Source organism: Novosphingobium sp. GW821-FHT09E05, from assembly GCF_059416165.1.
Map to the genome: position 1 here is coordinate 172646 of NZ_JBWKOQ010000003.1, position 57671 is coordinate 230316.

Here is a 57671-nt window from a genome sequence, read left to right on the forward strand (position 1 = left end):
TTCTGGTTTGGGCTGCGCCGTCTATGGTCGCCATTCCCCGGATGCATTGGCCTTGATCGGGCGATCGGCCCAGACCGCATGTGACGCATGATTGTTACAGGACGGTCACAGGCAGACAATGTCGGGTACGAGCATTCAATTCGACGTCGCGGTGATCGGCCGTGGGATAGTGGGGCTGGCCCATGCGCTGGCGGCGGCGCGGGCAGGCAAGAGCGTCGTGGTGATCGACCGCCATGCCCGGGCCACCGGCGCGAGCATCCGCAACTTCGGTTTCGTCACCGTCACAGGGCAGGAACGCCGCGAGATGTGGCCGCTTGCCCGCCGGGCGCGGGATATCTGGGCGCAGGTGGCGCCGCGCGCCCGGATCGGCATCGAGCAGGACGGGCTCGTGCTGCCGGTGCGCAGGCGAGCCGCCGCCGCGGTGCTGGAGTCGTTCATGCAAACCGAGATGGGGGAGGGGTGCAGGCTGCTTTCGGACCGCGAACTGCGCAGGCTGGACACCTCGACGCCGTTTTCCCCCTGCGAGGCGGCTTTGGTGAGCCCACACGAACTGCGGGTCGAGGCGAGGGATGCGATTCCGGCGATTTCGGCGTGGCTCGAACGCGACATGAACGTGACCTTCGCGGCACCTGACGCGGTGTTGCATTGCGAGACGGGGTGCGTGACGACCAGCGGCGGCGCGTACCGCGCCGAGACGGTGTTCATCTGTCCCGGCGACGACCTCAATGCCTTGTTTCCCCACGTCATGGCAAAGCACGAAGTGACCCGCTGCAAGCTGCAGATGATGCGCCTCGCCGCGCCCGGATATCGCCTCGCGCGTCCTGTCATGAGCGACCTCGGCCTCGCGCGCTACGAGGGCTATTCCGCGCTGCCCGAGGCGGCGGCGCTGATGGCGGAGCTTCGCGCCGAGCAAGGCGCGCAGCTCGACGCCGGAGTGCACCTGATCGCGGTGCAGTCGGCGGACGGCTCGCTCGTCGTTGGCGACAGCCACGACTATGGCGATGCGCCCGACCCCTTCCATCACGAAGCGATAGACCGCCTCGTCCTCGACGAGTTCGAGGCCGTGCTTGGCCCCGCCCCGCAGGTCGTCGAGCGCTGGGTCGGCGTCTATGCCTCATCGCCCCGGCAGAACTGGTTCACCCGAGAAGTCGCTCCCGGCGTCCATGTCACCGTCGTGACGTGTGGCGCGGGCATGTCCACGGCCTTCGCTATCGGCGAGCGGGTGGTTGGCGCGGCGATCGACACCCCCATCAAGGAGTTTGCATGATGTCCAACGCCCGTTCGCCTGTCGCCGCCGTCCTGTTCGACTGGGCCGGCACGATGATCGACTTCGGCTCTCGTGCGCCTGTCATGGCGATGGAGCGCGTCTTCGGCGAGGCCGGCGTCGAGGTCGAGGAGCCGGTGATCCGCCGCTACATGGGCAAGGCCAAGCGCGAGCACGTCGTCGCCATGCTCACCGAACCCGCGATCGCCGCGCGCTGGCGGGAGGCCAAGGGCGGCGACTGGGGTGAGGCCGAGGTCGATGCGCTGATGGAGCGGCTGGAGCCCGCGATGCAGGAATGCGCCGCGATCTGCCGCGAACTCATCCCCGGCGCGGCCGAGGCGTTTGCAATGCTGCGGGCACGCGGCATCCGCGTCGGCTCGACCACGGGCTACACCCGCACGATGATGGCGGACATCGTCCCCGCCGCCGCCGATCAGGGCTACACTCCCGAAGTCATCGTCTGCGCGGGCGAGACCGCGCAGGGCCGCCCCGCGCCGCTGATGCTGTGGAAGGCGCTGGTCAAGATGGGCGTGTGGCCCGCCGCCGCCTGCATCGCGGTAGACGACGCGCCGGTGGGCATCGAGGCAGGCCGCCATGCCGGGATGTGGACCGTGGGACTGGCGGGCTCGGGCAATGGCGTCGGTCTCGACCATGCGGCCTTCATGGCCCTTTCGCCCGACGAGCGCGCCGGGCGCATGAAATCCGTCGTTGCCGAGTTCTCTGCGGCCGGGGCCGACTTCGTCATCGAGAGCGTCGCCCGCCTCGACCTCGCCGTCGCCGCCATCGGCAAGGCGCTGGAGCGCGGCGAAGTGCCGGGCGCCGCGCCGACCCGGTTCTTGCCGTGACCACACTGGCGGCGGACCACGCAGGCGCCCGGCCGACTTCGCTGCGGCAGTGGCTTGCGCAGGGGCATCCGTGGGCGCTGGCCCTTTACGGCGGGCTGGCCAGCTTCTCCGCCTATTTCTCGATGTACGCGTTCCGCAAGCCGTTCACGGCGGCGACTTATGCCGATGTGCAGGGCTGGGAAGGCGTGATCGACTTCAAGATCGCGCTCGTGATCGCTCAGGTTGCGGGATATGCGCTGTCCAAACTCATCGGGGTCAAGGTCGTCTCGGAGATGGCGGCGTCCCGGCGCGGGGTCGCGATCGTCGGCCTCGTGGCGTTCTCGTGGGCGGCGCTGGTTCTGTTCGCGGTCCTGCCGACGCAGTGGAAGGTCGGCGCGCTGTTCCTCAACGGCCTGCCGCTGGGCATGATCTGGGGCCTCGTCTTCGGTTATATCGAAGGGCGGCGAACCAGCGAAGTGCTGGCGGCGATCCTGTGTGCGAGCTTCATCGTCTCGTCGGGCGTGGTGAAATCGGTCGGGCTGTGGCTGATGACCGTCGTCCACGTCGGCGAGTTCTGGATGCCCGCCGCGACCGGCCTGCTGTTCTTTCCGCTTCTGCTGGTGTCGGTGATCGGGCTTGCCCAGCTGCCTCCGCCCAGCCCGGAGGAGCAGGCCGAGCGCATGGCCCGCCCGCCGATGCCGGCAGAGGCACGCCGCGCCTTCCTGCGCGAGTACGGTCCCGGCGTGGCGTTGCTGGTGTTCGCCTACGTGCTGTTCACCGCACTGCGCGACCTGCGCGATAACTTCGCCGCCGAGATATGGACCGAGCTTGGCTATGCCGGTGTCTCGGAAGTCTTCACGGCCAGCGAAGTGCCGGTCGCGGTGGTGACGCTCCTGATCCTCGCCAGCCTCGTGCTGGTGCGCGACAACCGCCGCGCGCTGATGGCGGTCCATGCGATCGTGATGGGCGGCGGGCTGCTGATCGGGCTGTCGACGCTGGCCTTCCAGTTCGGGATGGTTTCGCCGCTGGTGTGGATGATCCTCTCGGGCCTCGGTCTCTATCTCGGCTACGCGCCGTTCAACGCCATGCTGTTCGACCGGCTCGTGGCGGCGAGCAGGACGGCGGGGACGGCAGGGTTTCTGATCTACGTCGCCGACGCTTCGGGCTATGCCGGGAGCGTGGCCCTGACGTTGCTGCGCAATGTGCCGGGCGTCACGCTCGACTGGCTGCATTTTTTCATCTGGCTTGCCTATGCATCCTCTGCGATTTGCATAATGATGATGGCTTTGTCGGCGTTATACTTCCGAAAAAAGTTGTCAATAATATAGGTCCCATATTCCTGTCCGGCTTAAAACATCTCTCGTCATGAATATGCATGGCGAGTTTTCCGTTTTCAGAAATGATTCTATTGGGCGTCTATTGCTGCGATGCATCCAATGAATTGGTCTGTTGCCATGCTACCGTGGCAACTCATTTCCCGAGGCTGGCGGACTTGCTGCGCAGCCAGTCATAATCGGGGTGAAGCAATGAACAGGTTCGCAATCATGAAAGTCGCCGCCATCGGCACCAGCCTCGGCGCGATGATTGTCGCCACGGCCGCACAGGCGCAGGGCCTGCCGGCGGACGAGGAGCCCTCGAACGAGATCGTAGTCACCGGCACGATCGTCGCCAGCGAGATGAAGTCGATCGCCGAGCAGCGCCGCGCCGACAACATCGTCAATGTGCTCACCGCCGACGGCATCGGCCGTTTGCCCGACCGCAACGCGGCCGAGGCGGTGCAGCGCCTGCCCGGCGTCTCGATCGAGCGCGACCAGGGCGAGGGCCGCTTCGTCGCGGTGCGCGGCCTGCCCTCCCAGTGGAACTCCACCCTCATCAACGGCAACCGCCTGCCCACCGCCGAGGAGGAGACCACCAGCCGCGCCACCGCGTTCGACTTCTTTCCCTCCGAACTGATCGAGCAGGTCGTCGTCGCCAAGGCCGTCACGCCCGACATGGAAGGGGACGCCATTGGAGGTTCGGTGAATTTCATAACCAAGACCGCGCCTGACGAGCGCACGCTGCAACTGACGGCGGGCGCCAACTACTCCGAGAAAGCCGACAAGGCCGGCTTCCTCGCCACCGCGCTCTACGGCGACCGCATCGGCAAGCTGGGCTTCGTGCTCACCGGCACGTACTACAAGCGCCACTGGGCGACCGACAACTACGAGCCGCGCCGGGGCGGGGACGGCATCGGCATCACCCGCCTGGAGCTGCGTGACTACACCGGCGTGCGCGAAACCACCGGCATCAACGGCGCGGTCGAATATGCTTTCGACGACGGCGGCAAGATCTATGCGCGCGGGACCTACGGCTCGCTGAGCGACGACGAGACGCATTACAAGCACCGCCTTAACTTCGCCTCCAACCGAGTCGAGGTACAGCACATCTTCAACACCCTCATCACCGAACTGTCGGGCGGCGAACTGGGGGGTATTCACATGCTGGGCGGCAGAGGCGCGAAGTTCGACTGGAAAGTCTCGCATTACGAGAACCTGTTCCGCTACGGCGACACGCCCGACGGGCAGGACAACAGCTACTTCGTGGTCCGCTTCGACCAGCGCAATGTCGGCTACCAAGGGCTGGAGAACCGCGGCCCGGGCAACCTCGCCTACAACGAGATCGACGGAGGCACCGATCCCGCGGATGCGATCAGCAACCACCTGCCCTCCAGCTTCCAGATGAACCCCTCGCTCACCCGCCTCGCCAACGTCGAGCTGTACAAGATCCGCGTCAAGGAAACCGACCGCATCGTGCTGGAAGGCAACCTGACCGTCCCGGCGAGCGACACGCTGACCTTCAAGGCCGGCGGCAAGTACCGGGACAAGCTGCGCGACGCGACTTTCGAGGACCTGTTCTATACTTGGAACCCCGCCGCCGGGCCGGTGCCGACGCTCGCGAACTTCCCGCTGATGAACCAGCCGGGGCGCGGCGGCTACCTCGATGAACTGCCGATCGGACAGCAATACGCCGGCCAGTTCTCGCAGGTGGTGAGCGAGCAGAACCTCGTCGACTGGTATCTCGCCAATCGCGGTAATCTTGTACTCGACGAGGCCGGCTCCGCCACGGCCGAGAACGGCGGTGCGTTGGGTCGCACCTTCCGGCTCTACGAGAAGCAGGCAGCTGGCTACGTCATGGGTACCTGGGCGCCCAGCGATGCGTTGACCCTGCTCGGCGGCGTGCGCGTCGAGTACACCAGGACCACGGTGGACGGGCAGGTGCTTGTCAACGGCGGGCTCGAGAATGCCCGCAGCTCGAACGACTACCTCGCCGTCCTGCCTTCGGTCCACGCGACCTGGCACATCAATGGTGACAGCAACCTGCGGGCGGCGCTGACCCGCACTTTCGCCCGCCCGGACTTCGGCGACCTCGCACCCGGCGGCGCGTTCAGCGAGGCGGACCTCGAGTTCTCTGGCGGCAACCCGGACCTCAAGCCGACCTATTCGTGGAACGCCGACGTGCTGTTCGAGCATTATCTCGGCAACGATGGCGTTCTCTCTGCCGGCGCATTTTACAGGCGCATCTCGGACCCGATCTACGACAGCCGCCGCGTTGGCACCTATCGCGGTATCGACGGGGTTACCTTCCTCGCTCCCGCCAACGGTGCGGCGGGCGACCTTTACGGCTTCGAACTGAACGCCCAGACCCGATTGAGCTTCCTGCCGGGCCTCCTCTCGAACTTGGGAGTCAATGCGAACTACACGCTGATCCGCTCGAACTTCACCCTGCCGGACGGGCGCTCGGTCCGCGTCCCGCGCCAGGCGGACAACCTCGCCAACCTCGCCGTCTACTACGACGACGGCCGCTTCTCCACGCGCCTAGCGATGAACTACAAGGGCGCCTACATCGAGGAATACGGCGCGGATGCCGACAGCGACAGCTACTACGGCGCCTACACGAGCCTCGACCTGACGGTGAACTGGAACGCCACCGACCGCGTGACCGTGTTCGGCGAGGCGAGCAACCTCACCGATCAGAAGCTGCACTACTATCTTGGCAACAAGGAGCGCCCGCTCCAGGTCGAATACTACGGTCCGCGCTTCGTGCTGGGCGTCAAGGCCTCCATCTTTTGATGAGCCGGCGTGGGGGTCTGACCGGACCCTCACGCTTTCCCTGGCGCAGCGGATATGGCTAGACGCCTATATGGATATGCGTCGTCGGTCCCGAAATCGTTCTGAGCCTTGAAATCGGCGAATGAACGGGCAGCACGCCAGCCGGAAATGGACGTCGTGCTACACGCAATCAACTGAATGCGCTCAGGCGGTGCGCATCACGCCGATGCCGGGGTCGGTCCGTCCTGCCCGGCTGCTTTCGATCTTCCCCGCGAAGCGGCGGAGGAAGCCTTCCGATCCGTCCACGCGAACTTCGAGGTCGTACCAGTCATCGCTGGCCGTCAGAGTCCACGGATCGACCTTGGAGCTGCGTGGCGGCAAGGTGACTGTGCGTTTGCGCGGCCCCTTGACCGGGTACGCCGCGTCCATGGCGATCCGGAACGTCCGCGGTATATCGGTTTCGTTGACCAGCTTCAGCGCCACGGCGTTCGTCCCGTCCAGGCATAGCACCTCGGCCGAGGCAGCCTCGTTCAACGCCCCTGCATAGCGCCGCCAGTAGCCGTTGGGCCCGCGCAGGGTAAGGTCGTAGCTGTCGAGCGGCCCGGCATCGTGCCACTGTCCGCTCTCGAACCGGTCGCCCGCGCCGATGGTGTAATGCCAGGGCTCCTGGCGGTCGGTGTTGTCGTGGACGGTGAAGGTAACACCGACAGACCCGTCGTTCGCCAGCAGCAGCGTGAGGCGGCCATCCTTGCCGACCTGGCCTTGCGTGGAAAAGCGATAGGGCAGGGGCCGGTGCGGGCGCTGGCCGGGCATCTGGACGGTGGGCCGTTGCCGTCCGGGTATGGCATTGGCGGTCCCGGCGGCAGACCGGGCGACGCGGGCGCGGAAATCGGCGGTGGAGGGCAGCGGCACGGCGCCGGTCCGCGCGCCGCCCGAAAAATCGAACGCGGAGGTCAAGTCGCCGCAGACGGAGCGCCGCCAGTCGCTGATGTTTGTTTCCTTTACCCCGAAGCGCTTTTCCATGAACTGCAGCACGGAGGTATGGTCGAACAGCTGCGAGCAGACATTCCCCCCGCGGGTCCAGGGCGATATGATGACGGTGGGCGTGCGGATACCGAGGCCGACCGGGTGCACCGCGTCGTCCGCCTTGCCGGAGCCGCTATAATCCTTGGCCTCGCCGCCGAGCGGCACGGTGCTGTGGCCACGGTACTTCCCCACGGGCGGCACCGGCGGCGGTACATGGTCGTAGAAGCCGCCGGCCTCGTCGTAACAGAGGATGAAGGCGGTCTTGGCGAACATCTCGGGATTGTCGACCAGCGCGGCGACGAGGCCGGCGGTGACATGTTCGCCTTTAGAGGGTTCCGCAGTGGGATGCTCCGAAAGGTCGGCGGCGGTCACGATCCACGAGATCTGCGGCAGGGTGCCATCTTCAACGTCGCGGCGGAAAGCCTCGACCAACTGCTCGCCGTCGGAGCGCGTGCGGTCGGCGCCGCTCTCGTGTTCGCTGACCCACGACCGGCCCCGCCTGTAGAGTTCGGAATCGCGCGGGCAGGGACGGAAGGCGGGGAAGACCGACAGCAGGTTGTCACCGAAGTTGTCGTATTCCTGGTAGACCTTCCAGCTGACGCCCGCCTTCTGCAGCCGCTCGGCATAAGTGGTCCAGCCGTAGGCGCCGGGGCGCAGCGGCTTATCGGTCGCCATGTCGGCGCTGGGGGTCTCGTCCTCGCCGTAGTTGCGCATTTCGGGATCGCCGCCCGTATTTCCGCCGCCATTGCAGCCGGTGAACAGGTGCATCCGGTTGGGGTAGGTCTGCGTCATCGTCGAGCAGTGGTAGGCGTCGCAGATGGTGAAGGCATCGGCCAGCGCGTAGTAGAACGGCAGGTCGCCCGCGCCGTAGTGGAGCATGCGGTTGTGCAGTTCGCCGGTGTGGCCCCAGCGGTCGCAGCGGCCGTGGTTGAAGATGTGGATGTTCTCGACGTGCGACTGCTCCGCGCCGTCGACCAGGAACGAGCGGCTGGTCTTCGAGTCCCCGTGGAACGGCATGACGAAGCCGTCGGGGTGCTGGATCGATGGCTGTGACCAGACGCTGCGACCACCCGGCAGGCGCAGCGGGCGAGGGTCCCCGAAGCCGCGCACACCGTTGAACATGCCGAAATAATGATCGAACGAGCGGTTCTCCTGCATGTGGACGACGATGTGCTCCACATCCATGATCGAGCCCGAGCGCCGCGCCGGCTCGATCGCCAGCGCCCGGTCGAGCAGGCCCGGCATCATCGCGACGGCCGTTCCCGCGCCGGCGGTACGTGCTGCCATGCGCAGAAAATCGCGGCGATTGGCCTTGTCCATGATTTTAGCTCCGCTTTGCCGTTCGGTCGATCAGGTGTCGCACACCAGCCATAAAACTGGTATAGTCCAAAAATACGACATATTGACTACAGCTTCGCGTCGCCGGGCGCCTGCGGGAATCGCAGCGGCATCGGCGACGCGGCGGAATCCACGAATCCAGAGGAATGACAGCACCAGTGATCGACACGATTTTCAGCCTCATCAAGAAGTTCGCGGACGAGCGGTACGGAGAGGACGTGACCCAGTTGGAGCATGTTCTGCAATGCGCCGAACTCGCAAGGCTCGACGGCGCATCGGACGCCCTGATCGCGGCGGCCCTGCTGCATGACATCGGCCAGTTCATCGACGGTGCCGGTGAAGCGGCTGAAACGCATGGCATAGACGCTCGCCACGAGGTCAGCGGGGCGGTGTTTCTTGCCCACCATTTCCCTCCCGAAGTAACGGAGCCTGTGCGTCTGCATGTGGCCGCGAAACGCTATCTGTGCGCTGTCGAGCCTGGCTATACGGAAACCCTAAGCGGCGCTTCCGTGCTGAGTCTGCGTTTGCAGGGTGGACCCATGAACCTGCAGGAAATCGCCGAATTCGAGAGCGATCCGTCGTTCAAATCCTCGGTCAGGCTGCGTCGCTACGACGATCACGGCAAGCGTCATGACTGGAGCGTGCCTGACTTGGAAAGCTACCGCCAATTGCTTGGGGGGCTGATGACGCACCGCTGAGATTCGTGGGTTGCCAAGCAAAATCGCCCGCCTGATGACAAGGCCGCAATCCGAACTCCCTTCGATCCTGTCACCAGCCTGCAATGTTAAACTGGTGTATACCAGATGCCAAGTGGTCGTCGAGTCGATGACCCCGCCGCGTAGAGGGCAGTCAGTCACGGCTGCCGGCGGATGGCACGGGTATTCTGGGGAGATAACATCATGGGCTTGTCCAAGACTGCGCACGCCTCGCGCGTGCTGCTGAGCATATCGACCGCCTCGCTGGCGCTGATGACGGCGAGCGCCCCTGCGTGGGCGGACGAAGCACCTCCGGCGGACGACATCCTCGTCACCGGCCAGCGCCAGAGCACGGTCGTCGCGATCGAGCGGAAAAAGAATGCCGACAACGTCGTCGACATCATCTCCGCCGACAACCTGGGCAAACTGCCGGATGCCAACGTTGCCGATGCGCTCGCCCGCATCCCGGGTATGTCGGTGATCGTCAACCAGGACACCGGCGAGGGCGAATACGTCGCCATCCGCGGCCTGTCGGGCACCTACAACGCCGTCTACATCAACGGCGTGCGTGTGGCGCAGACCGATCCCAGCAGCCGCGACGTCTCGCTGACGGTGCTGCCGCCCAACGGCCTCGCCGAAATCCGCGTGACCAAGACGCTCACCCCCGACCAGGACGGCGACGGCATCGGCGGCTCGATCGATTTCCGCACCCCCACCGCCTTCGACTTCGAGGATAGCACTATCTTGCGCGTCTACGGCGCCGGCGGCTTCAACCAGCAGGCCCGCAAGGCCGACGAGGATTCGAGCAACTTCCAGGGCCAGGCCGATTTCGGCCAGCGCTTCGCCGACGACCGCTTCGGCATCTTCCTCTCCGCCAACTACGGCGTCAGCCACGGCAACGGCCAGGAAACCGAGAACGACGGCGAGTGGGAGCCCTACAACTGGCGCAAGGACTCCGAGGAGGTCATTGACGAAAGCAACATGCACCTGCCGGGCATCGACCTCGATTACCGGCGCCTGAAGCAGAAGCGCTACGGCGGCAACCTATCGTTCGATTTCCATGGCGACACCACGCAGCTCTACCTGCGCGGCCAGTATTCGCGGCAGGAACAGCGCGGCACCAACGAGGTGACCGATTACCGCAACCGCCCGACCGCGCGGCTGACGCAGGTGAACGAGGACGACACCAGCCTCGCCCAGCCAGAGAGCATGATCACCGGCCAGTTCCAGCGGGACGGCAAGACCTACAACCGCTACGGCTACACCGCCGGCCAGATCGTCGACCGCGACGGAGACGGCGCGATCACCGACCTCGACGCCGGATCGAACGGCTACTGGTCGCTCAACGGGCGGTCGGGGGTGTGGGACCCCAAGCAGTTCCAGTTCGCGCGCAATTTCGGCACGATCGACATGGACCAGACGCTCTACACCATCAACCTGGGCGGCCACAGCGATCTCGACCGTCTGCACCTCGACTACGACGTCAGCTATTCCGGCGGTGACCGCACCTCGCCGCAGGGCTATTCGATCAGCTACAACTGCGACAAGTGCGCCTACCCGCTCAACGCCACCGGCATCGACTGGGTGTCGAGCGATCCTCGCTTCCCCAAGGCCGGCCTGCCCGCCTATGCCGAGTTCGTCGAGAAGGACTCCTCGCTGCTCGCCTTCGACGGCGCCAGCTCGTCGCGCAGCAGGCAGAAGGACGACCGCATCGCCGCCCGCCTCGACCTGAAGTATGATTTCGAAGGCGCGCTCGACTATGTGAAGGTCGGTGCCAAGTACATGCGCTCCAAGCGCGACTACGACTACACCCCGATCTATGACGGCGACCTCGCCGGCACCGCGCTGGACGGTCGCAACCTCGAGCAGTCGGGGCTGGTGGAGAAGGAAGTCACCAGCATCCTTCGCGGCCAGTACTACTACGGCGACGTTCTCAGCCGCTCGCGCGTGGAGGCGGCGATCAAGGCGGCGATGGCCGCCAACCCGATGGACCCGGACGCCACCGAGTTCTTCGCGGATGACAAGCGCAGCACCGAGAAGGTCTACGCCGCCTACGCCCTCGCGCATTTCCAGCTGAGCGATGTGGGAATCATCGCCGGCGCCCGCGTCGAGCGGCGCGAGACCGAGAACGTCTTCTGGTCGGACGACGGCGACGACAGCGGCTTCGACAGCACCAGCAATGGCTACACGATGTTCCTGCCGAGCATCACGGCGATCTGGCGCCCGGCCGACGACAAAGTCCTGCGCGCGGCGGTGTGGACGGGCTACTCGCCGCCGGAATACAGCTATCTCTCGTCCGGGCAGTCGATCACCCGCGATCCTGGCACCAACGAGATCATCGCCATCAGCCGCGGCAATCCTGACCTGAAGCCCGCGAAGTCGATCAACGCCGACCTCTCGCTGGAATACTACCCCGATGCGACCAGCATTTTGTCGGCGGCGGTCTACTACAAGCACATCGACAACTTCATCTTCACCAACGGCAGCCAGGTGAACGCCGACACCCAGAACGGCACCATCGAGATCAGCCAGCCGCAGAACGGCGAGACGGCGGAGATCTACGGCATCGAGCTCAACATGGTGAAGGGCCTGCAGGGGCTCGCGCCGCCGTTCGACGGCTTCGGCATCGAGGGCAACGTGACGGTGCAGAAAAGCTCGGCGGAGACGGGTCTGGACTACCGCCAGGGCAAGTCGATCCGCTTCATCAACGCGCCGCATCTCATGTATAATGCGGCAATTACCTACCAGAAATATGGTATCGAGACGAAGCTGTCGTACAACTATCGGGGTAAGTTCATCGAATCCTTGCGTGACAATGCGGTCGACAAGTGGGTGCGGCCAAACAAGAGCCTCGACTTCCACTTGCGCTACAACTTCACCAGCCACCTGGCGATGGACTTCGATGTCGGCAACGTGCTCAACGACTATAAGTACTATACCTCGAAGGGCGACAATCCCAGCTACATGAAGGATTACATGGAAGCGGGCCGGACGTTCCTGCTGCGTGGCAGCTATCGTTTCTGACCGGCGATCCGGCCGGATGCGCCCGTGTCTTCGGAGGCGGGCGCATCCGCGCATTGACGTTCCGGCGGCCCTGCTGCCATGGGTGGGCAGCGCCGGTCCTCCGGCGTTCCCTCACATGGGCTGACCGATGCGCGCGAAGACCGACATGATGCCCTGGACCCGCACGGCCGGCACCGTGGAGGGGCCGCAGTACCTCGCGCTGCGCGACCAGATCGCGCTCAACATCGAGATGGGCAAGCTGCTCCCCGGCACCCGGCTGCCGTCCGAGCGGCAGTTGCAGACCGGCACGGGAACGGCGCGGGGCACCATCCGCGAGGCACTGTTCCAGCTGGAGGCGGAGGGCCTCATCTACCGCAAGGACCGCAGCGGGTGGTACGTCTCTCCTCCGGCGGTGACCTACGATCCCACCCGCTGGGCCGGGTTCATGGCCTACGTGCGCGAACAGGGCCGCACGCCCGGGACCCAGACGCTGGCGAGGGAAGCCCGGCCCGCGCCGTCTGCCGTCGCCGATATCTTTCGCGTCGCGCCGGGCACGCTGATGCACGTCATCGACCGGCGCCGGACGATCGACGGTCGGCCCGTGCTGGTCGAGCAGATCACCGTGGACCCCGCGCTTGCGCCCGATCTGCTGAGCCATTCGCTGGACGGATCTCTGACCGACATCCTGACCCATACCTACGGCGTGACGGTGGCGCGAAATCGCGTGGACATGCGCCCCTGCGCCCTCGTCAAGGAGGCGGCAGACGGGCTGGGCGTCAAATCCGGCACGCCGGGCCTGCTGGTCGTGCGCACGAGCTTCGATGCGGCGGGGCGGGTCGTCGAGTACGACCAGGAATACTGGCGCCACGACGCAATCCGTATCCACGTCGACCTGAACGTCCGCGCCTGAGGCAGGGCAGGGCCGGTCCCTCCTCAGCGCCAGAAGCGCTTAGCATCCACGAGGGCTTCGTAATCCTCCGCCGCCGCTTCCAGCAACCGGGTGTCGGGACCATGTCCCACCAGCGCCGCCGCATCCGGCTCGCCGGCAAGGCCGAGCCTGGCCAGCAGTTCCGGCGTTCCCGCATGGTCGTTGAGCACACCGAGACGGTCCTGAAGGGCCTCCAGCGCCGACACGAAACGCTTGTGCCGCCTCTTCTCACGCTTCCGATCGTAGAGGGCGGCGAAGAACTCTGTGGCGTAGCGTAGCTTCTTCGCCGCCTTGCGCACCGAGTGACGGGCTTCATCGTCCAGCTTTTCGAGATTGCGGCCGCCCTTCTTGACCTTGCGGCGGAAGCGCCCGAGCGCACCCTCTGCAAAGTCCCGCGCGGGCATCTCGCGGATGTCCACGTTCTGCTCCAGTGACAACCATTGTCCGAGGGCGATCCATTCCACCACGTCCAGCAGCAGCATGCGGGCGCGATCGGACTGCAGCGCGGCGGCGGCGTTGTCGTAGGCGTCCTTCCGCGCGACCTGCAGGCGGGCGTGGATCGTGCCCTCGCCGGCGCGTTCGACCAGGACGTCGATGTCGCGCGCCTTGCCGAGTTCGCCCGCCAGCCAGCGCAGATCGTCATTGAACGGCGCGGAGCGGCCGTCGATCAGCATGTCCTTGTGGATGGCAAGGGCGGAGCGCAACCGCCTCAGCGCCACGCGGGCTTGATGAAGCGCGCCGGGGTCCCGGTTGTCCAGCACCAGGGGCACGTTGAGCCGAAAATGGCGCAGGCAGGCATAGGCGATCGCCTGGAAGGCCGCGGCGGCGGTCATTGCGTGGTCGAGGACGACGGGCTCGGCCTTCGCCCGCGAAACGGCAGGTCCCAGCAACCGATAGCCGCGCTCCGCTTTGCTGAGCACCCCGAGATGGACAGGCGCGGCGGCGTCGATCTGCCTCGCGAGCGCGAAGAGGGCGGCAGGATCGCCGTTCTTGCGCTCCAGCTCGACTTCATGGAGCATCGTCTCGCGATCTCCCGCGATGATGCGGCCACGGTCCAGCGCCACTTCGATGCCCTCGAGGTTCCAGATGCGCCGCTCGTTCTCGACGACGAACAATGGGCCGATCGCTCCAACCTTTTCGCCGAGCAATGCGGGGATCGGCGTCATGTGGTCGATGATCGGCTGGTCGTCCGCGACATCGCGCTCCCATTCCGGGCGGATGAACATGCCGGCGCCGCCGCCGCCGGCCTTGATCGTCTGCACGCGCCGCTCGCCGTTGCGACGGATGCGCAGCGAGAGCCCGACGCGGGCGAGGTCGTGGTTCGGCGTGTCGAAATATAAGGCGTGTTGTGGGACCGTCTGGGCAGTCCGTTCGAGCAGGCCGGATGCTTCCAGCACGTCCGCGCCTTCGGGGGTGAGTTCCAGCTTCAGTTCGACTTCGACCTCGTCTGACGTCATGCGCTATCCCTGGATAATCAATCAAAGATGATAACCCATGAGCGGGCGATTGGTCGCAGCCCTTTGCTATCTCGCGCCGCCAAACACCCAGGTGGTAGCCCCCCTGAGGATCCCGATCGCCTTCGGTGCGCCAATGGCCAAGGTCAGCGCAGGGGTAACACCATGTCCGGTTGTCGTCCGGTACCCCGCAGTTCTACGCGGTCCGCAAAGAAGTCGAGCCGGGCGTAGGACGTGTCTGCGGTATCGAGCATCGCCTTCATGTTGACGTAGTGGACGCCGGCGTGGACGCCGTAGTTGCCCTCGTGGTTATGACCGTCGAGCCAAAGTTTGGTGGCGGGATGGCGCTCGATGAGGGCCATGACCGCGCTTGCGTTCCACAGGTTGTGCGGGTTTTCGGGGAAGACCGGGAAATGGCACAGAATCGCCGCCTTCAGGTGACGGCGGTCCGCTTTGGCGAGTTCGGCGTCGAGCCAGGCAAGCTGTGCGTCACCGAGGCCGCCGTCCCATAGCGGCTTGTCTGCGTAGAGGCTGGCATGCAGTGCCATGCTGCGCTCGCGTTCGAGCGAGCCGGCCGGCCAGGCGTAGCTGCTGAGGTCGTTGCCATCGGTGACGATGAACAGCCAGCCATGGCTTTCGAAGCTGTAATACCGCGCGGGCATGCCGAGCTTCGCCGGCACCTGCGGCTTGCGCGCGTCGTCGACCGCGAATTCGTGGTTGCCGAGCACGAAGTGCCAGGGGTGGCGCAGGCGCCGTGCGACCGGCAGCAGGGCGTCGTAGCTCTCCCAGTCCTTGTCGATGAAATCGCCGAGATGGACGACGAAGGCGAGGCGCTGGCGGTTGAAGTCGGCGATCGCGGCGGAAAGCTTGCGCGGCGTCGTATGATAGAGACGCGGCGGTGCGTCCGGCTCTTCGGCGAACTGCGCGTCGGCGATGGCGCCGATGCTGAAATCGGGTCGCGTGTCCGGCGCGGCCGAGACGGCCGCAGCCGTGCCGGCCAGCAGGGCCAGGAAAATGAGATGACGCACGCCTTGCTCGCTTTTTCAGGGGGAGGGTGGCGCGATCTAATGCATCTCCAAGTCGATTGTCACGCACGCTTCACGCAATGTCCCTAGCAGTCCGGCAGAAACTGCAACGAATCGTCGATCAGGGAAGAACCAGATGAGAGCGCCCGCCCGGAGGCCGGCTCGGTCGTTCCCGGGCGCGCCCATGCCATGAACGACATGACCGCCCTGGTGAGCCGGCGACAGGCCGCCGCCGACGACGCGGCGCTGCGCGACACGCTGCTGCGTTTCGTGTCCGGACGCCTGCACGACCGTGCCGAAGGCGAGGACATCGTCCAGGAAACCTACGTCCGCCTCTACGACTACCGGCGCAAGCGTTCGATCGCCGACGCGGCGGCGTTCTGCTTCGCGGTGGCCCGTAATCTCGTGCACGACCATTTCCGGCGGCTGCGCACGATGCCGCCGGCCGGCGAGCTGTGCGAAGACATCGCCTGCCCGCAGCCGCGTGCGGATGAGATCCTCGACTATCGCCAGCGCGTGGAAATCCTGTCCTCGGCGCTGAGGGTGATGCCGCCGCTGCGCCGGGAGATATTCATGCGCCGCAAGTTCGACGGGGTGCCGGGCGCGACCATCGCCGCTGACCTTGGCATGACCCAGGCCGCCATCGACAAGCACTGCACGCGCGCGCTGGCCGACCTGCGCCACGCGCTCGAGCGGCGCGGCCTTACCGTGTCGGAGCGGACATGAGCCGCCGCGCCGCCCTGATGGACGCCGCCCGCTGGGCGATGCGCGAGGACGATGCGGCGCTGGACGAAGCGCCGCCCGTGGCCGCTGCCGAAGTCCAGGCCGTGCTCGACGATCCGGCGCTGGGCGAAGCTCTGGCCGAACTCGACGGCCTGGGCCGGCTGTCCGACGCGCAGGTTCTGGCGATGCGGCAGGGGCGGCGGCGCGTGCTCGGCGCCGGGCTCGCCTCGGTGCTGGTCGCGCTGGTCGGCATCGGCGGCTGGAACCACGACTGGGCCGGGGTAGCATCGGTGCCGCGCGAGCACTTCGAAACCCGGCGCGGCGAGCAGATGACCATCGAACTGGCCGATGGCTCGAACTTGCAGCTGGGCGGGGCAACCGCGCTCGACGTGGAGGTCGGCGGCGGCCACCGCCTCGTCGAACTCCAGCGGGGCGAGGCCTACTTCGATGTGGCCCACGATGCCGCGCACCCGTTCGAAGTGCGCGCCGGGGACTCCACCACGCGCGTCCTCGGTACCGCCTTCACTCTCAACCGGGACAGCCGCGACGTGAAGTTGGCGGTGTACCGGGGCGCGGTGCGCTTCGGGGGATATCGGCAGGAGGGCAAGGGCATCGTCGTCCCTGCCGGGTGGCGCTCGCGCTTCAGCGGCGGGGTGGCCCAGTCTCCCACGCGCTTCGATGCAGCGCAGCAGGACTGGCGCCGGTCATGGATCGACACCGACGACATGCAGCTGGGCGAGCTTGTCGAAGCGCTGAACCGCCGCCGGGGGCCAGAAATTGCCCCGCCGCCGCCCGAGCTGGCGGCAATCCCGCTGGCAGGCCGCTTCAAGCTCGACGACGCGCAGGGGCTGCTGACCGTCATGGGCGACGTCTACGGTTTCCGAGTCGAGAGCGGGCAGGGACAGCTGCGGCTCGTTCCCACTGAAAGTGACGCAAAACCGCCATCAAACTGACGCTGCAACGCAACAAAATTCTTTTGTCCAGATCCTCGTCGTACCCCGTCTTCCCCCTCGGAGGCGCGTCGCGCTCGAACGGAGGAAAACGATGTTGATACGGGGAATCTCACTTGGCTCCTTGGCCATTGCGCTGGCATTCGGCGCGCCCGGCGCCGCTCATGCAGGCACCGCCAACGCCAGCCTGAACCGCCAGATGCAGTTCGCCATCGCGCCGTCGGACCTCAGGACCGGCATCTCGCAGTTCTCGCAGGCGACCGGGCTGCAGGTCGTGGTGAAGCCCGCGGCCGTCTCCGGCCTGCGGACCGGCGGCGTGCGCGGCGCCCACACGGTGCGCGAGGCGCTCGACCAGCTGCTGCGCGGCACCAACCTCGCGGCGCAGATGCAGGGCGGGATCGCCGTGCTGAAACCGGCAGGCAGCCCCGCGCCGGTTCGCCGGACGACCCCGGTGCAGTATTCCGCCGTCGCGGCCGAAGCCCCGGCGGCGGTGGCCGCCGACTTCGAGCCGGCGTCGGAAGAAATCGTCGTATCGGGCTATCGCCAGAGCATCGCCCAGGCCCAGGAACTCAAGCGCCGCGCGGTCGGTGCCGAGGACGACATCGTCGCCACCGATATCGCCGCCTTTCCCGACCTGAACCTGGCGGAATCGCTCCAGCGCATTCCCGGCATCACGATCACCCGCGACAGCGGCGAAGGCCGCCAGATCGCCCTGCGCGGCCTTGGCGCCGACTTCACCCGCACCCAGCTCAACGGCATGGAAGTGCTGGGCAACACCGCCTCGGGCATGGACAACCGTGGTGGCGTGAGCCGCTCGCGCTCGTTCGACTACAGCCTGTTCGCCTCCGAGCTGTTCAACCGCGTCGCGGTACAGAAGTCCTACTCCGCCGAGCAGGACGAGGGCGGTATCGCCGGCACCGTGCAGCTCTACAGCGCCAAGCCGTTCGACTACGACGGCACGAAGTTCGTCGTCTCGGCCAAGGGCCAGACCAACACCAACACCGACGGCGTGACGCCGCGCGTGGTCGGCCTCGCCTCGGCCCGCTGGGGTGATTTCGGCGCGCTCGTCTCGGTCGCCTACAGCCAGATCCGCAACAACGAATACGGCTACCGCAACTGGGGCTGGGGCCTGACCAAGTACAACGCCGCGAACATCGGCCCGAACATCGACGCCGCCACCCGCCAGCAGCTGCTGAACGGCGTGTGGCAGTCGACCGCGCAGTCGCCCTCCAGCTGGTACACCGACCGCAAGCGCCTCGGCGTCACCTCGGCGCTGCAGTACCACCCCGGCGACAACTTCAAGCTCGACGTCGACCTGCTCTACGGCCGCCTGTCCGACAATCGCGACGACTATGCCCTCGCCACCGCCGGCGCCAACCCGCTGACCGGCACCACGATCGGCGGCACGCAGGTCATCCAGAGCGCGGTGATCGACGATTCCAACACGCTGCGCGCGGCCAGCTACACCGGCATCGACCTGCGTTCCGAGCACCACATCGTCAAGAACCACACCGACTTCTACCAGGGCGTCGCCAACCTTAGCTGGGACGTGACCGACCGCCTGAGCATCCATGCGCTCGGCGGCTTCGAGGAATCGAAGTTCTCGCAGCCGGTGTTCGACAAGGTGTTCATGGAGCTGAAGAACACCGCCTTCAGCTTCGACATGCAGCCGACCATCCCGGCCAACACTTACGGCAAGGACCTGACCGACCCGAACAACTGGGCATTGCAGCGCCTCGACGTGCAGGAAAACAAAGTCACCAGCCGCTACGCCAACGGCAAGCTGGACGCCGCCTACAAGCTGAACGACGCGCTGACATTCAAGACCGGGGCCGAGTACAAGCACTTCGTCAACAGCGGCTACACCTGGGCGAGCAAGGTGTTCCACAACGTGCCCACGGTCACGCAGGTCCCCAACAGCGTCAAGCAGACGGTCCCGGTGGACACGCTGCTCCAGTACATCGTCGGCAACGTCGATGGGGTCTATTCGCTGATCGGCGACAACCGCGACCTGACGTCGGCCAACCTGCAGGCCGGCAGCGACTACCGTGTCGACGAGGAAACCTGGGCCGGCTTCGCGCAGCTCGATCTCGACACCGAAGTGGGCGGCATGCGGCTGCGCGCCAACGCGGGCGTGCGCTACTACTCGACCGACCTGACCTCGTCGGGCCACCTGGCGACCGGGGCCGGCTTCACGCCCGTGTCGATCAGCACCAACAGCAACGGCTGGCTTCCGGCGGCGAACGTGGCGCTCGACGTGGCGCGCGACGTCGTGGTGCGCCTCAGCGCCAGCCGCAACGTCAACCGCCCGGGCCTCGGCGACCTCGCGGCGGCGGGTTCGATCACCACCCGGCCGAACGGGGGCTCGCTCAGCCTCGGCAACCCGTTCCTCAAGCCCTACAAGGCGACCTCGGTCGAAGGATCGGTCGAATGGTACATGGACAGCCACGGCTTCGCCTCGCTCGGGTTCTTCTACAAGAGCATGGACAGCTTCATCACCTCGTCCTCGAAGCAGATGCCCTATGGCGAAACCGGGTTGCCGCTGTCGCTGCTGATCCAGGGGCAGGATGCGAACACGCCTTATGACGTGAGCCAGCCGATCAACGGCCCCGGCGCCGACATCAAGGGCATCGAGGCGGCGTTCCAGCACGACTTCACGTTCCTGCCCGGCGCGCTCAAGAACCTGGGCGTCTCGGCCAACGGCACCTGGTTCGACGGGCACCGCACCGCGTTCTACACCACCGGCGGCGTCACCACCTCGCGCGTGCTGCCGCTCGACAACCTCTCGAAGTGGGCGTTCAACGCGACGATCTACTACGAGAATTCGCTGTGGGGCGTGCGCGTCTCCGACGCTTATCGCAGCCGCTACCTGACGGGCGCCGGAAACGCGCTGGCCAACTCCGGCGGCGGCATCAAGGCGACCAACAACGTCGACTTCCAGGCGCATTACAACGTCCTGCCCGGCGTGCGCCTGATCGCGGAGGGCATCAACCTGACGAACGAGCCGATCCAGCAGTTCGCCAACGTCGATGCGATGCGCCCCGAGGTCTACACCACCAGCGGCCGGACCTTCAGCTTCGGCGTCAGCGCGGAGTTCTGATGCGTGTGCCCGCCCGGCCGTCCGGGCGGGCACCATTCCGGCGTCCCGAAGGGATTTGACCAGGACGGCCCGGCGCCGCGTCGGCAGGCCCTGAAATATCGGCGCCCATCAGGGCCGGCTGCGGCCGGCGCGTTCCACCCTGTCGAGCAAGGCGGCGAGATGGCGCGCGCGTTCGGGCTGAGCTTGCGCCAGGTCCCGCGTCTCACCGGGGTCATTGGCCACGTTGTAGAGTTGGTCGCGGGGTTTGGTGCCGATGGCGTTGCCGTGGAACGCCTGCGGCTCCACGCTGCCGCGAATGAGCTTCCAGCCGCCCGCCCGGATCGCCAGGACCCGCGATCCGCTACTGGCCACGGTCGATCCCGCCGTGACCATGAGCTTGGTGTCCTCGACCACGTAGTCGCGCCCAAGCTCGCTTTGCCCCAGCAGCGGCGCGAGCATGTCGAGGCTGTCCACGGCCGCGTCGTGCGGCAAGCTCTGGCCGACCAGCGCTGCCAGCGAGGCGAGCATGTCGACATGGTCGACGAGCGCCGACGAAACGTGTCCGGGCCGGATGCGTCCGGGCCAGGAAGCGATCATCGGTACCTGCGTGCCGCCTTCGAGGATGCTGTATTTGCCGCTGCTGAAAGGGCCCGAGGGGCGGTGCTTTCCGGCCAGCTCGACGGCCTGGTCGTCGTAGCCGTCGAACAATATCGGCCCGTTGTCGCTGCTGAAGACGACGAGCGTGTCCTTGGCAATGCCGCGTTCCTCGAGGTTGCGCATCAGTTCGCCCACCGTCCAGTCGAGCTGGAGGATGGCGTCCCCGCGCGGCCCCATGCCTGACTTGCCGACGAAGCGCGGGTTGGGCGCCCGCGGGACGTGAGGCTCGTTGACGGCATAATAGAGGAAGAACGGCGCACGCTTTTGCGCGGCGATGAAATCGACCGCCTTGCCGAGCAGCACATCGCTGAGAGTCTCGTCGTCCCATCGAGCCGCCTTCCCGCCGGCCATGTAGCCGATCCGGCTGATGCCGTTGATGATCGTGTTCGAATGTTCGGGATCCGCTCCGTACCGGAGCTGCTCGGGATGCTCGGCGCCGGTCGGCTCGTCACCGACCTTTGCCTTGTAGTCGACGCGGATCGGGTCGGCGGGGTCGAGGTTGGCCACCCGGCGATCGTCGATGAGCACCGTCGGTACCCGGTCGAGCGTGGCGGGCATGAAGAAGGCCCGGTCGAAGCCGATGTCGAGCGGCCCTGGGCCGATCTCGCCGTTCCAGTCGACCTTGCCCTCGCCCAGCCCCAGATGCCACTTGCCGACAAAGCCGGTGGCGTAGCCCGCCCGCTTGAGCATGCCTGGCAGGGTATAACGGCCGGGCCGGATGAGCGCCGGCGCGTCTCCGGGCAAGATCTGGATCCCCGTCGCCCGCCAGGCATAATCGCCGGTCAGCAGCGCGTAGCGCGAGGGGGTACAGGTTGCGGAAGGGGAATGGGCATCGAGGAAACGCGCGCCACTGGCTGCAAGGCGATCAATGTGCGGGGTGTGGATGGTCGCAGAACCATAACAACTGAGATCGCCATAGCCGAGGTCGTCGGCGTAGAGGATGATGATGTTGGGCCGGTCGGTCCGCGCTTTGGCCGCCGCTCCCATGGATATGCAGGCTGCGGCACCGGCGAGCAGGATCCCACGTCGCGTGATGGTCGCTTTCATAGGTCCTCGCCGCTCTTAGATCGACGCGGGCCATATGCGATTTATCATACGCCCGCAATGTCGGCTGCTGCTGTCGGTCGCCGGCATCCCGCTCAACGCGGCGGGACTGCTGACCCGCGATCCGCCGCGCGGGGTGGTCGCCGCCGAGGGGCCGCTCATGCCTGCGTGCCCACTGGCGCGCTCATGACCAGCACCATCATGATGCGGGTCGAGCGGATCGCACTGTCGAGCGCGCTGGCCGGACCGGCCCCGCAGTCGATGCAGTTGCGGCGCGGCATGGAACCATCGATGAGGCCGATCAGCATCGCCTCGTCGCGGGTAAGCTCGCGCCCGGTGCCGGTGGCGATCGGGCGGTACAGCGCGTTTTCGCACAGCGCCATGAAGCTGTCGAAGGCGGGCACCAGCATCTCCCAGTGCCGGATCGACAGCAGCCGGTAGAGCCGCGCCTGCGAGGGCAGGCCCCGGTCGCGCGCCGCGCGCCAGCGCCGCGCCACGGCGGTGACGAGGGCGTCGGCGCGGGGCCGCAGGGCGGGGGCTATCGGGCTGTGCATCATCGCGCGCTTCTCCTTGGGATCAGGAAGAACATCGCCGGCCGGGCCGCGAAGGACCCGGGCCGTTGCCGCGCCTTCCGGCGTGATCTCCTTGCGTCATCCCCCTGAACCTGTTGCTAGCCTAAATGAGAACGATTCTCAACAGGAGAAAGCGACCTTGACCTGAATATTACGGACGGCCGGCGGCAAAGGCGCCACGATCCGTCCCCCGATGCAGGAACTTCCGGCCCGATCGCAGGCTTATCCGGGGATGGACCATCCGCAGCCCCAACCGCATTCCCGCTGGCCCAGCGTCATCTGGCTGATCCGGCACGGCCAGAGCGCCGGCAACGTCGCGCGCGACGCCGCGCACGAGGGCGGCCTGCACCGCATCGCCCTCGACCACCGCGACGTCGACGTGCCGCTCTCGGCGCTGGGCAGGGACCAGGCGCGCGCGCTCGGCCACTGGTTCGCGGGGGGCGAGGAAGGCCAGCGCCCCGAAGTGATCCTCTCCAGTCCCTACGTCCGCGCGGTGCAGACGGCGGAGCTGTTCCGCGAGGCGGGCGGCTGCCCGGCGGACCTCGGCATCTGCATCGACGAGCGGCTGCGCGAGAAGGAGTTCGGTATCCTCGACGGCCTGACCACGCTCGGCATCCGCGACCTCCAGCCCGACCAGGCGGAGTTTCGCCGGTTGCTCGGCAAGTTCTACCACCGCCCGCCCGGCGGGGAGAGCTGGGTCGACGTCATCTTCCGCCTGCGCGCGCTGCTCGACACGGTGTCGCTGCACTATGCCGGCAAGCGGGTGATGATCGTCGCGCACCAGGTCGTCGTGCTCTGCATGCGCTATGTGCTGGAACAGATGACCGAAGCGCAGATCCTTGGCATCGACGCCGAGGGCGACGTCGCCAACTGCGCGGTCACGCAGTACCGCTTCGATCCCGGCGCCGGCCGCATGGCGCTGGAACGCTACAACGTCGCCGCGCCGATGGAGCGCGAGGGCACCCCGGCCACGCAGGAGCCGGACCAGATGGTCGCCGCGCGTGGCTGACGCCGCCGACCCTGACCTTGCCGATGCGGCCCTCCTTGACGCGACCCTCCTTGACGCGACCCTCCTTGACGCGACCTGGGTCCGGGCGAACCCGCTGCCTCAGCCCGAGGGAGAAGTGGACAAGAATTCGCGCGGGCGGGTGCTCGTGGTCGGCGGCTGCCTCGACGTGCCGGGCGGCGTCCGGCTCACCGCTGAGGCGGCGCTGCGGGCGGGGGCGGGCAAAGTGCGCATCGCCACCGTCGCGCCGGCGGCCGTTGCGATCGGCGTGCTGATCCCCGAAGCGGCGGTGCTGGCGCTGCCGGTGAACGAGGAGGGCGAGATCGACGCGGGGCAGGACCTGCTCTCGAGCCATCTGTCCCGCTGCGACGCGGTCGTGGTCGGACCCGCCATGTCGTGCCGCGAACAGGCCTCGCAGCTTGTCGGCACCATGCTGGCGCAGCCGGACTGGACCGGCGGTCTCGTCGTGGATGCCGCGGCGCTCATGGCGCTCGCGCCCCATGCGCAGCCACTGTGCTCCCGCGCCGCTCCTGCCGTTCTCACGCCCCATATCGGCGAGATGGCGGCGATGCTGGGCTGCGACGCGCAGACTGTCGCGCGCGACCGTCGCGGCGCCGTGCGCGAGGCGGCGCGCCGCTATGGCGCCGTGGTCGTGCTCAAGGGCGGCGCCAGCCTGATCGCCGATCCCCTCGGCGCGTTGTTCGCCTACGGGGAGGGCAATGTGGGCCTCGCCACCGGCGGCTCGGGCGACGTGCTGGCGGGGATCGCGGCGGCGCTGCTGGCGCGCGGCTGCCCGCCGCTCGAAGCGGCGCTCTGGGCGGTGTGGCTCCACGGCGAGGCCGGGCGGCGCTGCGCCGAGACGATCGGGCCGCTGGGCTTCCTCGCCAGCGAACTGCTGGGCCTGATCCCCCAGGCCATGCGCTCGGCGGGCGGGGACTGAGCGAAGGTTGTATGAAGGCGCCGGATGCCGCTAAGAGGGCGGCGGGGGCGCCGTGTCAGGACAAACGACGGGAACCGATCTTCTTGCCGATCCAATCGAAAACCCGCGCCTTTCCGGCCCTTGCGCTTGCTCTGGTGGTGGGGGCGGCCGGGATTGCCCCGTGCGCCCTTGCCGATCCGGCGCCGTTCGAGCTGACCGGGCCGGATCTTGCGATCGAGGTCACGCGCGGCGACAGGACACTGCCGATCGCCAAGGTGCCCAGCCTTGCGGCGGGCGACCGGGTGGTCGTCCGCGGCGCCTTCTCGGAGGACCAGGGCGCCAGGTTCGTGCTGGTCTCCGCCTTCCTGCGCGGCGCCACGAACCCGCCGCCGAAGGACTGGCTGGATACGGCGGAAACGTGGAAATCCAAGGATAAGGACAAGGCGCTCACCCTGACGGTGCCCAAGGGCGCACGCCAGCTGGTACTGCTGCTCGTACCCGACACCGGCGGCGCGGAAGGCGTGCTGGTCGACGCGGTGCGCGGCAAGCCCGGCGAGTTCGTGCGCGCCAGCCAGGACCTCAACCAGGCCTCGCTGGACCATTCGCGCCTCGTCGCCTTCATGGCCGCGATCCGGGCGCAGGGCGATGCCGGGCCGGAATACCTGCGCACCGTCGCGCCGGTGCTGGCGCGCAGCCTCTCGATCAAGCTGCAGGAAGATTGCCTGACCAAAGTGATCGACCAGCAGGCCTCGTGCCTCGTGCAGAACCGCGAGGCGCTGGTGCTCAGCGACGTCCATTCCAGCTCGATCGCCGACACGCTGACGGGCACGCCGACCGATCTTGCGCTGCAATTGAGCGCCACGCGCGAGGGCGGGGCCGGCTATTACAGCGCCTATATCGGCGTGGCGCGGGACATTGCGCGCATATTCGGGGCTTTCAGCAACCCCTCGTTCAACTACCTGCCGACGCTAACCGTGCGCAAAGACGACGCTATGTCGCTGCTATTGAACGCGGCGCCCTCGTTCCAGAAGCCCAAGTCGGTGATGGTCGCGGCGCTGCCGGCGGTGGAGGCGGACATCCCGCCGCAGCTGCGCAGCACGGCCAAGGCGCCGATCTGCATGGCACAGCCCGGTACGGTGCTGCCGGTGGAAGGCGCGCCGCTGGTGTTCTCGACCCAGTTCGCTCACGCGGTGCAGGCGCGGCTCACCTCCTCCTCGGGACAGGTGCTGGAAGTCGCCGCCATGCCGCGCGCCGACAAGGGCGGCTACGTCCTCGGCGCCGAGACCCTGCCCGCCGCGTTCACCGGTACGGTGCGCGCACACCTGCACGGCCAGTGGGGATTCGCACCGTTCGACGGCCCGGACTTCACGCTGCAACGCCCGGACGGCGGCGGGTGGAAAGCGGCGGAGGGCGCCGACAGGCTCGTCGTGGGGCGCGACAACGAGGTCCTGCTCGAAGGCTCCGCCCCGGCCTGCGTCGAGGACGTGACCCTGCGTCAGGGCGGCGCCGCCACGCCGCTCAAGTGGACCGTGCGCGAGGGAGGCCGCATCGCCGTCACCGTACCGCTGGAGCGCGCGCGGCCGGGCGAGATGCGTCTCGAGGTGCGCTACCAGGGCGTCAAGGACCCCGCCGCCGTGACGCTGACGGCGCGGGCCGAGGCGAGCCGGCTCGACGGGCTGGAACTCCACGCCGGGGATACGCAGGGCGTGCTGGCGGGGCAGCGCCTCGACCAGGTGCGCGCGGTCATGGTCGGCGATGTCGAGTTCCGGCCGGACGGTCTCACCCGCGAAGGCGCGGCGGACCGGCTGCGGCTGGTCGCGCAGGGGACCGGCCGCGCGCCTGCCGAAGGCGCCCCGGCCGAGGCCACGGTCAAGCTGGAGGACGGGCGCAGCCTGCCGCTCCAGGCGCGCATCGCCCCGCCGCGCCCGCAGGTTTCGCTGCTCAACCGCACCGTCAACCCGGCGCCTGTCGCCAAGGGTGCAAGGACGCTGGATCTCGGCGCAGCCGGCGACCTCCTGCCCGATACGGGCGAGATGGTGTTCTCGGTGAAAGCGGGCCCCGGCACCCGCTTCGCCGCGACCGATGTGCTCGAGATCGCGCCCGCCGAGGGCGACGCGGTGGCAAAGCTGAGCGCGGGCAAGGGCCTGACGTTGGAGAGCGCGCAGGTTCTCGTGGCCCGGCTCAAAGGCGCGGATATTCCGCCCGGAACCTTCGGACCCCTGCGCTTCCGGCTGGTCCACGGCGACACGGCGGGCGACTGGGAACCGCTCGCCACGCTCGCCCGGCTGCCCGGCATCGAAGCAGTGGCCTGCGCCGAGGCGGAGTGCACGGTGACCGCGCGGAGCCTGTTTCTCGTCGAGACGGTGGGCGCCGATGCCGGCTTCGCCAAGGCGACGACGGTGCCTCCGGGCTATACCGGCGGCGCATTGACGGTGCCCAAGCCCGCCGATGGTTTGCTTCACCTGCGTTTGCGCGATGCGCCCAAGGCCTCGGTGACGCTGCCGTTGGGGTAAACTCACACACCGCTGATAGCTGTCGTCGCCGCCCTTCACCGGCTTCCCGAACACCTTGCGCTGCTGCCGTGAACGCCGTTCTCGTTGATCCGCCTGCATAATTACCCTTGGCCCGCGGAACCTTGGCCGAGCTCGGTACTTACACGAGGCGCAAGCCCGATTATTGCCGGAGTGTAAAGATGGATCGCCCCCTCACGGACCGCAGAGCGCGTCCGCTATCGCCGTTGGTCCTGGGCGCGGTGATCGCGGTCATAGGCGTGGTGCTGGCGATAGGCGGGGCATGGCTCGCGCTGCTGGGCGGCTCGGCTTATTACGTGCTGGCGGGGCTGGCGATGGTCGTCTCCGGCGCGCTGCTGTTTCGCCGCCGCATCCTCGGCGGCTGGATCTACATCGCCGTCTTCGTCCTGACCGTGCTCTGGGCGCTGGCCGAGGTCGGTGCGAACAACTGGGCGCTGGTGCCGCGCGTGTTCGCGCCGCTGGTGCTGCTGGTGGCGGTGCTGCTGGTCATGCCGACGCTGTCCGTCCATCCCCACCGCTGGAGGCTGGGCCTCGGCGCGAGCGGCGCGGCGGTGGCGCTGACCGCCGTGGCGGCGCTGGTCTTCGCGCAGATGGCAGAGACGAAGCCCGCCTTCGACCTGCCCGCGCTGGGCGCCGAGATGGGCGATCCCTCGCTCGCCGCCGCCGGTGACGACTGGCCCGCCTACGGCGGCAGCGAGAGCGCGCGGCGCTTCTCGCCGCTTGGCCAGATCACGCCCGAGAACGTCAAGAACCTGAAGCGCGCCTGGCTGATCCACACCGGCGACATGCCCTCCACCCCCAAGATCGCCAAGACCTACGGCGGCGAGAACACGCCGCTCAAGGTCGGTGACATGCTTTATGTCTGCACGCCCAAGAACATCGTGCTGGCCCTCGATCCGGCGACCGGCAAGCAGCGCTGGAAGTTCGACCCCAAGGTCTCGGACGAGGCGATCCCCTATACCGCCGCCTGCCGCGGGGTGAGCTACTATGCCGTGCCGAACGCACCGGCCGACCAGCCCTGTGCCACGCGCCTGATCTACGGTACGCTCGACGCGCGCCTGTTCGCGCTCGATGCCCGTACCGGGCAGCGCTGCACCAGCTTCGGCGCCAACGGCGAGGTCGATACCAAGATCGGCATGGGCAACACGCCCGCCGGCTACGTCTCGATCAACTCGCCGCCGACCATCGTCAAGGGCGTGGTCGTGACCGGACACCAGGTCCTCGACGGACAGGACCGCTGGGCGCCTTCGGGCGTGATCCGGGGCTATGACGCCGTCACCGGCAAGCTGCGCTGGGCCTGGGACATGATGCACCCGGACTGGAACGGCTACCCGCCGACCGGCCAGACCTGGGCGCGCGGAACCCCCAACATGTGGACCATCGCCAGCGGCGACGAGCAGCTTGGCCTCGTCTACTTGCCGATGGGCAATGCGGCGGCGGACTACTTCTCGGGCCTGCGCCGTCCGCAGGAGAAGGAATTCGCCACCTCGCTCGTCGCGCTCGACGTGACCACCGGCAAGCCGCGCTGGAAGTTCCAGGCCGTGCGCAACGACGTGTGGGACTACGACTTCGGCGCGCAGGCCAGCCTCGTCGACTATCGCGGCACCCCGGCGCTGGTGCTGCCCTCGAAGCAGGGCGACATCTACGTGCTCGACCGCAGGACCGGCCGTCCGCTGACCCCGGTGGGCGAGATCAAGGCGCCCGGCGGCGGCGTCGAGCCGGAGCAGCGGGCGAAGACCCAGCGCGTGTCGCTGTGGCATACGCTGCGCAAGCCCGCGCTGACCGAACGTGAAATGTGGGGCATGTCGCCGATCGACCAGATGGTCTGCCGCATCCAGTTCCGGAAGGCGAGCTACAAGGGCTTCTTCACCCCGCCCGAGAGCGACCGTCGCTCGATCGAGTACCCCGGCTACAACGGCGGCACCGACTGGGGCGGCGTTGCGATCGACCCGCGCCGCGGGGTGATCGTCGCCAACTACAACGACATGCCCAACTACGTTCGCCTCGTCCCCCGCGCCGAGGCCAACAAGAAGGGCTGGGCTCCGCGCGACCAGGCCCGCGGCAATATCGGCGGCGCCGAGGGCGCGGGCGATCCGCAGGCGCACACCCCCTACGCCATCGACGTCAACGCCGGCTGGCGCCTGCCCTTCACCGGCATGCTGTGCAAGCAGCCTCCCTACGGCGGCATCCGCGCCATCGACATGGCGAGCGGCAAGACCATCTGGGACCGCCCGCTGGGCTCTGCGCGGACGAACGGACCCTTCGGCATCCCCTCGATGCTGCCGTTCGAGATCGGCACGCCCAACAATGGCGGTTCGGTGGTGACGGCGGGCGGCGTGATCTTCGTCGCCGCCACGACCGACAACCTGATCCGCGCCATCGACCTCAAGACCGGCAAGACGCTGTGGAGCGACGTGCTCCCGGCGGGCGGGCAGGCGACGCCGATGGTCTATGCGGTGAACGGGAAGCAGTACCTGGTGATCGCACCGGGCGGGCATCACTTCATGGAAACGCCGATCGGCGACGAGGTGATCGCCTACGCTCTGCCCGGCTGACGGGTTCCGGAAAAACGGAAAGACGGGGGGCTTTGCATCCGCAAGGCCCCCTTTTTCGTTCGCGCTAGGAAGGCGTCCGGCGCTGAGTTCGCCACAGGCCGGCGTCAGCCTCCCAGCGCCACCAGTCGATCCGGCGTCAGCACATCCACGGTAGGGCACCCCAGCTGCGCCATCGCCGCTTCCAGTTCGGTGCGCAGCAGGTGGATCATGTGGGCCACCCCCGGCATCCCGGCGACGGCCAGCGCATGCAGCTGCGGCCGCCCGACCAACACCGCCGCCGCGCCGAGCGCCAGAGCCTTGACCACGTCGGTGCCCTGTCGCACCCCGCCGTCGAGCAGCAGCGGTACGCGCCCCTGCGTCGCTTCGGCCACCGACTGGATCAGCTCGAGCGCGCTGGGCAGGCCATCGAGCACGCGGCCGCCGTGGTTGGAGACGATCAGGCCGTCGGCGCCCTCGTCCACCGTGCGGCGGGCGTCCTCGCCCAGCACCAGCCCTTTGACGAGGATCGGCAGCGTGGTGACGCTGCGCAGCCACGCGAGGTCGGCCCACTTGGGCGCGGCGTCGGTGAGGGGAGTGCCGAGCAGGATGCGCCCGCCCGGGACCGAGGTCTGGCGCGGGCGCGGCATGCCGGCGAGGTTCACCGCGTCCACGCCGGGCGGCAGCGTCATGCCTGCGGGTTTGAGCGCGGCATCGATGGTCAGCACGATCGCCTCGTAGCCCGCCGCCTCGGCGCGGCGGACGAGTTGGAGGGAATGCTCGCGCTCGCCCTGGAGGTAGAGCTGGAACCACAGCGGCGCGGCCCGCCCGCCCAGTTCGCGGGCGAGGGACCGCGCGGCGGCGGCGATGTCCTCGATGCGCATGCTGGCGAGAGTGCTGACGACCATCCCGGTATCGAGCGCGGTGGCGGCGCGCACCGCCGCCAGTTCGCCCTCGGGGTGGGCGAGGCGCTGGTAGGCCAGCGGCGCCAGCAGGATCGGAGAGGCATGGCTGCGGCCGAGCAGCTCGATCCGGGTGCTGCCGCCCAGATCCGCCATGGCGCGTGGCAGCAGGCCGATGCGGTCGAACGCGGCGCAGTTCTCGCGTAGGGTGACTTCGCGGCCGGCGCCTTCCTGGATGTGGCGCCAGGTTTCGGGCGAGAGGTGGCGTTCGGCCCGGCTTTCGTAGTCGGCGAGGCTGCGCAGGTCCGCCGGGATGGCGTCAAGCGGCGGCAGGGGCGCGCTCATGTCGCCGACCACTGGCGCAGGAGGTTGTGGTAGACCTGCGTCAGCGTGTCGACCGAGGCATGTTCGGGATGGTCGGTGGCGACTGCCTGGATGGCGCCGTCCAGCTCGAACATCAGCCGCCGCTTTTCGGGCGAGGCGACGAAGCTCTGGGTCCAGAAGAACGAGGCGAAGCGCACACCGCTGGTGACGGGCATGACCCGGTGCAGGCTGGAGCCGGGGTAGACGATCAGCGAGCCCGCTGGCAGCTTGATCGAATGGGCGCCGAACATGTCCTCGATCACCAGCTCGCCGCCCTCGTATTCCTCGGGATCGCTGAGGAACAGGGTGCTGGAGACGTCGGAGCGCAAATGCTCGCCGGTGCCGGGGACCGGGAAGATCGCGTTGTCGACATGGTTACCGTAGTGGCCCTGGCCGTCATAGCGACTGAAGCGCGGTTGCAGCACTTTGGCGGGGAGGGCGGCGGCGATGAACAGCGGCGCCCTGCCCAGCCGGTCGAGCACGCGGTGGGCCAGCTGCTTCGCCAGCGGGTGGTCGAGCGGGAGCTGCTCGTTGTCCTTCACGCGGGCGGCGCGGTGACCGGCGGTGGCGCGGCCGTCCGCCCAGTCGGCGGCTTCGAGCGCGGCGCGCATCTCGCGCACTTCGGACGGGCTGAAAAGCTCGGGAATTTCGATGACCATGCGGTCTCTCTCGCCCAATATCCGGGCGGTGACAATGGTTCGCAATAAACAAGGACCCGGCAGGTGAGCGCCTGCCGGGTCCTGCTGGCATTACATCTTCGCGGTGACGGTCAGGACCGCCGAGCGGGCGTCGCCCGGGGTGGCCCAGCCGTTGTTGCGGATGCGCGTGAAGTACAGCTTGTCGCCGATGTTCTTGACGTTGAGCTGCGCCGAGAGGTTGGGCGAGAACTCATACGCCAGGTAGCCCTGGTGGATGAGGAAGTCGTCCGACCTGGTCGCGGCCGCCGTCGGCGTCGCGGCCGAAAGCAGGAAGCTGCCCTGGTAGGTGAAGCCGTAGCCGATCGACAGGCCGAAGGGCAGGCGATAGGTGGTGAACAGGCTGCCCGAGTGCTTGGGCGTCTGCGGCAGGTACTGATCGGCGCCCGGGTTCGGATTGGCGGGCGTGTTGGTGCAGCTGCCGGTGCCGGGGTTGGCGAGGCACTTGTCCGAGACCGACTGGAGCAGCTTGGCCTTGAGGTACGTGTAGTTGGCCGTGATCGTCCAGGCCGGGGTGATCGTGCCGGACGCGCCCAGCGCGATGCCGTCCACGCGCGACTTGCCGTCGAGCTGCTGGTTGGGAACCGTCGGGTCACCCGAGACGACCGCGTACTTGTCACGCTCGTTGCGGAACGCCGCGGCGGTGAGCAGCAGGCCGCCATCGAACAGCTCGCCCTTCACGCCGACTTCGTAGTTCTTGGCCGATTCCGGGTTGATGTTGCAGGTCGTGTTGACGACGCCCGGGGTGTCGGCCGTGCACGAACCGTTGACCGAGTTCTTCGACGGCGTGCGCGAGTTGCCGTAGGCGGCGTAGATGCTGACCGCCTCGACCGGCTTGTAGTTCAGGCCCACGCGGTAGGAGAACAGTGTGTCCGCGTTCCTGGCCTTGATCCCCGGCGTGACCTGGCCCTGCGTCAGGGTCGATGTGGTGGTCGCCGCGATGCTGTCGGTGCGCGAGGTGCCGCTGTTGCGCTCGAGGCGAGCGCCGGCGCTCAGCTCGAACTTGCCCAGCTTCATCGTGTCGAACAGGTAGCCGGCGACATTGGTCTGCTCGCCGATGGTGTGGCCGGTGCGGATGAAGTTGACCGCGCCGGTGTAGACGTTGCTGCCGTAGTTGAAGCCCGCAGGTCCCGGGACGATCTCGTTCGGATTGTCGATGTTGATCAGCGGATAGGCGGAGTAGAACGCGGTGCCGTTGGCGTTGCGCAGCACGTTCCCGTTGTAGAGGTCGTACTTTTCCCAGGTCGCGGCGACGCCGATGTCGATCGTATGCTCGATGGCGCCGGTGTTGACGACGGCCTTGAGGTCGAGCTGGTCGAACATCAGCTGGTTGCGGGTGTCGCGGGTGGTGCCGCGCGGGCCTGACGGCAGGTAGTAGCCGGCGGGCACGGTGGCCGGGCACGCGGCCCCGGTCGGCGTCACGCCGCTGGCGAGGCAGTACGTGCCCTGCGGCGGGTTGACCTGCGTCAGCTGGCGCGAATCCTGCCAGCGGGCGAGGTTGCGGACCGATACGGTGTCGCTGAAGTCATGCTCGAAGATCGCGGTGAGCGCATCGACGTTGATCTTCTGCTTGTCGACGTTGCGATAGCCGAAGTAGTCGCTGCGATCGACGCCGGCGACGCGGCCACCGGCGTAGTACGGCACGCCGTACTGCGGGATGTTGTCGTCTTCCTGGTGGTTGTACTGCAGCGTCAGCTGGGTCGGGCTGTCGATGCCCAAGGTGATCGAGGGCGCGACGCCCCAGCGCTTGTAGTCCTCGACATCGCGGCCGGGCACGTCGTTGCGGTGCCACATCGCGTTCAGGCGGACCGCGATGAGGTCGTTGACGCGCTTGTTGAGGTCGACGGTGGCGCGGTAGTAGTTGTCGGTGCCCACGCCGCCGGTGGCGAGGAAGGCGTCGTCGGCCTTGGGGCGCTTGGTGACGATGTTGATGTTGCCGCCTGTCGAACCGGCGCCCGAGATCACCGAGTTCGCGCCGTTCGTGACTTCGACCTGCTCGAGGTTGAACGAGTCGGTGCGGGTGATCTGCGCGCTGTCGCGCACGCCGTCGATGGTGATGTCGTTGCTGGCGCTGTAGCCGCGGAAGGTGATATTGTCGCCCGGGCCGGTGCCGCCTTCGCCGGCGCCGAAAGTGATGCCCGGCACGGTGGAGAGCACGTCGCGCAGGGTCAGCAGGTTCTGCTGCTCGATCACGGCGCCCGAGATGACGGTGATGGTCTGCGGCGTGTCGAGCACGGGGCGGGTGCGCTTGGGCGATTCCAGCTTGCGGCCGGGCTGTTCGGTGATCGCGGTGTCGGAGACGGTGACGCCACCGAGGCTGCGTTCGCTGCTATCGGCCTGCTGGGCGTGGGCCATGGGCGCAAAGGCCGGCGCGATGCAGGACAGTGCCAGGAACGTGCGGCGGGCGGCCGACTTGGATGGCTTGAGTGACATGTTTTCCCCCTGATGTGGTCGCATTCAACGAGGGGGCTGATATTGAGAGTCACTCTCATTATCAAGCCATGAAATCGAATTTGTTTTAGTCGCTATTCACTTGTGACGGAGACGGCACCGTGCGCGGCATTCAGGAGGGGGCGGGACCAGCGGTTTCGGCGGGCTCTATCATCGCCGCCAGCGCCGGGCTGATCCATTCTTGGATCGCGCCCCGGCTGCGCGTGAGCATGCGCACCGCCAGCTTTTCCCGGGACGCCAGCGCCTGTGCGGCGATCGGATCGTGGACGCCGAGCGCGGTGGCCCAGGCGTCCGCCAGCATGGCCGAAGCATGGATCACGCTGACCGAGGCGGCGTGGCCTACCGCAATGCCGCGGCGCGGGTCGATCGTGTGCCGCCCGCGCACGTAGTCGCCCGAGGTGGCGATGGCAAGTTGGTGCAGCGCGATGCGCAGGGGCGCGATGCCGGCGGCGGGGGGTTCCAGCTCGACCCACCAGGGATCGCCGTCGGGTTTCAGGCCGAGCCCGGCCAGTTCGCCGCCGATCTCGACAAGCGCATGGTGGCACTCACGCTGGCGCAGCAGCGCGGCGAGGGCGTCGACCGCGAAGCCCTTGGCGATGCCGGAAAGGTCGAGGTGCAGGCCGCCGGGCTGCCTGAGGCGGTGCGCTGCCCGGTCGTGCGCGAGGCGATGGATGCCCGAGACCGCCAGCGCGGCGCCGATCTCCGCGGGTCCGGGCGGCCGATCGACCTTGACCGGGCCGTGCCCCCAGATGTTTACGAGCGCGCCAACGGCCGGATCGAAGGCGCCGGCGGACCGCTCCGCCACGTCGAGCGCGGCGTCCATCACTCGCGCGAAATCTGCCGGCAGGGCGAGCCAGGTGCCGCCCGGCGCACGGTTGAAGCGCCCGAGCAGGGAATCCGCGCGCCAGTGGCTCATCTGGGCGAGGATCGTCTCCAGCCGCGCTTCGATGGCCGCCATGGTGGCGGCACGGTCGAAGCCCGGGGGAGCGGCAAGCCTGATCCGCCAGGTCGTGCCCATCGTCTCTCCGTCCAGCACCGCGATCGGCGCATCCTGCCGCCAGCTGGCGAAGCAGGACGGGTCGATCGCGAGCGGAACGGCGAAACGCATGGGGTGATGCCGTCAGCCGTGTGCGCGGATCAGGGCGCGACGACTTCGAGCGTGCTGGTGAACGACATGCGGCGGCTGGTCGCACGCTTGTCGCTCGGCTTGGCGTCCTCGGCGCTGGCGCTGAGCCAGTACATGCCCGCGACCGGCCACTTGACGTGCAGCACGCCGTCGGCGCCGGTGGTCAGTTCCTGGGCGTCCTCAGCCTCGCGGTACTTCTTGCCGCCGGGGATGATCGTGACCTTGACGCCGGCCGCCGGCTTGCCGTCGATGAGGAAGCGGAAGCTGGCCTCCTCGTCCGAGACGAGCGCGTCGGGGTGGGTGATCGGGTCGAACTCGAGGCCCTTGCCGGCCGGGGTCAGCACGCCCTTGGACGGCGCGTCCGAGCTGACGTAGACGGCGTAGGTCGACAGCGATTCGCTGAGCTTCACGTCGGTGGCGTTGGCAGGAATGTCGGCGACGGTGGCGACCATGCGCATCGGCTGGCCACCGGGACCACCCGGGGCGCCCATCGGCGCGCCAGCGGGAGGAGCGCCGGCTCCGGGAGCACCGCCGGGGCCGCCCGGCGCGCCGGGAGCGCCGGCAGGACGACCGCGTCCACCCACGCGCCACTGCTCGCCGTCGACCTTGAAGGTGCCGCCGATCGAGGAGCGCTGCATGCCGATCTTCCAGGTGCCCGGCTTGTTGATGGCGACGTCGAAAGTGCCGCGGTACTTGCCCTTGGAGGGGTTCTCGATCTTGGCTTCGGTACCGTCGGGCGCCCATACGCTGACCTGCGCGGGGTCCATGGGCTGGTGATCGGGGTAGAACAGGTCGTTCGACACGGCGGCGTCGACGGTGACGTATTCGCTGGTGCCCGCCAGCGTCGTGGTCGACGGCAGCAGCCACATGCGGTGGGCGAGGGCGGGCGTGGCGAGCGCCGACGATGCGGCGGCGGCGATCAGGATGGTGCGGAAACGCATGGAAATTCCCCTGTTATCAATGACGGATGGTCGGGCTTGTGCCCGGATCAGCGGATGGTGATGGTGCCCAGTTCGGTCTTGCCCGAAGCCGATCCGCCCTTGGCCGGGACCGAGAACGGCACCGAGACCAGTTCGCGTCCACCCGTCTCGCGCGCGGCCTCGACCTTGAGGACGTACTGGCCGGCGGGCAGGTTGGCGGGGATCGGCACGGTGTAGCTGCCGGGCGCGCGGGTGGCGCCGCTGAGGCCGTCGGCGGGCATCTTCATCGTGTTGCCGCCCTTGCGCCACCAGCTGCGCAGGTCCGCGAGCCACTTGGTGCCGGGCTCGCGGCCGGCCTTCTTGACGTCGTACCACACGAAGATGGTGCGCGCCGCGCCGCCGGCGACGGGCTCGATCCAGCCGGCGACGTAGGGCTTGTGGTATTCGGCCACCTTCACCTGCGGGATGGTGACGGTCACCGACGCCGCGAGGGCCGGGGTGGCAATAACGCCGGCGGCCAGCAGCGGCAGCGCGGGCAGGATCTTCGATCGGGTCATCACGGGCTTTCTACGTCAGTGGATGAAAAGGAGCGCCAGCAGCAGCGGCGCGACGAGGCTGAGGATTACCAGCGGCCAGGTCATCGGCCGGTGCCGCGCGTGGAGCTGGAGCAGGAGCAGGCCGGTCAGCGTGAACAGCACGCAGGCGACGGCGAACAGGTCGATGAACCAGAACCAGGCGTCGCCGGTGTTGCGGCCCTTGTGCAGGTCGTTGAGGTAGGAGATCCAGCCGCGATCGGTCACTTCGGCGGCGACGGCGCCGCTCGCGCGGTCGATGCTGACCCAGGCGTCGCGCCCGGGGCCGGGCATGGCGATGTAGACTTCCTCGTCGGCCGACCAGTCGGCGGCGCGGCCCGACGGGTCGAGCGGGACCACGGCGGCCACGGCTTTCGCAACCTCGGCGGGCAGCGGGTCGGTGGCGTCGCCGGGCGCGTGGAGCCGGGCGAGCAGGGCGGCGGGCAGCTGGCCCGCGCTCCTGGTCACCACCGGCTCGGCGCCGATCGAGGCGGCGTGGTTGAGCGTGATGCCGGTCACCGAGAACAGGAACATCGCCGCCAGCGAAATCGCCGCGCTCACCCAGTGCCAGGTGTGCAGCTGCTTGAGCCAGAAGGCGCGGACCTTCTTGTTCTTCTTCTTTTTCGGCGCGGCCGGGCGGGGCGGCCGGGGTCTAGCCGCAGGCTCGCCGGCCGGATTGCCCGTCACCCGTTGGTCATCGGGGCGTTCTTCCAGGGCATCGGCAGCTTCCAACGGGTCGTATCCTTCGTCGATCCTGAGAGGGAGGGCACATTAGCGCGGTTCGGAACCGAGAGCCCTCTGGACGAGCCGGTGCTTAGTGTATATGCAAATCACTCGCAATAGTGGTTGGCAGGAGATTACAATTGGCGACACTCGCGGTTACCACACTGAATGAGTTCGCCCGTAATCCGGCTGCAGCTCTGGCTCAGGACCCGTCGTTCGACGCGGGAGGGGCGGGCGCTCCCGAAAGTCGCGAATCGGCCGGGGCCGGCATCGTTTCCCATGAGCGCGGGGTCTACCAGCCCTCGAAGAACGCCCGGCCGATGGCGCTGCTGGGCTCTGCCGGCGCGATCCTGGGGATCATCGCGGCGATGGCGACGCTCAACATCGTCGCCATGCACAAGGAACGCGCGCGCCTGACCACGGTCGACATCCGCGAGCTCGACGTGACTCCGCCGCCGCCGCCCGAGCAGACCAGGCTCGACACGCCCGAGGCTGCGGAGACCCAGACGGTCGCGCCCAAGCCGATGATCGAACTGCCCTCGCAGGGGCCGGTCCAGGTCATGGTCGACGCGCCGCCGCCGCCCGCCCCGCCGACGATGACGAGCGAAGGCACCAAGACCGCCGCGGCCCCCGCCGCCGTGCCCGCCGCCTCCACGACCCTCGAAGGCGGCGACCTGTCGAGCAAGGTGCTCTTCGCCAAGCCTCCGACCTACCCGACCGAGGCGCGCCGCGCGCATGAGCAGGGCACGGTCAAGCTGCTGGTGCTAGTGGGCACCGACGGCAAGGTTTCGGACATCAAGGTGGCTGGCAGCAGCGGCAGCGACCGGCTCGACCGCGCCGCGCTGCAGGCGGTGAAGCGCTGGCGCTGGCAGCCGACGATGAGCGGCGGCACCGCAATGGCGGTGCGCGGCTACGTGACGATCCCGTTCGTGCTGGTCACTTCCGCCTGAGGACGGCGCTGACCGCGCCGACCGACTGAAGCATCGGCTCCGTCATCCCGCGAGCGGGCGCCGCGCCTAGACGCGGTCCTGCAAGGCGGACTGCAGCACCCGGATCGCCTGCTCCAGCTGCGCCGAGCTGTAGGGCTTGTCGAGCAACACGGTAGGCCGGTGCCCGGACGCGGCGTCGTAGCCGCCGCTGGCGATGGCGTGAGGGATGGCGCGGGCCGAGACTTCGGCGATGATCGGGTCCGCCTTCTCGCCGCCGAGGTTGAGGTCGATCACGGCGACATCGTAGGCCTCGTTCCGGGCGGCGTCGAGCGCCGCGGACAGCGTGGCGTATGGACCCACGACGGTGCAGCCGAGATCGTCGAGCATCTCTTCGAGCAGCATCGAGACGAGGAATTCGTCCTCGGCGACGAGCACCCGCAGCCCATTGAAGTTGGAGATTTGCTCAGACATCGTCAGGCCCTTGAAGATGCGTGCTCGCATCGAAGTGTGTCTGGGAACTATTGGCAGCGGTCCGGCCCATCGGCAAGAGCTTCAATTGCCGATGATCTCGCGAATTCGCCCGGCGAGGACGTCCATCGCGAAGGGTTTGGTGATCATCGCCATGCCGGGTTCGAGAAAGCCCGAGGCCATCGCGGCGTTTTCGGCATAGCCGGTCATGAACAGCACTTTCAGGTCGGGGCGGGTGGCGCGGCCGCCATCGGCGACCTGGCGGCCGTTGAGCCCGGGCAGTCCGATGTCGGTGACGAGCAGGTCGATCCGCCGCCCGGACTGCAGGATCGCAAGCCCCGAGGGACCGTCCGCAGCCTCGATCGCGGTATAGCCCAGCTCGTCCAGCACTTCGAGGATGAGCCCGCGCACGACCGGTTCGTCCTCTACAACCAGCACCACTTCGCCGTCCTGCGCCGAGGGCGGGGCATCGCGCCGCGCGGCCTCGTCAGGCTGGCCTTCGGCGCCGTGGTGGCGGGGGAGGTAGAGCTTGATCGTGGTACCCTTGCCCTCTTCGGAATAGATGCGCGCATAGCCTTCGGACTGGCGCGCGAAACCGTAGATCATCGACAGGCCGAGCCCGGTGCCCTGGCCGATTGGCTTGGTGGTGAAGAACGGCTCGAAGGCGCGGGCGGCGGTTTCGCGGCTCATGCCCACGCCCGTGTCGGTGATGGCGATGCACACGTACTGGCCGGCCTTCACGTCGCGCTGGAGTGAGACGTAGTGGCCGTCGAGGTGGGCGTTGCAGGTCTCGATCGTCAGCTTGCCGCCCGTGGGCATGGCGTCGCGCGCGTTGATGACGAGGTTGAGGATCGCGCTTTCGAGCTGGTTGGGGTCGCAGCGGGTCTGCCACAGTCCCCCCGCCAGCACGAATTCCAGCTGGATGTGTTCGCCCAGCGTGCGGCGCAGCATGTCCTCCATCGAGGCGATCAGCGGGTTGGTGCGGACCGGCCGGGGGTCGAGCGGCTGGCGGCGCGAGAAGGCGAGCAGGCGGTGGGTCAGCGCCGCCGCGCGCTCGGCCGAAGTGCGCGCGCCGGTCAGCCAGCGGTCGAGGTCCTGGGTCCGGCCCTGCGCCAGCCGGTTGTGCATGACGTCGAGGCTGCCGGTGATGCCCTGCAGCAGGTTGTTGAAATCGTGGGCGATGCCGCCGGTCAGCTGGCCGACCGCCTCCATCTTCTGCGACTGGCGCAGCGCGTCCTCGACCGCGCGCTGGTCGGTGATGTCGCGCCCCACGGCGTGGATGCGGCGCTCGTCGGGGACGGCAGTCCAGGCGATCAGCCGGTAGTCGCCGTCCTTGGTGCGGTAGCGGTTTTCGAAAGCGATCGTGCGCACCCCGGCAGACAGCTTGGCGACTTCGGTGGCGGTTGCCTCGCGGTCGTCGGGGTGGACGAAGGCGGCGATGCGGCGGCCGAGCATTTCGCCCTCGTGCCAGCCGAGCAGGCGCTCGGCCGAGGGGTTCACGGCGGTGATGAGGCCGGAAAAGTCACACACCAGCATGAGGTCGCGGCTGATCGTCCAGAGCCGGTCGCGGTCCTGCACGTAAGCCGCCTCGGCCTGCTTCTGCGCCTCGATCTCGGTATTGGTGCCCACCCAGGCGGTGATGTGCCCGCGCGCGTCGGCCAGCGGAAGCGCGCGCGAGAGGTGCCAGCGGTAGGTCCCCTCGGCGTCGCGCAGGCGGTATTCGGTGTCGAAGACCTCGCCGCTGGAGAGCGAGGCGGCCCAGCGTTCGAGCACGGCGGCGCGGTCGTCGGGGTGGAGCAGGTGCGCCCAGCCGGCGCCGTCGAGGCTGCCGCGCGGCGCGCCCGAATAGGCGTAGACGCGGTCGTTGAACCAGTCGAGCTGGCCGTCGGCGCGCGCCGTCCAGACCTGCGTGGGCATGTTCTGCGCCAGCGCGCTGAACTGCGCCTCGCTGGTTTCGAGGGCGAGCTGGGTGCGGCGGCGCTCGGTCACGTCCTGGACCACGCCGACCATGCGCACCGGGCGGCCCGCCTCGTCGAGTTCGAAGTCGGCCTTGCGCGCGACGATGCGCTCCTCGCCGGTGTCGGCGCGGCGGATGCGGTACTCGACGTCGAGCGGGGTCGCCGCGTCGTGCCGCCTGGTGCTGTTGGAGATCATCGCGCGGTCTTCGGGGACGACGATGGCCTCGAATATCTCGGGCGATACCGGCCCGCGCTGCTCGACCCCGAAGATGCGGCAGAATTCGTCGGTGCCGCTGATCATGTTGGCGACGATATCGACTGAGAACAGCCCGACCCCGCCCGCCACCTGCGCGCGGCGCAGCTGGTCCTCGCTGAGGCGCAGGGCGGTCTGGGCCTCGTGCTCGTGGGTGCGGTCGCGCATCAGCTTGACGAACCCGATGGCGGTTCCCGCGGCATTGCACAACGGGGTCATCTCGCTGAGGCCCCAGAACCGCTCGCCCGACTTGCGCAGGTGCCAGCGGGCATCGTGGGCACGGCCGGTCTCGATCGCCTCGCGGCGCTTGGCGGCGGGGCGGCCGGCGGCGCGGTCCTCGGGCGTGAAGAACACCGCCATCGGCTGGCCCAGCATCTCCTGTTCGGTCCAGCCGAGCATCGCCGCCGCGCCGCTGTTCCAGAGCGTGACGTGCCCGCCCAGATCGGTGGCGACGATGCCGTAGTCGATCGCGCCGTCGAGGATCTGGCGGTTGTACTCCTCGCGCTCGCGCAGCAGGCCTTCGACGCCGACGCGCTGGACGTGGGCCCACGAGCGCTCGGTCACCTCGCGGATGACGGCGAGTTCGTAGTCGTTCCAGGCATGCGGCCTGGCGTCGTGGATCGCCATCAGGGCGGTGAGCCTGCCCTGCTTGACAAGCGGCATGCAGATCGTCGCGGCGACGCCGATGTCCTGGAAGGTCCGCGCTTCTTCCGGGGCCAGCTCGGCCGCGTTGTCCCTGACGATCAGCGGCCGTCCGGCGTTGAGTTCCCGCACCGCCAGCGTTCCGAAGTCGGCGAGGCTGTAGTGTCCGACGATCGAGGGGGAGCCGGGCGCGTGCCAGTTGCCGCGGATGGTGAAGCCGTCGCCGTCGTCATCCATGTCGGCATAGGCGCAGTTGGTAAGGCCGAGGTGCTCGGCGGTGAGGCGGGTGGTGATCGCCAGGATCTGGTCCGCGCTCCGGCAGTCGGCGACCGCGCGGCCGAGGTCGTCGAGGAAGCGCAGCCGGGTCTCGCTCTCGCGCAGGGTGTCGGCGGCAAGCCGCGCCTCGGTCGTCTCGACAACCACGGCGATGACCCCGGCTGGCTTGCCGTCGTCGCCGGGGACGGGTGAGTAGTCGAGGTTCATCCACACGCGCTCGGGTCGGCCGTCGCGGTGGAGCGTGAGCATGTGATCGCGGTAGCTGAGCGTTTTGCCGGCAAGGCCGACGCGCATGACATTGTCGTTGAACTCGGCGATCTCGTCCCAGCCGTCGCGGACGTTCGAGCCGAGCAGGCGGCTGTCGCGCCCGCCCGCGAATTTCGAATAGGCGTCGTTGTACAGCATGACGCCTTCCTCGCCCCAGAGCAGCACCAGCGGCACCGGGGAGGGCAGCATCATGCCGACGGTGTGGCGCAGGCTGACGGGCCATTGCCCGATCGCGCCGATCGGCGTCGAGGCCCAGTCGTATTCGGCGATGCGCAGCGCGAGTTCGCCAGCGAGTCCCATGAACCCGTCGCCGCTCTCCTCCGTGCGCGTCATTGCCCCTTCGCATCCCTTCGCGCCCGGCCGGCGCAAGTCCCGCGCGCCGATGGTTCACGCGAGAACACATCGCGCGCCGAGCGGTTCCCGGTCAATAGCGTATCGCCGCTATTCGCCGGCCATGTCCGGCGCGGGGAGGCGGTCAGCCGAGGGCGACGCGCGGAAGGAACGCGATGTCGTCCGGGATGGAAGGCGCGGCGGCCCTCAGGCTGGCGCGGTTGCGGCCCTTGCTCTTGGCGTCGTAGAGGCTGCGGTCGGCGCGCAGGTGCGCGTCGTTGAGGTCGCCGGGGCCGGAGCGCAGCGCGGCGCAGCCGATGCTCAGCGTCCCGGTATTGTCCGGCCCCATGCGGTGGGCGAAGCCCAGGCACAGGCCATCCGCGAAATCGAGCGCGCTCGCTTCGTCGAAGCGCGGCAGGACGATGGCGAACTCGTCGCCGCCGAACCGGCCGATGATCGCCGCCGCCGGGCTGCGCAGCTTCAGGTATTCGGCAAGGGCGACGAGCAGGCGGTCGCCCTCCTGGTGTCCGAAGCGATCGTTGACGGCCTTGAAGTGGTCGACGTCGATCAGCAGCAGGGCACCGCAGTCATCCGGTCGGTCGCCCGAGAACAGGCCCTCCAGGCGCTTCTCGAATCCCCGGCGGTTGAGCAGGCCGGTCAGCGGGTCGCTTTCGGCGAGGCGGGTGACGCGGTCCTCACGGCGGCGGCGCAGCGCGCCCGCGATCGACATGGCGAGCGCGACGGCGACGAGCACGCCCTCGAACAGCGATGCCGCGATCATCGTCCCGGCATAGCTGGAGAGGTTGACGAAGGCGCCCGGCACGAAGGCACAAAGCGTCTTCAGGGTGTAGAAGCTGCCGTGGAACAGGAATGTGCACGCCAGCATCCGGGTTTCCGACCCGCCCGACCGGAACGCGCGCGGCAGCACGTTCGCCGCCTTGAGCGAGAGCACGGCCACGAAGCCGGCGTTGAGCATCGACATGATCTGGTCGCGCCCGCCGCCTCCGGCATCGATCCCGGCGTACCCCATCAGCGCGCAGCACAGCAGCGGCGTGAGGAACCAGGCAGGCGAGATCCTGCGGCCGGCAAACGAGGCGGCGCCATGGAGAAACGCCAGATGCGCGAGCGGCACCATCGAGTTGGAAATCCACACGCCGACGAGGAACGAGCCCTCCTGGCGCAGCGGGGCCAGCGACGAACCGACGACGATGGACAGGAAGCCCAGCGCGAAACTCAGCAGGAAGCGCTCGCCTAGCGAGCGCCACTCGATGAAAAGAAAAGCTGCGGCAACGAATGCGATCGCGTTCGTCATCAACAGCATGGTTTGCGCGTCGATCGCCATGAAATCCCGAAACCTCGCCAAGCGATGCGGTTCTCTACCGTATTATCCTAAACAAAACGTGCACCTTGATTGCAGCGGCCGTGGTCGGGAAAACGGCACCTGCGACGGACGCCGCTTTTGGCGCGGCGGACAGTGGATCGCTTCGCGGCCGGGGGCCGTTTCACAGGCATCGTGTCGAATGGGAAGGGCGGCAATGACCCATGTCCGCTCGGCATGCCGATAGAGCCAGAACCAAGGAGAGCATCCATGAATCGACGTGACCCCAATGCCGGCAGCCGCCAGGCCGGTGGCTATCGCAGCGACGACAGCTCGTGGGAGTCGCCCCGTCAGGCCAATCAGTGGCAGGGAGACGTCAACCGCCAGGCCGGAGCAGGCTGGGACACCGACTCGAACGAGCGGACCGACTACTTCAGCCAGGACCGTGAACGCGAAGGCCGCTACATCGGCGACCTGCACGGCCAGGACGAAAGCGCCCGGCTGCGTCAGGACGATGCCGCGCGCGAACGCAGCTACCGTGGGCGCGGCCGCAGCGGCTATGGCCAGCGCGGCTATGACGAACCGGTCTACGGCGACAGCGGTTACGGCCGCGGCGGCTCGGTCGAGCGCGGCTACCGCTTTTCCGGCTCGTCTGCCTCGCGGGGCGCCGAATATCCGGCGCGCTCGTTCGACGCCAGCGGCGGCAGCGACTTCGGCAGCTTCACCAGCGAAGACTACGGCGGCCGCGACTTCTCCGCGCGGGAAAGCGCCGGCCTGAGCGGCGGGCTGCACCCCAGCAACTCCTACCGCCCGAGCTACGGCCCCGGCAGCTGGTCGCGCGGCCGCGACAGGGACGACGACAGGAGCTGGCGCGAATATGGCGAGCGGCGCGGCTTCCTGCAGCGCGCCGGAGACGAAGTCGCCAGCTGGTTCGGTGACGACGATGCCGCCCGCCGCCGCGAGGCCGACCACCGCGGGCGAGGTCCCTCGGACTACACCCGCTCGGACGAGCGCATCCGCGAGGATGTCAACGATGCGCTGACCCACGACTGGCGCGTCGATGCCAGCCATGTCCGGGTCCAGGTCAAGGACGGTGAAGTCACGCTCGAAGGCACGGTGGACAGCCGGCAGGACAAGCGCCGGGCCGAGGACATCGCCGACGACGTCAGCGGCGTCCGCCACGTCCAGAACAACCTGCGCCTCAACAGCACGGCCAGCGATCGAACCACGGGCCGCTCGGGCCTGACGGCGGGCACCGGCACGCCCGGATACGCGCATACCCAGACTTTGGCGACGGCGCCCAAGGACACCACGGGCTCCTGATTTCAGGTGCCGGCCGGGCGGACCTCACGGGTTGCGCCAGGCGGAAGGGGAGCCCTCGGGCTCCCCTTTTTCGTGCGGGTCAGGCGTTTCGCACCACGCAGCGAAAGCCGATGTGCGAGGTCGAGGTATCGACCATCTCCGGGTGCCGCGCGGCCGGGCGATAGCGCTGGCAGTAGTTCGCCGCGCACAAATGGGAGCCGCCCTTGAGCACCTTGCGCCCGATCCGCACGCCCGGTTGCCGGGGGTCGAAGCTGTCCTTCAGCTTTGCGCCGCGCGGATTGCTGAGAGCGCAGCATCCGCCGGACTTCCTGGCGACCTCGGGCTTTTCGCTCCACCAGTCGCGGGTCCACTCCCAGGTGTTGCCGATCATGTCGACGAGGCCGTAGCCATTGGCGGGATACGTGCCCACCGGAGACGTGCGTTCCCACCCGTCGAGCATCTGGTTGGCGAAGGGAAACAGGCCCTGCCAGTAGTTTGCGAGCATCGCGCCGCCGGGCGCCAGTTCGTCGCCCCAGGCGTAGTCCCTGCCTTCGAGGCCGCCGCGCGCGGCGAACTCCCATTCGGCCTCGGTCGGAAGGTCCTTCCCCGCCCATTTCGCATAGGCTTCCGCGTCGGCATAGGCGACCTGGACGACCGGATGGTCCCACAGGCCGAGGCTTTCGACGTCGCTGCCCGGCCCCAGGGGGCTGCGCCAGAACGCATCGAACGCGAAGGTCCACCAGTTGGCGGGGTTGGCGGTGTCGACCGGCGCGGCGGTCTTCGTGAAGACCAGCGAGCCCGCGCGGTCCATGCCGGGCAGCATGCCGGGGTAGTCCCTGGGATCGGGCGCGATCTCGGCGACGGTGGTGTATCCGGTCGCCGCGACGAAGGCGGCGAACTGGCGGTTGGTCACCGGCTTGCGGTCCATCCGGAAGGCATCGACCGAAACCCGGCGCAGCGGCGCCTCCTCGGGGTAGAAGGTTTCCGACCCCATGGTGAAGGTCCCGGTGGGGATGGCGACCATGTCGTCCAGGTCGGTGTCTGTGATCTGCAAGCGGAGCGCCTTTCTGCCCGGTTCTGCCCCAGGGTAGAGCCTGACCTGTCCCAGTTGAAGGCCAAATATCCGTCGTCCCCGCCAAAGCGGGGACCGCCGCCGAGCCTCGCCCACCTCCCGGCCACGCCGCGCCGGAAGCATGGCCAGCGGTCCCCGGCCAGGCCGAAGATGACGTTTCCCACCTTGCAACCGGACGCGCGCCGGGCGATTGAGCGCTCGAGGCAAAGTCGACCGCACGAGCGAAGGCTGTCCTATCCCATCCCGGCCCCTGGCCATTCGGGAGTGTTATCGCGTTGCGCGGCTGGATACTCTTTCAGCATGAACTCGATCCGGCGATCCCGGAAGTGCCCGAGGTTTTCCGCTTCCAGGAGGCGGCGGGCGCGATGGGGATCGAGCTGCACGTCTTCCAGCCCCACCGCTTCGAGATGGTGGTCGGCACCGGCAGCGACTGGTCGATGAAGTACCAGGGCACGCCCGTGGAGCGGCCCGACTTCTTGATCTGCCGCACCGGCGCGGAGACCGACTACTTCACGCTCGCCCTGCTGCGCCACATCGAGCGGCGCGGCGTGCGGCTGGTCAACGGGCCCGAGACGATCGAGACGGTGTCGGACAAGCTCCACACCCTCCAGACCCTCAACCGCGCGGGCCTGCCGATCCCGCGCACGATCCTGGGCACGTTCCCGATCGACGTCGATCTGGTCGAGCGGGAGCTGGGCTTCCCGGTGATCGTCAAGACGCTGAAGGGCACGCGCGGCGCCGGCGTCCTCAAGTGCGAGGACCGCAGCCAGTTTGAGGATCTCGCCGGCCTGCTCGAAAGCGCCGAGGCCAAGGCCGACTTCATCCTCCAGCATTACGTGCGCGCCAGCCACGGGCGCGACGTGCGCGTGCTGGTGGTGGGCGGCCGGGTGGTCGCGGCGATGGAGCGGCGCTCGCTGACGGGCGGGTTCAAGTCCAACGTCTCGCTGGGCGGGGTCGGCGTCGCCTACAACCCGCCGCAGAAGATGGCCGAGCTGGCGGTGCAGGCTGCCGACGTGCTCGAACTCGACATCACCGGCATCGACATCCTGTTCGATGAGGACGGCTACCGCATCTGCGAGGCCAATTCCGCCCCCGGCTTCCAGGGCCTCGAGCGGGCGACCGGCATGGACGTGCCGACCGCGATTCTCGAATGGGTGATCGCGACGCAGGACGCCGTGCGCGACCGCGCGCCGCTTCCGGCCGAGAGCACCGCGCTGGCCGACATGGTGTTCGGCGGGCGCTCCGGCCTGCGCGCGCTGACCGACCGCAACACCGAATTCCGCCGCTTCGCCAGCGCCGTGGGCCTGCGCATGATTGCGGCGGGCCTCGGCGCGCTGGCGCAGGCGAGCCTGCCGCGCCCGCTGGTCGATCGCCGCAGCCCGACCGGCCTCGGCCTGCGCAGCCTGTTCGAGGGGCGCATGGCCTCCGAACTCACGCATCTCGACGACCGGGCGCAGGAGCGTACCTTGCTGGTGGTGCTGGCGGTGGCGCTCTGGGCGGCCGTCCTGCCCTGGCTGGCGGGGGCGGAGCGCATCGTGAGCGCGGTGCTTTCGGTGCTGGCGCTGAGCTTCCCGGTGCTGTTCCTGCTCACCGCGCCGTCGGGCCGCTTCGGCAAGGCGCGGCGGCGACCGGGTAGCCGGGGGGGAGGCGGCGCATGATCGATTTTTCGGCGATACCCTGGGCGGAACTGGCGCCGTTCATCGTCGCGGGCTTCCTCGCCCAGCTGGTCGACAGCGCGCTCGGCATGGCGTTCGGGGTCATCGCCAATGCGCTGCTGGTGGTGCTCGGCCTGCCGCCGGCGATGGCGTCCTCGGTGACCCACGCGGTGGAGGGCTTCACCACCGGCATTTCGGGCGTGGCCCATGCGCTGCAGCGCAATGTCGACTGGCCGCTGTTCGCGCGCCTTGTCGTCCCCGGCATCGCGGGCGGACTGGCGGGCGTCTGGGCGCTGACGCACCTTCATCTCGGCTTCGTGCGGCCGGTGGTGCTGGTCTACCTCGCGGCAGTGGGCATCTATCTCATCTGGAGCGGGGCGCGGCGGGCGCAGGCCTACCGGCGCATGCGCCTCGTCGGGCCGCTGGGGTTCGTCGCCGCGTTCCTCGATTCCTTCGGCGGGGCCTGGGGGCCGGTGACCACCGGCAGCCTGATCGCGCAGGGCATGACCCCGCGCATGGCGGTCGGCACCGTCAACGCGGCGGAGTTCTTCGTCAGCGTCACCGTGCTCTCGGCCTTCATCGGCTGGCTGGGCGTCCAGTTCTTCGCGATCGCCGCGAGCGGCCTGCTGATCGGCGGCGTGATCGCGGCGCCGATCGGCGCCTTGGTGACCCGGCGGGCCAGCCCCAAGGACCTGACCCAGTGGATCGGCGGCGTCATGGTCGCCCTCGCGCTGTGGGGACTGGTCACCCTCACCCTCGCGCCCGTGCCGCTGCTCCCTCGGGGGTGAGTTCAGCGCACGGCATGGGGCGCCTTGCGCGTGAGCCGTCCGCCGCTCAGCACCTTGGCCGCCCCGGGCGCCACCCTGAGCAGCAGCTGCGCCAGCAGCACCACCGCGCCCAGGATCAGGAACGGCTGCGCCAGTAGGTAGACCGGGTAGAGCGGCGATCCCAGTTTCCCGGTCAGCTTCCCGATCACCGGCCCCAGCAGCCACAGCAGGATGAGGTGGGTGCAGAAGTAGAAGAACATGTAAGGCTCGATCCGTTGGAGCACCGGCGCGGCGCGGGTCCCCGCGAGGGTCCAGGTCAGGCGCCACACCGCCAGCGAGGCGGCGATCCGCACCGCCAGGTCCAGCGCGGCCTCGCGCAGGGTGTCGAATGGGCGCACGTCGCCGACCGTGATGTACAGGTGGATCGGCATGAGCACGAGGAACGGCAGCGCGGCCAGCAGCAGCGGCCGGTCGGCCACGCGGTCGGCCATGTCGGTGCGGCGCGCGATGATGCCGATGGTGAAGAACATGAGGATCGAGGCGCGCAGGATCACCGGCGGCCCGATGCCGAGGATGTGGCAGGCCCCCGCGGCGATCGCGACGATCGCCAGCGCCCGCGTCGGCAGCCGCACCAGCAGCGGCGCGAGCACCATGCACAGGAACAGGTCGCGCAGGAACGGCATCTGCACGTTGATGTCCGGCGGGCGGGTGAGGATGAGCACTTCCTCGACCAGCCAGCGCGGCGACTGCGGCATCGGGGCGGCCAGCCCCAGCTGCCAGGCCGCGCCCGAGACGAGCACGATCGCCAGCAGGTTCCACAGCACCATCGGCAGCAGGATCGTGCGCGCCTTGCGGGAGATGTGGCTGCGCCAGTCGCGCGTGCGGCTCGATCCCGCGACCAGCCAGCCGGAGATCAGGCCCAGCAGCGGCACCGCGCTGCGCCCGAACACCTCCATCAGCACCCAGCGCAGGATTTCCTGCGGGGTGCCGCGCGCCAGCTCGAGGCTATGTCCGTCGAGCCCCGTCCATGCATGGACGTAGACCACCCCGGCGATGCACAGCACACGGGCGATGCGGATCGCATCCGAGCGGCGGCGGGCGCGGTCTTCCGGGCTTTCGCTTGTCGCTTCAGGCAAGCAGCGTCCTGCTCATCGTCGTCCCTCCTCCGGTATGTATCCCATCGACAACCGTCAGGGTGTCACAGGGTTGCCTAGGGACCGTTCCGGCGAAGGAGAAGGGGGAAATGCCGGGGCGTTGTGCGGGATCGACCAAAAGGCGGGGATGCCCCTTGTTCCGCCTTGCACCGCCGGTCAGGCGTTCAGCCCGCCGTTCACGCTGACGACCTGCCCGGTGATCTTGCGGGCGCCGTCACCGCAGAGGAACAGCGCGAGGGGCGCAATGTCCTCGGGCGAGGGCAGGCCGAGCCCGGCGCGGCCCGCGGCCCTGGCCATGCGCTCGGAGCCCATGCGGCGGGCGCTCTCGCTGCCTTCGACGTAGCTGGGCGAGATGACGTGGGCGCGGATGCCGTCGCGCGCGGCTTCCACCGCGAAGTTGCGGATGAAGCCGATGGTCCCCGCCCGCGCCGCGCCGATCAGCGTCTGGCGCGGCGCGACGTAGATGCCCGCATCCGAGACGAAGGCGATCAGCGTGCCGCCCTGCTGCGACAGGAACGGGTAGGCGGCATGGGCGAGCCGCTGGATCCAGCCCACCGAAACGCGCAGGAAATCGCCGAAGACCTCTGGCGAGGTGTCGGGAAACAGGCCGGTGATACCCTGCGGGCCGGTCGCGGTGCAGTCGATCACGGCGTCGATCCGCCCGTACTGCTCGGCGACTTCGGCCACCAGCACTTCGGCCGCGTCGTCGTCCCACAGGTCGGCGACGAAGCCGTCGAGCGGGCCGAGGCCGGACAGGTCGGCCACCACCCGCTGCACCTTGTCGGGATCGCGGCCGTGGAGGGCGACCGTCCAGCCCTGCGCCAGTGCGCCCCGCGCGATGGCGCCGCCGATCGACCCGGAACCACCGGCGACGAGAAGGACGCGCCGCTCAGTCACTCTCGAACGCGGAGCGCATGTCGTCGGCGGCGAGGTCGGAGAACTTGGTGATGCGTGCCTCGAAGCGCAGGCGCACCTTGCCGGTGGCGCCGTGGCGCTGCTTGGCGATGATGAGTTCGGAGAGGCCGGTGACCTCCTCCATCTTCTGGCGCCAGGTTTCCCACTTGTCCTTGACGTCGAGGCCGTCGGTATCGCTGGGATACTTCGGCTCGGTCGCCTTCACGTAGTAGTCCTCGCGGTAGACGAACCAGACCATGTCGGCGTCCTGCTCGATCGAGCCCGATTCGCGAAGGTCGGACAGCATCGGCCGCTTGTCCTCGCGCTGCTCCACCGCACGGGAGAGCTGCGAGAGCGCGATCACCGGGACGCTGAGTTCCTTCGCCAGCGTCTTGAGGCCGCGCGAGATTTCCGAGATCTCGTTCACGCGGTTGTCGGTGGCGCGGCCGGAACCGGTCAGCAGCTGCAGGTAGTCGATCACCACGAGGCCGATGTTGTGGCGGCGCTTGAGGCGGCGCGCACGGGTGCGCAGGCCGGCGATGGTGAGGCCGGGCGTATCGTCGATGAACAGCGGCAGTTCGGCCAGCCGCTGGCTCGCGAAGGACAGCTGCTGGAAGTCCTCGCGGCTGATCTTGCCCATGCGCAGCGCCTCGGAACTGATGTTCGACTGCTCGGCCAGAATACGCGTCGCCAGCTGGTCCGCGCTCATTTCGAGGCTGAAGAAGGCGACCGGCGCGCCGACCGACTTTTCCGGCGCCATGCCGTCGCGCTCGGTGTCGTCGACGTAGCGCTGGGCGGTGTTGAAGGCGATGTTGGTGACGAGCGAAGTCTTGCCCATGCCGGGACGGCCGGCGAGGATGATAAGGTCGGAATCGTGCAGGCCGCCGATCTTCTGGTTGACCGAGTTGAGGCCGGTGGTCTTGCCCGAGATGTGGCCGCCCGAATTGAACGCCTTTTCAATGGACTGGATCGCGGTGCGCGTGGCGACGCCGAAGCTCTGCGCCTCGCTCTGCGTCGCGGCGCCTTCGGCGACTTTGTAGAGCGCGGCCTCGGCGCGTTCGATCTGCTCCTGCGGCTCCACCGATTCGGAGGTGTCCATCGCGCTCTCGACGAGGTTGCGGCCCACCGTGATGAGTTCGCGCAGCAGCGCGAGGTCGTAGATCTGGTCCGCCAGCTCGCGCGGGGCGAGCAGGCCCTGGCCGTCCGCCGTCAGCCGGGCGAGGTAGGCGACGCCGCCCAGCGCCTTCAGCGCCTCGTCCGCCTCGAAATAGGGGCGCAGGGTCACCGGGGTGACCACTGCCTTGCGGTCGAGCAGCTGGAGGATGCGCTCGTAGATGCGGGTGTGGACGGGCTCGAAGAAGTGCTGGGGCCCGAGCTGGGTCTGCAGTTCCTCGATCACCCGGTTGTCGATGAGCACGGCGCCGAGGAACGCGGCCTCCGCCTCGACGTTCGCGGGCAGCGTGCGCACGGCAGGGGCTTGGGCGCCGTCATCGGCGCGGACGAGAACATTTTGCTGGGCCATAAGCGGCGCACAATGCTCCGCGGCGGCGAATCGGACAAGCGGGCGGCAGGGGGATTTTAATCCACAAGCTGTGGAAGGAGCGAGGCCCCGCCCCCCCGGGGCCTTGATCCGGGAGCGCCGGCAAGGATGTCCCACAATCCCGATGCAACCCCACTTGCCCGCCCCTGCCGCAACCGCGTAAAGGCAACCCGATCATGCCGGACCCGCGCATCTCCCACATCGAGCTAGACGATGCGACCATCCTGTGGCGCAACGCCGATATCGAGCAGGAACGGCGCATCGCCATCTTCGACCTGATCGAGGACAACGTGTTCCGCCCGGTACGCACCAGCGCGGCGGGCCACGAGGGCCCCTATCGCCTGCGCCTATCGGTCCGCGACGGCCGGCTGTCGCTGGAGATCGCAGGCGAGGACGGTGCCGCGCTGGAGACGCTGGTGCTCGGCCTCGCGCGGTTCCGCCGGCCGATCCGCGAGTATTTCGCGATCTGCGAGAGCTACTACCAGGCGATTCGCAAAGCCACCGCGCAGGAGATCGAGACCATCGACATGGCGCGGCGCGGTGTCCACAACGAGGCGGCGGAACTGCTGCTGGAGCGCCTGGAGGGCAAGATCGAGACCGACCACCCCACCGCGCGCCGGCTGTTCACGCTGATCTGCGTCCTGCACATCCGCGGCTGAGGACGGGACCCATGGCAGCGCGAAAGGGCGGCAAGGCCGCGAAAGGCAACTGGCGATTGCACCTCCTGGGGGCAGCGGTGCTGGCGGCTATCGTCGCCGGAACCTGGGGCTGGTGGCATCTGCGCCACTGGGTGCCCGAGCGCGCGGTCTACGCGGCGCAGGGCGTCGAGATCGGCGCTGACGACGGCGAGGTCAGCTGGAAGTCGCTGAAAGCCGTCGGCGCCGATTTCGCCTACGTCGATGCCAGCGCCAGCGCCTTCGCGCGCGACCCGCGCTTCGTCGCGAACTTCGAGGCGGCGCGCGCCGCCGGCATGGAGGTGGGCGCGCTCCACCGCTACGATCCCTGCCAGCCCGCCGGGACGCAGGCGGCGAACTTCGTCACCACCGTGCCGCGCGATGCCCGGCTGCTGCCCCCGGCGGTCGAACTCGACATGCTGGGCGACGGCTGCCCGGTGAAAGTCAGCGATGCCCGGGTCGAGAGCGAACTGATGACCTTCCTCAACCAGGTCGAGACGCATGCCGGCAAGGCGGTGATCCTCAAGGTCAGCCCGGCATTCGAGGCGCGCTACACGATCGCCCACAAGCTCGACCGCAACCTGTGGCTGGTGCGCGACCGCTTCGAGCCGTCCTATGGCGGTCGTCCGTGGACGCTGTGGACGGCCAACGCCGACCTCGCCAACGAGATTGCGCAAGGGGGGCTGCGCTGGGTAGTGATGCAGCCATGAGCGATACCCGAGACACCCTCATGGCCGCCGCCCGCGAGGCCGCGGCCGGCGCCTATGCCCCCTATTCGCGTTTCCACGTCGGCGCCGCGCTGCTGATGGCGGACGGCTCGGTCGTCACCGGCGCCAATGTCGAGAACGCCAGCTACGGCCTAGCGCTCTGCGCCGAGACGGTGGCGGTGGCGAAGATCCTGTCGGGCAGGCGCCTTGCGGTCGAGGCCGTCGCCGTCACCGGCGGCGCGCCGGGCGAGCCGGGGCAGGGCGCGCGGGTCACGCCCTGCGGGCGCTGCCGGCAGGTCCTCAACGAAATCGCGCAGGTGGGCGGCACCGACCCGGTGATCTGGTGCGACGGCGCGGAAGGCGTGCTCGAACTGCGCCTGTCGGACCTGCTGCCGCACGCGTTCGGGCCCGCGAACCTGCTCTGAGGCGCGGGCGGCCGGATCGTACCCTCGAAAAAATAGGCCGTCGCCCCTGCCTGCGCGGGGACGACGGGGTGTCCGGGGAGCGCGAACGTGGGACGGCTGCGAACGACATGCCGCCACACGCGATCGCCTCGCCGCACCCCTATTGTCTATCGTTTGAGTTGAGATATAACGAAGGCCAGTCGGGACCAGACAGAGTCGACCGGCGGAACCCGAACAATGGAGTTTCCCATGGCAACCCTTCGTAAAGCCCAGCCGCAGGACCAGAAGCCCCTCGTGCTGCTCGTGCCCGGCACGCCGCTGGCGGCGGGGCACTGGATGCACCGCTGGACGCAGTGGAGCGAGCATAGCGAGATCGTCGAACTCGGCCTGTGGGAAGAGCCGCATCGCAACACCTGGGTCAACAAGCTGAACATCGCGATCCGCCGCGCCGACCGGCCGGTGGTGGTGGTGACCGACGACATCGCCGCGCTGGCGCTGGCGTGGTGGGCCGAATTCGAGCGCTTCGACGAGGAGAGCCCGGTGGTGGGCGCGGTCATGGTGAACCTGCCCAACGTCGACCTGCCCGGCGCCGACCCGCGCCTCGCGGGTTTCGGAGCCTGCCCGCGTCAGGCCCTGCCGTTCCCCTCGTTCGTGGTCAGCGACCTCGACGCCGACGCCGCCGGCCAGCGCGCGGCGATCCGTCTGGCCGAGGATTGGGGCGCCGCCCCCGTCTCCGACGACACGCGCGGCGGCTGGGCGCAGGGCTGGACGCTGGTGCAGTCGGTGCTCGGCCTCGAGCCCGCCGGCTCGCTCACCCCGCACTGGACGCAGGACGAGAACCTCGCGATCCGCGAAGCGCTGCGCCAGTGGGCGGCGATCTGAGGGCAGGTCGCTTGTGGGGCCATCCTCCCCGTTCCGGGGAGGATTGAGAGCGCTTATGCCGCTTCGCGCTCCACCAGCCATTCCAGCAGCGCGCCCATGCAGTCGCGGCCGAGCTGGGCGGAGCGCTCCGGGCTCCAGCCCTGCCGCTTGTCGGCGGCGGGGTTGTGGTCCTTGAAGGGCATTTCCAGCGTCATCGACACCGCGCCGAAGCGCTCGGCGAGCTGGTTGGTCGACATGGTGAGGTTGCCCTTGCCCGGCCGGGTCAGCGGATAGCCGAGCTTGGTCTGGAAATCGGGCGTGCGCCTTTCCAGCAGCGCGGCGAAGCGGTTGTAGCCTGCCAGCTGCGCATCCCTGAGCGAGGGAATGCCCTCGAACCCGGCGAGGAAGACCGCCGGGATCGCCTCGTCGCCGTGGACGTCCATGGCGAAATCGACGCCGCTGGCATCCATCGCGCCCAGCAGGGCGACGACTTCGGGCGACTTGTCCGCGCTGGGCGTCGCCCATTCGCGGTTGAGGTTCACGCCCGCGGCATTGGTGCGCAGGTGCCCCCGGCGCGATCCGTCGGGATTGGCGTTGGGGACCACGTGGAAGCGGCAACGCTTGCGCAGCTCGCGGCCCACCGAATCGGCGGGGTCGGCCAGCACGTCGAGCGCGCCTTCCATCCACCATTCGGCCATCGTCTCGCCGGGGTGCTGGCGGCCGTAGAGCCACACCTGCACCGCGCCCGAGCCCATTTCTAGGCAGTCGATCGGCTGGCCGTCGAGGGAGAGGCCGAGCGAGCGGTGCGCCACGCCCTCCGCCCCCGCGACGTCGGCGACGAGGTCGTGGTGGCGCTCCATCGAGTAGGGCGCGAAATAGGCGAACCACGCGAGGTCGCCCGCCGGCTGGTAGCGGATCGTCAGGGTGCCGCCCTCGGCGCTCTCGTCGTAGCGGCTGGCGGCGCGGCCCCAGAACTCGCGGTCCTCGGACACCGCCGCGTCGTAGTTTGGCCAGCCGCCCGGATAGGCCGAAGCGCCGAGGCCGGTGATGCGCAAGGTCACCTCGCGTCCGGCAGCACCGGCGACGCGGAAGTGGAACCACTGGAAGAACTCCGATTCGTGGTCCCTGCGGATCGCGAGACGGGCCTCGGCGCCGTCGATGGAGAGGACTTCGATGTTGCCGGCGTCGAACGCGGCGTTGATCTGGATATCGGTCATTTCACCGAGATAGTTTCGCCCGACTGCCCAGGGAACCCCTTGAACAGCGCTTCGGCCACTTTTGCCGAGCCGAGCGGGGCCTGCGCGAGCGGCGAATCGGCGCGCACCACGAAAGCGGCGCGGCCTTCCCACAGCGCGGTGGCGGCGGGCGGCGCGGCGCGCTCGCGGATGGCGACGAAGATGCGGGTGGCGATCTGGTCCTTGGGCGGGCCTGAAAGGTCGATGCTGAGCCCCGCCCCGACGCCCGAGCCATAGCCGCCGGTGGCGCCGCCGAGGCCGACCGAGACCGGGCTGCCACCCCGCTGCGGCTTGTAGGTCTGCCGCTCCACCGTCAGCAGCGCGACCTGCTGGCTCGGCGCGGCGCCCGGCAGCGGCTCGGTGTAGCCGTAGCGCGCCAGTTCCTGCGCGACGGCGCCGGCATAAGTCCGGAATTCCAGCGAATCGGCCTGACCGGGCGCGGGCTCGACACGGATGGTGCCGCGGCCGAGGCGGGCGGTGTCGGGCACGTGGAAGCGGGTGACCTCCACCGGCCCCACCGGCGCGACGCAGCCGGAAAGCGCCGCGGCGCCGACGAGCAGGATGGCCGCGGTGAACCGCCGCGCGGGACCTCTGCGCTCGATCATCGCCATCGTTCCTCTCCAGCCTTTACCGTTTCGCCCGCGGTTTTGCGCGCTCCGCCAAGGGTATGCAAGCCATTGGGGCTTTTGCGGGCCGGATGTTTACCCCGCCCCGACCGGGGTGATCGCGTCGGCCTTGGGGAAGTTGTCGAACAGCGCGCCGGCCAGCTTGGTGGCGATCATGCCGTCGCTCCACTTGGCGTCGCCTTCGCGTGTCGCGATCGTGGCATAGCCTTCCCACAGCACCTTGCCGCTGTCCTTGTCGAGGATGCGCGCGTCGAGGCGGGTGGAGACCAGCGCCGAGCGCGGCTTTGTCATGTCGATGTTGATGCCAAGGCCATAGGACTGGCCATAGGTGCCCACTTCCATGGCGGCGGTGCCGCTGACGGGGCTGCGCTTTTCCTCGGCCGGGGTGAGCACCTGGCGCGAGATCTTGAGCCTGGTGATCTGCGGCTGCGGCACGTCGGGGTGGAGCGTGTCGTAGCCCGCGCCCACGAGCGCATCGACGATCGCGGCCTCGAAGGTGCGGCGCATGCTGGCCTCGACCCAGGGACCGTCGCCCGATTCGGACTCGACCGAGACCGGCCCCTTGCCGAGTTCGGCCGCGGCGGGATCTGCGGTGACGAAGCGCGTCACCTCGACCCGGCCCTCGCGCGAATCGCCGGAGCGGGAATTCACGCGCGGCGAATCGAGCATGGAGCCGCGGCCCCAGCCTCCGCCGCCGCCCCAGCCGGAACCCCAACCGGGTCCCCACTGGGCCTGCGCCGCCGGGGCGGCGAGCAGCATGGCGGCGATGCCTGCGGCGATCGCCGCGCCTCTGAGCTTTTGCATGGTGGGTATCGTTTTTGTCCGAATTCGGTGGGGTCGCGCCCGATATGCTGTTATGCGCGCGGCAAGTTGCCCGCGGATGAACAAGGTACATAAGCCTTGTGAAACCAACTGCAACGTTGCCGCGAA

The 57671-nt window shown here is 68.4% G+C and carries 44 protein-coding genes; 22 read left to right on the forward strand and 22 right to left on the reverse strand.

The genetic code is table 11. The features are described from left to right. Positions 1 to 118 precede the first annotated feature (118 nt). The 4 genes from AC07M9_RS15250 to AC07M9_RS15265 all read left to right on the forward strand — a co-directional run bounded on the left by AC07M9_RS15250 (position 119) and on the right by AC07M9_RS15265 (position 6197). Positions 119 to 1267: a TIGR03364 family FAD-dependent oxidoreductase gene (locus AC07M9_RS15250; RefSeq protein ID WP_494884756.1), complete on the forward strand. Its 1149-nt coding sequence runs from the start codon at positions 119 to 121 to the stop codon at positions 1265 to 1267. After that, positions 1267 to 2109, forward strand: a complete 843-nt coding sequence (gene phnX / locus AC07M9_RS15255; protein ID WP_494884758.1) for a phosphonoacetaldehyde hydrolase — start codon at positions 1267 to 1269, stop codon at positions 2107 to 2109. Before AC07M9_RS15250 ends, phnX begins: the two co-directional genes overlap by 1 nt. Further along, positions 2106 to 3416: a DUF5690 family protein gene (locus tag AC07M9_RS15260; protein ID WP_494884759.1), complete on the forward strand. Its 1311-nt coding sequence runs from the start codon at positions 2106 to 2108 to the stop codon at positions 3414 to 3416. Before phnX ends, AC07M9_RS15260 begins: the two co-directional genes overlap by 4 nt. 198 nt (positions 3417 to 3614) lie before the next feature. After that, entirely contained in the window at positions 3615 to 6197 is a 2583-nt protein-coding gene (locus tag AC07M9_RS15265; protein WP_494884760.1) for a TonB-dependent receptor, read from the forward strand. 183 nt (positions 6198 to 6380) lie between these two features. On the opposite strand, the gene AC07M9_RS15270 is transcribed toward AC07M9_RS15265, so the two are convergent. Continuing rightward, entirely contained in the window at positions 6381 to 8522 is a 2142-nt protein-coding gene (locus AC07M9_RS15270; protein ID WP_494884761.1) for a phosphocholine-specific phospholipase C, read from the reverse strand. Positions 8523 to 8698: 176 nt separating this feature from the next. Between AC07M9_RS15270 and AC07M9_RS15275 the strand changes: the two genes are divergently transcribed. From AC07M9_RS15275 to AC07M9_RS15285, 3 genes are all read left to right on the forward strand, one after another. Then, complete coding sequence (locus AC07M9_RS15275; protein ID WP_494884762.1) at positions 8699 to 9238, forward strand: HD domain-containing protein; 540 nt, start codon at positions 8699 to 8701, stop codon at positions 9236 to 9238. A 201-nt stretch (positions 9239 to 9439) separates the two neighbouring features. Then, complete coding sequence (locus AC07M9_RS15280) at positions 9440 to 12259, forward strand: TonB-dependent receptor (protein WP_494884763.1); 2820 nt, start codon at positions 9440 to 9442, stop codon at positions 12257 to 12259. Between the two features lie 127 nt (positions 12260 to 12386). Beyond that, positions 12387 to 13148: a UTRA domain-containing protein gene (locus AC07M9_RS15285; RefSeq protein WP_494884764.1), complete on the forward strand. Its 762-nt coding sequence runs from the start codon at positions 12387 to 12389 to the stop codon at positions 13146 to 13148. Between the two features lie 23 nt (positions 13149 to 13171). Here AC07M9_RS15285 and AC07M9_RS15290 read toward each other — a convergent pair whose 3' ends face one another. Then, entirely contained in the window at positions 13172 to 14623 is a 1452-nt protein-coding gene (locus AC07M9_RS15290; RefSeq protein ID WP_494884765.1) for a CYTH and CHAD domain-containing protein, read from the reverse strand. Positions 14624 to 14766: 143 nt separating this feature from the next. Continuing rightward, positions 14767 to 15648, reverse strand: coding sequence for a metallophosphoesterase (locus AC07M9_RS15295; protein WP_494884767.1), 882 nt, complete (start codon positions 15646 to 15648; stop codon positions 14767 to 14769). 186 nt (positions 15649 to 15834) lie between these two features. On the opposite strand from AC07M9_RS15295, the gene AC07M9_RS15300 reads away from it, so the two are divergent. From AC07M9_RS15300 to AC07M9_RS15310, 3 genes are all read left to right on the forward strand, one after another. Next, complete coding sequence (locus AC07M9_RS15300) at positions 15835 to 16371, forward strand: RNA polymerase sigma factor (protein WP_494884768.1); 537 nt, start codon at positions 15835 to 15837, stop codon at positions 16369 to 16371. Next, positions 16368 to 17321 carry a FecR family protein gene (locus tag AC07M9_RS15305; protein ID WP_494884769.1) on the forward strand — a complete coding sequence of 318 codons (954 nt, stop codon included), beginning with the start codon at positions 16368 to 16370 and terminating at the stop codon, positions 17319 to 17321. Before AC07M9_RS15300 ends, AC07M9_RS15305 begins: the two co-directional genes overlap by 4 nt. 121 nt (positions 17322 to 17442) lie before the next feature. After that, on the forward strand, positions 17443 to 20418 hold the full coding sequence (locus AC07M9_RS15310) for a TonB-dependent receptor (RefSeq protein ID WP_494884771.1): 2976 nt from the start codon (positions 17443 to 17445) through the stop codon (positions 20416 to 20418). 108 nt (positions 20419 to 20526) lie between these two features. Here the strand turns inward: AC07M9_RS15310 and AC07M9_RS15315 are convergent, their stop codons facing one another. Beyond that, positions 20527 to 22101, reverse strand: coding sequence for a sulfatase family protein (locus AC07M9_RS15315; protein WP_494884772.1), 1575 nt, complete (start codon positions 22099 to 22101; stop codon positions 20527 to 20529). Positions 22102 to 22256: 155 nt separating this feature from the next. Beyond that, positions 22257 to 22655, reverse strand: a complete 399-nt coding sequence (locus AC07M9_RS15320; RefSeq protein WP_494884773.1) for a hypothetical protein — start codon at positions 22653 to 22655, stop codon at positions 22257 to 22259. A 247-nt stretch (positions 22656 to 22902) separates the two neighbouring features. Here AC07M9_RS15320 and AC07M9_RS15325 point away from each other — a divergent pair, with 247 nt between their 5' ends. The 4 genes from AC07M9_RS15325 (at position 22903) to AC07M9_RS15340 (ending at position 29681) form a co-directional block, all read left to right on the forward strand. Continuing rightward, positions 22903 to 23679, forward strand: coding sequence for a histidine phosphatase family protein (locus tag AC07M9_RS15325; RefSeq protein ID WP_494884774.1), 777 nt, complete (start codon positions 22903 to 22905; stop codon positions 23677 to 23679). Further along, positions 23672 to 24616, forward strand: coding sequence for an NAD(P)H-hydrate dehydratase (locus tag AC07M9_RS15330; protein WP_494884775.1), 945 nt, complete (start codon positions 23672 to 23674; stop codon positions 24614 to 24616). Before AC07M9_RS15325 ends, AC07M9_RS15330 begins: the two co-directional genes overlap by 8 nt. Before the next feature lie 83 nt (positions 24617 to 24699). Continuing rightward, positions 24700 to 27108, forward strand: a complete 2409-nt coding sequence (locus AC07M9_RS15335; protein ID WP_494884777.1) for a hypothetical protein — start codon at positions 24700 to 24702, stop codon at positions 27106 to 27108. A 179-nt stretch (positions 27109 to 27287) separates the two neighbouring features. Then, a complete protein-coding gene (locus AC07M9_RS15340; RefSeq protein ID WP_494884778.1) occupies positions 27288 to 29681 on the forward strand; it encodes a membrane-bound PQQ-dependent dehydrogenase, glucose/quinate/shikimate family in 2394 nt (797 codons plus the stop codon). Between the two features lie 104 nt (positions 29682 to 29785). Here AC07M9_RS15340 and AC07M9_RS15345 read toward each other — a convergent pair whose 3' ends face one another. The 7 genes from AC07M9_RS15345 to AC07M9_RS15375 form a co-directional block, all read right to left on the reverse strand. Continuing rightward, a complete protein-coding gene (locus tag AC07M9_RS15345) occupies positions 29786 to 30904 on the reverse strand; it encodes an alpha-hydroxy acid oxidase (RefSeq protein WP_494884780.1) in 1119 nt (372 codons plus the stop codon). Next, on the reverse strand, positions 30901 to 31581 hold the full coding sequence (locus AC07M9_RS15350; protein ID WP_494884782.1) for a Fe2+-dependent dioxygenase: 681 nt from the start codon (positions 31579 to 31581) through the stop codon (positions 30901 to 30903). The genes AC07M9_RS15345 and AC07M9_RS15350 overlap by 4 nt, the downstream gene beginning before the upstream one ends. 90 nt (positions 31582 to 31671) lie before the next feature. Beyond that, entirely contained in the window at positions 31672 to 34050 is a 2379-nt protein-coding gene (locus AC07M9_RS15355) for a TonB-dependent receptor (RefSeq protein WP_494884784.1), read from the reverse strand. Positions 34051 to 34180: 130 nt separating this feature from the next. Beyond that, positions 34181 to 35176 (reverse strand): FAD:protein FMN transferase, encoded by a 996-nt coding sequence (locus AC07M9_RS15360; protein ID WP_494884786.1) that lies wholly within the window; start codon positions 35174 to 35176, stop codon positions 34181 to 34183. A gap of 29 nt (positions 35177 to 35205) precedes the next feature. Next, a complete protein-coding gene (locus tag AC07M9_RS15365) occupies positions 35206 to 36135 on the reverse strand; it encodes a DUF4198 domain-containing protein (protein ID WP_494884787.1) in 930 nt (309 codons plus the stop codon). Positions 36136 to 36182: 47 nt separating this feature from the next. Then, a complete protein-coding gene (locus tag AC07M9_RS15370) occupies positions 36183 to 36671 on the reverse strand; it encodes a DUF2271 domain-containing protein (protein ID WP_494884789.1) in 489 nt (162 codons plus the stop codon). A gap of 15 nt (positions 36672 to 36686) precedes the next feature. Further along, on the reverse strand, positions 36687 to 37373 hold the full coding sequence (locus AC07M9_RS15375; RefSeq protein ID WP_494885049.1) for a PepSY-associated TM helix domain-containing protein: 687 nt from the start codon (positions 37371 to 37373) through the stop codon (positions 36687 to 36689). 176 nt (positions 37374 to 37549) lie between these two features. Here AC07M9_RS15375 and AC07M9_RS15380 point away from each other — a divergent pair, with 176 nt between their 5' ends. Then, complete coding sequence (locus AC07M9_RS15380; RefSeq protein ID WP_494884791.1) at positions 37550 to 38359, forward strand: energy transducer TonB; 810 nt, start codon at positions 37550 to 37552, stop codon at positions 38357 to 38359. Positions 38360 to 38425: 66 nt separating this feature from the next. Here AC07M9_RS15380 and AC07M9_RS15385 read toward each other — a convergent pair whose 3' ends face one another. The 3 genes from AC07M9_RS15385 to AC07M9_RS15395 form a co-directional block, all read right to left on the reverse strand. Continuing rightward, positions 38426 to 38809, reverse strand: a complete 384-nt coding sequence (locus AC07M9_RS15385) for a response regulator (protein WP_494884792.1) — start codon at positions 38807 to 38809, stop codon at positions 38426 to 38428. Between the two features lie 81 nt (positions 38810 to 38890). Continuing rightward, positions 38891 to 42535 carry a PAS domain S-box protein gene (locus AC07M9_RS15390; RefSeq protein ID WP_494884794.1) on the reverse strand — a complete coding sequence of 1215 codons (3645 nt, stop codon included), beginning with the start codon at positions 42533 to 42535 and terminating at the stop codon, positions 38891 to 38893. A gap of 142 nt (positions 42536 to 42677) precedes the next feature. Continuing rightward, entirely contained in the window at positions 42678 to 43895 is a 1218-nt protein-coding gene (locus AC07M9_RS15395; RefSeq protein ID WP_494884795.1) for a GGDEF domain-containing protein, read from the reverse strand. A gap of 225 nt (positions 43896 to 44120) precedes the next feature. On the opposite strand from AC07M9_RS15395, the gene AC07M9_RS15400 reads away from it, so the two are divergent. Further along, positions 44121 to 45173, forward strand: coding sequence for a BON domain-containing protein (locus AC07M9_RS15400; RefSeq protein WP_494884796.1), 1053 nt, complete (start codon positions 44121 to 44123; stop codon positions 45171 to 45173). A 79-nt stretch (positions 45174 to 45252) separates the two neighbouring features. On the opposite strand, the gene AC07M9_RS15405 is transcribed toward AC07M9_RS15400, so the two are convergent. Then, a complete protein-coding gene (locus tag AC07M9_RS15405) occupies positions 45253 to 46206 on the reverse strand; it encodes a formylglycine-generating enzyme family protein (protein WP_494884798.1) in 954 nt (317 codons plus the stop codon). 293 nt (positions 46207 to 46499) lie between these two features. Between AC07M9_RS15405 and AC07M9_RS15410 the strand changes: the two genes are divergently transcribed. Together AC07M9_RS15410 and AC07M9_RS15415 are read left to right on the forward strand one after the other, a co-directional pair. After that, the gene (locus AC07M9_RS15410; protein ID WP_494884799.1) at positions 46500 to 47882 is read left to right on the forward strand and encodes an ATP-grasp domain-containing protein; all 1383 of its coding nucleotides are present in this window, start codon (positions 46500 to 46502) and stop codon (positions 47880 to 47882) included. Continuing rightward, positions 47879 to 48667: a sulfite exporter TauE/SafE family protein gene (locus AC07M9_RS15415; RefSeq protein ID WP_494884800.1), complete on the forward strand. Its 789-nt coding sequence runs from the start codon at positions 47879 to 47881 to the stop codon at positions 48665 to 48667. The genes AC07M9_RS15410 and AC07M9_RS15415 overlap by 4 nt, the downstream gene beginning before the upstream one ends. A 2-nt stretch (positions 48668 to 48669) precedes the next feature. On the opposite strand, the gene AC07M9_RS15420 is transcribed toward AC07M9_RS15415, so the two are convergent. From AC07M9_RS15420 to AC07M9_RS15430, 3 genes are all read right to left on the reverse strand, one after another. Further along, entirely contained in the window at positions 48670 to 49782 is a 1113-nt protein-coding gene (locus AC07M9_RS15420; RefSeq protein WP_494884801.1) for an acyltransferase family protein, read from the reverse strand. A 174-nt stretch (positions 49783 to 49956) separates the two neighbouring features. Then, on the reverse strand, positions 49957 to 50697 hold the full coding sequence (locus tag AC07M9_RS15425) for an SDR family NAD(P)-dependent oxidoreductase (protein ID WP_494884803.1): 741 nt from the start codon (positions 50695 to 50697) through the stop codon (positions 49957 to 49959). Then, positions 50690 to 52216, reverse strand: a complete 1527-nt coding sequence (locus tag AC07M9_RS15430; RefSeq protein WP_494884805.1) for a replicative DNA helicase — start codon at positions 52214 to 52216, stop codon at positions 50690 to 50692. The genes AC07M9_RS15425 and AC07M9_RS15430 overlap by 8 nt, the downstream gene beginning before the upstream one ends. A 194-nt stretch (positions 52217 to 52410) precedes the next feature. On the opposite strand from AC07M9_RS15430, the gene AC07M9_RS15435 reads away from it, so the two are divergent. The 4 genes from AC07M9_RS15435 (at position 52411) to AC07M9_RS15450 (ending at position 54901) form a co-directional block, all read left to right on the forward strand. Beyond that, the gene (locus AC07M9_RS15435) at positions 52411 to 52893 is read left to right on the forward strand and encodes a UPF0262 family protein (protein ID WP_494884807.1); all 483 of its coding nucleotides are present in this window, start codon (positions 52411 to 52413) and stop codon (positions 52891 to 52893) included. Positions 52894 to 52904: 11 nt separating this feature from the next. Further along, positions 52905 to 53618, forward strand: a complete 714-nt coding sequence (locus AC07M9_RS15440; RefSeq protein ID WP_494884809.1) for a glycoside hydrolase family 25 protein — start codon at positions 52905 to 52907, stop codon at positions 53616 to 53618. Continuing rightward, the gene (locus AC07M9_RS15445) at positions 53615 to 54040 is read left to right on the forward strand and encodes a cytidine deaminase (protein ID WP_494884811.1); all 426 of its coding nucleotides are present in this window, start codon (positions 53615 to 53617) and stop codon (positions 54038 to 54040) included. The genes AC07M9_RS15440 and AC07M9_RS15445 overlap by 4 nt, the downstream gene beginning before the upstream one ends. Positions 54041 to 54268: 228 nt before the next feature. Then, positions 54269 to 54901: an alpha/beta hydrolase gene (locus AC07M9_RS15450; protein ID WP_494884813.1), complete on the forward strand. Its 633-nt coding sequence runs from the start codon at positions 54269 to 54271 to the stop codon at positions 54899 to 54901. A gap of 53 nt (positions 54902 to 54954) precedes the next feature. Here the strand turns inward: AC07M9_RS15450 and AC07M9_RS15455 are convergent, their stop codons facing one another. The 3 genes from AC07M9_RS15455 to AC07M9_RS15465 all read right to left on the reverse strand — a co-directional run bounded on the left by AC07M9_RS15455 (position 54955) and on the right by AC07M9_RS15465 (position 57545). After that, positions 54955 to 56097, reverse strand: coding sequence for a M14 family metallopeptidase (locus AC07M9_RS15455; protein WP_494884815.1), 1143 nt, complete (start codon positions 56095 to 56097; stop codon positions 54955 to 54957). Beyond that, the gene (locus AC07M9_RS15460; protein ID WP_494885050.1) at positions 56094 to 56720 is read right to left on the reverse strand and encodes a DUF4136 domain-containing protein; all 627 of its coding nucleotides are present in this window, start codon (positions 56718 to 56720) and stop codon (positions 56094 to 56096) included. Before AC07M9_RS15460 ends, AC07M9_RS15455 begins: the two co-directional genes overlap by 4 nt. A 96-nt stretch (positions 56721 to 56816) precedes the next feature. Continuing rightward, positions 56817 to 57545, reverse strand: coding sequence for a hypothetical protein (locus AC07M9_RS15465; RefSeq protein ID WP_494884817.1), 729 nt, complete (start codon positions 57543 to 57545; stop codon positions 56817 to 56819). Between the last annotated feature and the right edge of the window lie 126 nt (positions 57546 to 57671).

What these genes read in the sequence shown, in the direction of transcription:
- AC07M9_RS15385 (WP_494884792.1), bottom strand. Translation starts at nt 38,809, where the DNA reads ATGTCTGAGCAAATCTCCAACTTCAATGGGCTGCGGGTGCTCGTCGCC.
- AC07M9_RS15280 (WP_494884763.1), top strand. Translation starts at nt 9,440, where the DNA reads ATGGGCTTGTCCAAGACTGCGCACGCCTCGCGCGTGCTGCTGAGCATA.
- AC07M9_RS15285 (WP_494884764.1), top strand. Translation starts at nt 12,387, where the DNA reads ATGCGCGCGAAGACCGACATGATGCCCTGGACCCGCACGGCCGGCACC.
- AC07M9_RS15290 (WP_494884765.1), bottom strand. Translation starts at nt 14,623, where the DNA reads ATGACGTCAGACGAGGTCGAAGTCGAACTGAAGCTGGAACTCACCCCC.
- AC07M9_RS15360 (WP_494884786.1), bottom strand. Translation starts at nt 35,176, where the DNA reads ATGCGTTTCGCCGTTCCGCTCGCGATCGACCCGTCCTGCTTCGCCAGC.
- AC07M9_RS15300 (WP_494884768.1), top strand. Translation starts at nt 15,835, where the DNA reads ATGAACGACATGACCGCCCTGGTGAGCCGGCGACAGGCCGCCGCCGAC.
- AC07M9_RS15415 (WP_494884800.1), top strand. Translation starts at nt 47,879, where the DNA reads ATGATCGATTTTTCGGCGATACCCTGGGCGGAACTGGCGCCGTTCATC.
- AC07M9_RS15450 (WP_494884813.1), top strand. Translation starts at nt 54,269, where the DNA reads ATGGCAACCCTTCGTAAAGCCCAGCCGCAGGACCAGAAGCCCCTCGTG.
- AC07M9_RS15270 (WP_494884761.1), bottom strand. Translation starts at nt 8,522, where the DNA reads ATGGACAAGGCCAATCGCCGCGATTTTCTGCGCATGGCAGCACGTACC.
- AC07M9_RS15400 (WP_494884796.1), top strand. Translation starts at nt 44,121, where the DNA reads ATGAATCGACGTGACCCCAATGCCGGCAGCCGCCAGGCCGGTGGCTAT.
- AC07M9_RS15345 (WP_494884780.1), bottom strand. Translation starts at nt 30,904, where the DNA reads ATGAGCGCGCCCCTGCCGCCGCTTGACGCCATCCCGGCGGACCTGCGC.
- AC07M9_RS15465 (WP_494884817.1), bottom strand. Translation starts at nt 57,545, where the DNA reads ATGCAAAAGCTCAGAGGCGCGGCGATCGCCGCAGGCATCGCCGCCATG.
- AC07M9_RS15460 (WP_494885050.1), bottom strand. Translation starts at nt 56,720, where the DNA reads ATGATCGAGCGCAGAGGTCCCGCGCGGCGGTTCACCGCGGCCATCCTG.
- AC07M9_RS15435 (WP_494884807.1), top strand. Translation starts at nt 52,411, where the DNA reads ATGCCGGACCCGCGCATCTCCCACATCGAGCTAGACGATGCGACCATC.
- AC07M9_RS15445 (WP_494884811.1), top strand. Translation starts at nt 53,615, where the DNA reads ATGAGCGATACCCGAGACACCCTCATGGCCGCCGCCCGCGAGGCCGCG.
- AC07M9_RS15365 (WP_494884787.1), bottom strand. Translation starts at nt 36,135, where the DNA reads ATGCGTTTCCGCACCATCCTGATCGCCGCCGCCGCATCGTCGGCGCTC.
- AC07M9_RS15315 (WP_494884772.1), bottom strand. Translation starts at nt 22,101, where the DNA reads ATGAAAGCGACCATCACGCGACGTGGGATCCTGCTCGCCGGTGCCGCA.
- AC07M9_RS15440 (WP_494884809.1), top strand. Translation starts at nt 52,905, where the DNA reads ATGGCAGCGCGAAAGGGCGGCAAGGCCGCGAAAGGCAACTGGCGATTG.
- AC07M9_RS15320 (WP_494884773.1), bottom strand. Translation starts at nt 22,655, where the DNA reads ATGATGCACAGCCCGATAGCCCCCGCCCTGCGGCCCCGCGCCGACGCC.
- AC07M9_RS15305 (WP_494884769.1), top strand. Translation starts at nt 16,368, where the DNA reads ATGAGCCGCCGCGCCGCCCTGATGGACGCCGCCCGCTGGGCGATGCGC.
- phnX (WP_494884758.1), top strand. Translation starts at nt 1,267, where the DNA reads ATGTCCAACGCCCGTTCGCCTGTCGCCGCCGTCCTGTTCGACTGGGCC.
- AC07M9_RS15340 (WP_494884778.1), top strand. Translation starts at nt 27,288, where the DNA reads ATGGATCGCCCCCTCACGGACCGCAGAGCGCGTCCGCTATCGCCGTTG.
- AC07M9_RS15350 (WP_494884782.1), bottom strand. Translation starts at nt 31,581, where the DNA reads ATGGTCATCGAAATTCCCGAGCTTTTCAGCCCGTCCGAAGTGCGCGAG.
- AC07M9_RS15265 (WP_494884760.1), top strand. Translation starts at nt 3,615, where the DNA reads ATGAACAGGTTCGCAATCATGAAAGTCGCCGCCATCGGCACCAGCCTC.
- AC07M9_RS15390 (WP_494884794.1), bottom strand. Translation starts at nt 42,535, where the DNA reads ATGACGCGCACGGAGGAGAGCGGCGACGGGTTCATGGGACTCGCTGGC.
- AC07M9_RS15325 (WP_494884774.1), top strand. Translation starts at nt 22,903, where the DNA reads ATGGACCATCCGCAGCCCCAACCGCATTCCCGCTGGCCCAGCGTCATC.
- AC07M9_RS15355 (WP_494884784.1), bottom strand. Translation starts at nt 34,050, where the DNA reads ATGTCACTCAAGCCATCCAAGTCGGCCGCCCGCCGCACGTTCCTGGCA.
- AC07M9_RS15370 (WP_494884789.1), bottom strand. Translation starts at nt 36,671, where the DNA reads ATGACCCGATCGAAGATCCTGCCCGCGCTGCCGCTGCTGGCCGCCGGC.
- AC07M9_RS15250 (WP_494884756.1), top strand. Translation starts at nt 119, where the DNA reads ATGTCGGGTACGAGCATTCAATTCGACGTCGCGGTGATCGGCCGTGGG.
- AC07M9_RS15455 (WP_494884815.1), bottom strand. Translation starts at nt 56,097, where the DNA reads ATGACCGATATCCAGATCAACGCCGCGTTCGACGCCGGCAACATCGAA.
- AC07M9_RS15430 (WP_494884805.1), bottom strand. Translation starts at nt 52,216, where the DNA reads ATGGCCCAGCAAAATGTTCTCGTCCGCGCCGATGACGGCGCCCAAGCC.